Here is a 57,671-nt window from a genome sequence, read left to right as displayed (position 1 = left end):
CACGAGATCCTGGCCGACATCCGCCGCAGCCGCGCCGGCCAGTCGTGCCTGCTCGTGGTGAAGACCAACGACCAACTGCTGCCCGGCACCATGGAACGCGCGTTCCACAGCGCGACGCACCTGCGCAGCGTCACCCCGCCACCGACCCTGCCCTATGGCGCCAACATGGACTTCCACGTCTTCCGCCTCGACCCGGAGCGCTGAGCCGTCTGCAGCCACGTCATCGCCGCGCTGAACTGGGTGGATGACGAAGCGCAAGCCGCACTGGTCGAGACTCGACGACCGGCACGTGCGACCCGGGTCGGTCGCCGCCTAGAGCCAGCCGCGGTGGGCCGCCTTGATACCGGCTTCGAATCGGCTGGTCGCCTCGAGTCGGGAGGGAGGCCATCATCCGGCGTACGGTGCGCAAGGAGATGCCGAGGCGGGAGCCGGCTGATTCGTCGGTCATGCCGTGGGAGAGCACGGCGAGCAATTCGCGCTCGGTGTCGGTGATGCCTGATTCCAGGTCGGTCCTGCGGGCGGCGCCGAGCGGAACCGCGGTGGCCCACGCCTTTTCGAACAGCTCCTGCAGTGCGTGGACGAGACCGGGCCCGGTGACGTAGAGAGCGCCCTGTCGGGTGTTGGCCGGATCGAGTGGCACTGACGCCCGCGAGATCGTCGAGCGCGACCCGCACCGTGCCCTCGGCCAGGCCGGTGGCCTCGGCGAGCGTGGTGACCCCGACATCCGGGTGCTCGAGCATGCACGAGTAGACCGCCGTCGCATCGACGGTCGGCCCCAGTGCCTCCAGCATGCGCACCCCTGATCGCAGGGCCCAGTTATCAGTGTCCTCATGATGCCAGTCGCCTGCCCCGGTGCAACGGTGCCGCTTTCGCGTCCAGTCGGCACGGCGGGGCCGTGATGGCATCTTGGTGCCTGCCACCTTGGCGCCGTGGAAAAGCCTTGGAGCCGACCCTTCCGTGCGCCATAGTTTCGCTTAGTGAAAGCGGCTCGGAAGAGCCCCGCAAGACGATCGCTTCACCGGTCAGGTGAAATTCTGAGAAAACACGGTTTTCGAAAGGGGATACACCCATGTCTTCTTCAGCCCGCATACTCGCCGGCCTGAGCCTCGTGATCGCCTTCGTATCCACGATTTACTTCGTGGACGCCCGGCGGGGACCGGCGTCTTCCCCGCACGCCGCCGTCGCCACGAACGGCCAACCGTCCGACCTGACCTGGGGCTGAGGATGTACGCCGTCCACGCCGCGCTGATCAGGAGGAACCCGGCTCCGTTCAGTCCGAATGAGACGGCCGGAGTGCTGGACGCCCGTGGGCCCATGCGACGGTCGAGGACGGAATAGAGCACATACACGCCCGCGCCGGACCCGCGGGAATAGATGTCCTCTTCTTCGTCACCGCCCACTCCGAGCCGCGCGCCCAGGAGTCCGTGCTCAAGCTGCTGTCGCGGATCCGGAGCCGGTCGCGCTCCCTCTCCGAGTCCTATTCCATTCCGGATTGTTTTGACGAACAGCTATAACGACCAATCTCCATGCCCTGCGATTCGAATCTTCGCCCGAGATCAAATTCACGAACAGGAGTGCATCATGTTGATGAACGACCGCCGCCCCGTGACCGTCCCCGCCGCGTGCACGGGCCCGAAGCGCCGCCATGCGGCCTGGGTCGCCGCCGCGGGCCTGCTCGCCCTGCCGCTCACCGTCCTGGCGACGCCCTCGGCGTTCGCGGCGACCGAGCCGATCAAGGTCGTCTTCCAGGACAACGACAACGTCCTCGCCGGCTACTCCGCCAGCGGCACCAGTTTCACCACCACGCTCGGCCTGATGGCCGGAACCAACCCCTCCGTCGCGCAGTTGGCGGACGGCAGCTACGAGGCGGCGTTCGAGGCCAACAACGACTACCTCGGCTTCAGCCACCTCGGCGGCGGCACGCTCAACACCACACTCGGCATGGACTCGGGCACCAGCCCGGCGATTGCGGCGCTGCCGGGCGGCGGCTGGGTCGCGGCCTTCCAGGACAACGTCAACCAGCTCTACCTCTACGATTCCAGCGGACATAAGATCAACACGGGCCTGGGCATGGCCGCGGGCACCAGTCCCGCCCTGGCGGTCCAGCCGGACGGCAGCTACCGGGTGGTCTTCGAAGCCAACAACGACGACCTGGCCGGATACAACTCCTCCGGCTCGAACTACACCACCAACTCCGGGATGAAGGCCGGCACCGGCCCCGCGATCGCGGCACTTCCCGACGGCACCTACGAGGTCGCCGTCGAGGCCAACACCACCGACCTGACCACCGTCCACCTCACCAGCACGTGGTCGATCAACAACACCACCCTCGGTATGAGCGCTGGCACCAGTCCCTCGGTCGCGGCCCAGACCGACGGATCGTTCAAGGTCGTCTTCGAGGCCAACAACGATTACTTGGCCGGATACAACTCCAGCGGCACGAACTACACCACCAACGCCGGGATGAAGGCCGGCACCGGCCCCTCGATCATCCCGCTGCCGGACGGCACCTACGAGGTCGGCGTCGAGGCCAACACCGCCAACCTGACCACCGTCCACCTCACCAGCACGTGGTCGATCAACAACACCACTCTCGGCATGGACGCCGGCACCAGCCCCTCCCTGGCCGTGCCGTACACCACCGCGGCCACCAGCGTGGCCGGCAGCATCGCCGCGCTCGCCAACGCCAATATCGGCAAGGGCGCGGGCACCTGCTCGCAGGCGAACAGCTCCCTCAACAGCCTCGGCGGTAGCGAATTCAACACCAGCTGCACCGGCAACGGCGGCAGCGCCGAGTACTGGTGCGCCGACTTCGCCCTGTGGGTCTGGGCGAACAGCGGCGTCAACACGACCGGACTCACCGCCGCCGCGGGCAGCTTCGTCACCGCCGCATCCCAGAACGGCAGCACCCTGGAGTCCTCGTCCAGCTACGCTCCGCAGGTCGGGGACGCCGTCGTGTACAACTACGGGATCGACGGCAACGGCCCCGGCGTGGCCAGCCACGTCGGCCTCGTCACCGGGGTGAACGCCGACGGGTCGATCACCACCGCCAACGGCGACTTCGGCGGCGGGTCCGGCGGCGAGACGGCGTTCGCCGTGACCTCGACGGTGCAGACGGCCACGATATCGGCCTCGCAGAAGTACGTCGGCAACACGCCCAGCTCGGTCGGTATGACGATCAGCTACTACGTCACTCCCAGCGGGCTCTGACCAGCGTCCCGCCGGACCGCCGACAAGCGGTGCGGCGCGAGGAGTAAAGCAGTGCGGGTGGGGCCCGAAAGCCTGTCCAGGCTTTCGGGCCCCACCCGCACTCCGCACGGCGACCGCCGGCAGACCACCCCGGCCCTGCGTGAGCGCGCCCCGGGGCAGTAGGCCACCAGGCCAGCCACGGTCAGCTGGCTGGTGGTCCTGGTCAGGGCGAGGACTTGACCGCGAGTCCGGCGCCGTTGCTCCAGATCTCGTAGCCGAACTCGACACCGACGACGGACCAGTTGGCGGTGGCGCCCCTGGGGGGCCAGTAGCAGACATCGCCCGCTGAGCTGCGCGATTGATGCAGCTGAGCTATCGAAAGAGCGCCTATGCTTCCGACGGAAGTGCTCGGGGAAGAAGGGGTCGCCGCGTGATCTCTTCCGATCTGAGCACTTCTGCCGGAACACTTCGGTCGGGAAGGCCGGACGGCGTTTCTCGCAGCAGTCGGAATACCTGAATCTGGGCCGATTTCGGGGGCGCCAGTCCGTGCCTCAAGGCGACGCAAATCGTCCGACTGGCCGTCAAAAAGCCGCTGAACTGCGGCTATGATCAATGCAACCGACAATCAACCGGTGACCTCTTCCGTGTCAGGGCCCTAATTCCGCGTTCATGCCACATGACGTGCCGACACGCCGCATCGGCAACCACTGCTGCAGGCCAACGCGGAAGAGGTCTTGGCATACCTTCCTGACGAATCATCAACAGGCAGGTGGCTCTTCGTCGAGAGGCGCGGGCGGTACCCGCCCAGAACCTCCTTTGAACTGCGATAACGCTGGTAGGCGAAACCGGGGTCGAACCAGTGACGACCTCTTCCGCGTGAAAAGAGGAGACCAGCTCACTATTTGTCGATGATTGGCCTTGGCTCAGATTCCAAAGCCTCCTCCCTGGCTCGATGTGCTCACCCGCGCACCCTCGCCCGCGCGACGATGGCGGCGGCCGGCGTGGCGGCGAAGAAGGTACATGACGATCGTGTCCTGTTGGAGGCCGAGTGCCTCCGCGTTGGGCGCGGAATCCGCGGCGAGCGTTGCCCGCGCGCGCGGCTTCGCGGACTCGAGTGACTTCATCAAGTTCTTGCGCGCGAACGGAGGGCGACCCCTGCGGCCTTCCGGGCGGCGGCAGGAGGGCTTTGAAACACGTCGCCTGGGACTTCGCAGGTTGAGCTTCCCGAGGTTCTCGATGACGTCCCGCCGGATGGCGGCCTGAGAGCGGCGGCCTCGGAACGGCGGCCTGCGTGGGGCTGGGGGAGGAAGGCGGTGGGGCGCGTGCCGCCGTGATGCCCGTCGCCGATCCCGGCTCGCATTGCGTGGCTTTGGATCTTGCGTGCGCAAGTAAAGATTAATCAGGGCTGCGTCCAGATATTGCGCTGCGATGTCAGAAACGTTACGGTCCCCCTTACGTCGTCAGCAATCTGCAACTGCCCACCTCGGTGAACCACCTCGTCGCTCATCCGGACACTGAGCCGGCGAGGCGGCTTGCTGTGCCCTGTCCGCATCGAACCCGCCTCATCCCGCCGTATCAAACCTCTGCACCAGCCCACCACCGCACCATCCGAGCACCGCACCCCGCACCACCGCATCGCCGCACCTCCATCCCGCCTGACCGCGGTGGCGCCGGCCTGGCCCGGCGTCGCCGTATCGAAAGGAGCACGGTGTTCCACTCCATCCGAGAGCTGAGACGGGGCGTCGCCTTAGTCGGCAGCACCGCGTTGCTGACCGGCGGCGTTCTCGCCTTGGCGGTGCAGACGGCTTCGGCCGCCACCGTCACCGGCGGCAACGGCGCAAGCCTCCCCTATGTCGAGGTGCTCGCCCAGAACTCCCCGAACACGGGTACGGTCGTCGGCCCGGACTGGCTCATGGGCCAGCTGACCCAGTCGGCCGTGGGCCGCGAGGCGGTCACCCTGACCAGCGGCCAGTCCGTCACCTTCACCTCGCCGGTCGCGACCGACTCGATCGACCTCCGTTACAGCATCCCGGACACCTCGGACGGGTCGAACTACACCGCGCCGATCTCGTTGTACGTCAACGGCGTCCAGCAGCCCGACCTGACGCTGACCAACGAGTACGAGTGGCAGTACGGCAGCTACCAGTTCACCAACACGCCGGGCCCCGGCGAGACGATGCACGCCTTCGACGAGGTACACAGGCTGTTCAGCACCACGTACCCGCAGGGTTCGACGTTCAAGCTGCAGGTCAACTCCGAGGACACCGCCTCCTCGTACACGATCAACCTCGCCGACTTCGAGAACGTCCCGGCGGCGCTGACCCAGCCGGCCGGCTCCGTCTCGGTGACCAGTGAGGGCGCCGACCCGACCGGCGTGAACGACTCGACCGCCGCGTTCAACAACGCGATCACCGCGGCCGGTGCCGGCGGCACGGTCTGGATCCCGTCCGGTACCTTCCTCATTCCCGGCCACATCACCGTCAACAACGTGACGGTCGAGGGCGCTGGAATGTGGTACTCGACAGTCACCGGTGCGGCGCCGGGCTTCTTCGGCCTCGGCACGCCCTCCAGTTGCGGGGTCCCGAACAACGCCGCGGGTGTCAGCACCAACGTCCACCTGTCCAATTTCGCGATCTTCGGACAGGTCAACGGCCGAAACGACTGCGACCAGGACAACGGCATCGGCGGTGCGATGAGCAACTCCACCGTGTCGAACATCTGGATCGAGCACATGAAGGTCGGCGCCTGGATGGACGGGCCGATGACCAACCTGACGTTCAGCGGCATGCGGATCCGCGACACCTTCGCCGACGGCATCAACCTGCACGGCGGGGTCACCGACTCCACCATCACCAACAGCAACATCCGCAACACCCAGGACGACGGCATCGCGCTGTGGGCCGACTCCAGCCTCGGGGCCGACTCCGGCGACACGATCTCCGACAACACCGTCCAGGGGGTCAACTTCGCCAACGGCATCGGTGCCTACGGCGGCAACAACAACACCATCACCGGCAACCTCGTCGAGGACTCCGGCCTGATCCAGGGCGGCGGCATCACGGTCGCCCAGCGCTTCACCTCCACCCCGGTCGGCCTGTACACCATCAGCAACAACACCATGATCCGCGACGGCCAGCTCGACCCGAACTGGCAGTTCGGTGTCGGCGCGCTCTGGTTCGACGGCAGCCAAGGCACCGTCACGGGGCCGATCAACGTGACCAACGCCCTGATCGAACAAAGTCCCTATGAGGCGATCCAATGGGTCGAGGGCACGGTCAGCGGCGTCAACCTCGACAACGTCTCGATCGTCGGCACCGGCACCTTCGCCCTACAGGAGCAGACCGGGGGCTCGGCGACGTTCACCAACGTCACCGCGACCGGCGTGGCCCAGGCCAACGGAAGCCAGGGCGACGTGCCGAGCTACAACTGTGAGGGCAACAGCTTCGTCGTCACCGACGACGGCGGCAACTCCGGGATCAACCCGGCCAACTGCAACATCGGCGACAACCCGCCCCCGGTCTTCCCGCCGTTCCCGCCGTCCGCCGTGTACACCACCCCGGGCGCGTTGAACTTCGGCTCGCTGGTGGTCGGTCAGACCAGTCCCGCGCAGAGCGTGTCGGTGCTCAACCCGACCAACTCGGCCGTGTCCGTCTCGTCGATCGCGGCCTCCGGCCCGTTCGCCGAGACGAACAACTGCGGCTCGTCGATCGCGGCGGGCGGTTCGTGTACGGCCAACGTGACCTTCACCCCGACCGCCACCGGTGCGGCCACCGGAGCCGTGACGGTCACCGCCGGCGGGGTCACCAGCACCACCACCCTGTCCGGAACCGGCACCCCGCCGGGACCGGTGCTCAACCTCTCCCCGGGCGGCCTGAGCTTCCCGAGCGAGCTGGTCGGCACGGCCGCTCCGAGCCAGACCATCACGGTCTCGAACTCGGGCACCAGCTCGGCGACCGTCTCGAGCGTCGCGGTGTCCGGTCCGTACACGGAGACCAACAACTGCACCTCCGTCGCGGTCGGCGGCTCCTGCACGGTGACCGTCGGGTTCAAGCCGACCGCCGGCGGAGCGAACCCGGGCACGTTGACGATCACCAGCAACGCCAACAACAGCCCGACCACGGCGTCGCTGTCCGGCAACGGCATCAGCTCGAGCACCAACCTCGCGCTGGCCGGCACGATGACGGCGAGCAGCACGGCCTCGGGCTACCCGGCGACGAACGCCAACGACGGGAACACGAGCACGTACTGGGAGAGCACCGACGGCGCCGCGTACCCGCAGACGCTGACCGCGAATCTCGGTCAGTCGTACCCGCTGGGCTCGGCGACCGTGACCCTCCCGCCGTCCACCGCCTGGGGCACGCGTACCGAGACGTTCTCGGTCCTCGGTTCGGCCAACGGCACCTCGTGGACGACGCTGGTTCCCTCGGCCGGCTACACCCTCAACCCGGCCACCGGGAACACGGTGAGCTTCAGCCTGCCGTCAGGGGTCAACGACCAGTACCTCCAGCTCTCGTTCACCGGCAACACCGGATGGAGCGCGGCGCAGGTCTCCGAGTTCGAGATCTTCCCGGGTTCCGGCAGCTCTTCCGGCACCGCGACACTGAACGCGTCGCCGACGGCGGTCGCTTTCGGCAGTGAGGCAGTGGGCTCGACCAGTGCCGCCCAGTCGGTCACGGTGACCAACACCGGCTCGGTGGCGGCCGCGGTCTCCTCGATCTCGACCGCCGCTCCGTTCGCCGAGACCAACACCTGCGGCAGCACCATCGCCGCCGGCGCGTCCTGCACGGTGAGTGTGACCTTCCAGCCCACCGCCAGCGGCGCCGCCTCGGGGTCCCTGACCGTGGCGAGCAACGCCACCAACTCCTCGCTGACCGTCGGTCTCAGCGGCACCGGAGGAAGCACCGGCCCGACCAACCTGGCGCCGGCCGGGACGATGTCGGCCAGCAGCTACACCCAGACCTATGCGCCGAGCAACGCGAACGACAACAACACCAGCACGTACTGGGAAGGCACCAACGGTGTCTGGCCCACGACCCTGACCTGCAACCTGGGCGCCTCCCACTCGCTGAGCTCGGTGGTCATCGACCTGCCGCCGGCCACCGCGTGGAACACCCGCACCCAGACGCTCTCGATCCTGGGCAGCACCAACGGATCCAGCTACACCACCCTGGTCGGCTCGGCGACGTACACCTTCAACCCCGCCACGGGGAACACGGTGACCATCGCCCTGCCCAGCGGAACCACCGCCCAGTACGTCCAGCTCTCCTTCACGGCCAACAGCGTCCAAAACGGCGCCCAGGCCTCGGAGTTCCAGATCTGGGGCAACTAGTTGTAGAAGCCTTCAGCGCAGGCTGACCTGACCGTCAGACGACCTGATCGCACCCGTGCCGCCGGGTACATGTGCAGTACGCATGTACTCGGCGGCACTGCCGTGTCCGCGATTCCCACGGTCATGGCGCTCCTGCCGAGAGGCGAGCCGTCGCCCTCTCACCCTTTGTCAGGGCAGTATCCACTGCTGGTTGGCGCCGTCGCCGCAGTCCCAGATCTGCAGCTGGGTGCCGGAGCCTCCCCAGCCGGTGTCATCCAGGCATTTGCCGGATTGCGGGTTGACCAGCTCGCCGTTCGACTGCGGTACCCAGACCTGCGCGCCGGTGCCGTTGCAGGTGTAGAGGTCGACCAGCGTGCCGTCCGCGGTGCCGCCGGCGTCGACGTCCAGGCACATGCCCAGGACTTGCAACGTGTTGCCTGAGGCGACCGTCCACTGCTGCGCGCTGGTGCCGTTGCAGGTGTAGACCTGAACCGGGTTCTTCTCGGCCGTACTGGCGGAGCGGTCGTCGACGCACAGCCCCTGGTAGCCGGTGATCGGGCCGGTCGCCGTCGGCGGGGGTGTGGTGCCGCTGCCGATGTCGACCGAGTACGCGTTGGTGGCCAGTCCGGTGCCGGCCTGCCATATCTCGAAGCCGGCTTCCAGGTCGATCAGGTAGTCGGAGTCGGTCATATAGCCACGGGTGACCGAGTCGGCGGCGAGCAGGTCCACGTCGAGGTTGCTGACCGAGGTGGTCCCGGTGTTCATCACGTAGGACACGACGTTCCAGGTGCTGGCCCGGCTTTCCCACACGGTGTAGGTGTATCCGCCGATGGAGACGTTGCTGGCGACCACGGAGCCGGCGGGCTGGACGCCGCCGTTGTGGTTGATCCAGATCATCATCTCCTCGGCGTTCGGCTGGCCGGAGGTGGTGGGGGTCTGGTTGTACCAGATGTCGTAGGCCACGTCGTAGGCGCCGGTGTAGGTCTGGGTGGTGTTCCAGCTCGTGGTGACGGTGCCCGGGGTCATGCTGGAGACCGGGATCGGCAGTCCGCTGCCGGAGGTGCACGATCCCCAGTGGCAGCCCTTGTACACGGCCGGGTAGCCGCCGGGGGCTCCGTCGGTGGCATTGTCGATCGACGAATTCGCCACGGTGAAGTCGGCGTTCCCGTCGGTGGTCACGCATTCGGACGCGCTGGAGTCCCACTCGTTGTTCTCGACGGTGTATGCCCCGCCGGACACGGCGGCCGTCTGTGAGTTGCACAAAGTGGTGGTCGCGGCCTGCGCGGGCGCGGCGGTGAGGGCGAACGCGCCGGACGCGGCGAGCGTCGCGATCGCGACGAAGACGGGCGTGAGTCTGTGCCTTGCACGTTCCATGCGATTGTTCCTTCTCTCGGGATGATCGGGTTGCGCGATGGCGTGCGGGCGGTGGGCGCCTGCGCCAGAACAGATCATTGGTGAGTAGCTACTAACTACTCACTTGGCCGGGCGCCGGGAATATATTGCCGGGAACGAGCCTCCGCAAGAGCCCTTTGCGATACCCGCGCGCAGGCGGCGTCGACTCGGGCCCAAGGGAATCAGGACACGGATTACCAAGGTCGGCGCCCAAGCCGCTGGCCTCGGCAGAGCGGGCACAGCGCCCATGTGCCTCGGTAGCATGGCCCCGGCACGGATCCACCGGAACGACGGAGCGACGGGAAGATCGAGACCATGGCCGAGGGCGCGCCCCCCATCTACCGGCGCGACCGCCGTCGCCTGCCGGCGGCGCAGCGGCGGCGGCAGATCATCGACGTCGCCACCCGGCTCATCGCCGACCGCGGCTTCTGGGGCGTCTCGATGCAGGACATCGCGGACGGCTGCGGCCTGACCGTCCCCGGCCTGCTGCGGCACGTGGAATCGAAAGTGGGCCTGCTGATCGCAGTCCTCGAACACCGCGACATCGAGGACGCCCTGTCCCTGCGCTCCCACCTCGGTGCCAGCGAGGACGAAGTGCCGCTGGACTGGGGCGGCCGCGGCCCCGCGGGCGTCGGCCTGCGCCGACTCTGCGAGGCGACGATGCGCCGCAATGCCATCCAACCCGAGATCGTCCGGCTGTTCACGGTGCTGGCCGCCGAGTCCCTGGAACCGGCGCACCCCGCGCACACCTATTTCGCCCGGCGTCAGCAGGTGGCGACTGCCGCCTATACCGCGCTGGCCGCGCAGTTGACCGCCCGGCCCGAGACGCTGGCGAAACAGATCATTGCGATGATGGACGGCCTGCAGCTCCAGTGGCTGCGCAATCCGGAGAGCACCGATCTGGTGCAGGAGTGGCAGATCGCGGCCGAGGCCCTGTTCGCCGCGTTCACCGAGCCGGCGTCATCCTGAATGCGCAGGCCATGTGGCTGCTCGGCACCCCGGCCGAAGAAGCGGGTGGTGGCAAGATCCTGATGAGGCTGTACACCGGTTGCCCGGTGTACAGCCTCTCGCCTGCTACGTCATCCGCGCCTCGGTGCGCTACTAGGGTCGTCTGTGTGGCAGTGGTCGCCTCGGTCGGTGTTGGTGCGCAGGTACCTGTCGTTCACGTGCGCAGTTGGCTGTATGGGTGCCGCGCGGCTACTTCTCGCTGATCGGGTTCCCGGTCTCGTCCCCCTGCTCGTCGGACACGATTCGCTCTCCAAAGATCTCCCCGGAGTACACCGCTTGCGAAGGAGCGAGGTCTACGTCAGGTCCGTCGAGGTCGAGAACGCCGACCGCCATGCTGGGTGCCTCTCACGCCTTTGCGTTAAGGGAAAACGCCGGAATGCCGACCTCCCGAGGTGTCAACCGGGGGAGGCCGGCATGGGCGTTCCTGCCGCGCCGTGCAATGCCCAGCGCCGCTTTTGCCGCGGCGATCGGTGGCTCTGCTCTGTCCTACTCGGTCCGCAGCGCGGTGGCGGTCCGGGTCCGTGCCGCCCAGCCGGCCGGCAGCAGTGCCCCGAGCAGGGCGATCACGATCCCGCCGGCCAGCAGGGGGATGAGCAGCCCGGCGGTGTAGGTGTGGGTCACGCTCGGCGGCAGGTGCCGGCCGATCGCGTTCCCCATCGGGGTCAGCGTCGCCTTCTCCACCGCGACTCCGAGCGGGACCCCGATCAGCCCGGCGACCAGGCCGGTGAGGGACACCGAGGTCAGAACCATCGCGATGGTCTGCTTGGGTGTCATCCCGAGGGCCTTGAAGATCCCCAGATCATGAGCCCGCTCCCGGGTGTCCTGCACAACCGTGCTCAGCACCCCGAGCGCGGCGACCGCCATCATCATCAGCGTAAGCGTGGCCACCAGGGCGCCCATAGTGAGTACCACGATGTTCTTGCCCCCGTCCGAGTTCGGCTGGACCGAGGCGTTCAGCGGGGTCAGCGCGGCGGCGGCTGAGGTGGACCACTCCGCTCCGTTGACGTTCGAGGCCAGCTCGACGTTGAACTGGTCGATGTGCGGGGTCAGACCGGCGGCGGTGAAGGTGGCCGCGTCCGTCATGACCGTGTAGTCGCCCACGTTGGTGTCGAAGTTGATGCCGACGACCTTGAGCGGCAGTTGCTTGTTCTGCTGCACCACGGTGAGGTCGTCACCGACGTGGATCCCCACCGCCGAGGCCAGCTTGTCGCCGACCACGGCCTCGCCGGGCGCCGAGTACCAGCGGCCGGACAGCAGCTCCATGCCCGTCCAGGAGAAGTCGCCGGTAGTCGTGAACACCTCCGGCGTTTCGCCGCCGGGCGGGGCGCCGACCATGGTCGCGCCGCTGTCGCCCCAGCCGAACGCGGCCTTCGTGCCCTCAATCTCAGCGAGCGCGGCGGCCACCTTGTCGGCATCCAGGTGCGGGTCGCGCGGGTCGTTGGGGCCGTAGCGACCCCAGGGCACCCCCACGTCGGCGGTGGGTTCCACGAACTCCGACGCGACGTTGAAGCCTGAGGTACTGGCGTCCAGGTACCTGTTGAACCCGGTCTCCAGCCCCACCGCGAACGTGACACTCACGACGCCGAACAGCACCGCGGCACCGACCAGGACGGTCCGGGCCGGCCGGGCGAACGGCTGGGCCAGCCCCAACGACATGGCCCGGGGCAGCGGCAGCCGCGAGGCCAGACGCTGCGCCCTCTGACCGCCCCCGGCCTTGGGGGCGCGGCCGACCACCAGCGCCCGCACCGTCGGCATCCGGCCGGCCCGCAGGGCCGGGATCAAGGCCGTGACGCCGACGATCAGCAGGGTGCCCAGCGGCACCACGGCGCTGACCCACAACGGAATCGTGGCACTGGCCGCACCGGCCGCGCCGAGCTGCTGGGTGGCCCCGCCCAGGATCGGCACGGCCAGGAGGTTGCCGAAAACCGTGCCGAGCACCAGGCCGAGTGTCGCCGGGATCATGGCCTGCGCGGTGTAGGCGCGGGCCACCTGCGCAGGGGTGAAGCCCAGCGACTTCAGAATCCCGATGCGCCGGATTCCCGAGGCCACAGCCCCGCTGACCACGATCGAGATGATCAGCACCGACATGAACAGCCCGAGGATCCCGAAGCCGATCAGGAACGGCACGTAGGCCTTGGCGTTGCCGGTCGCCTGCTGCTCCGCGATCAGGTACGACTGCCCGCTCTCGACCGCGCCGGCCGGCACGGCGGCGGCCACCGCCTGCTTGTCGGTGGCGATGTCGGCGTTGGTCCCGGCCTTGGCGAACCGGTAGAGCATCTGCTCGTCGGACTTGGCGCCGGCGGCGGTGAGCCGCGCGAAACCGTCGGCGGTGAGGAAGCCGGTCGCGCTGTTGGTCACCGAGTCGGCGAAGCCGACGACCTTGAACGAGGGCTTGCCCGGCAGGGAGGAGAACACCACCGAATCGCCGAAGCAGTCGGCGGCAAAGTCCTGCGACGGCAGGGCGATCTCGCCCGGGCCGGTCGGCCAGTGCCCCCGGGTCAGCGCCAGCTGGTCCATCCCGGAGGTGCTGCCCAGGTCAGGACGCGTGCTGACGGTGATCGGGCCGTTGTCGCTACCGGCACGCTCGGCGCAGTCCGTGCCGATCGTCGTGTCCAGGGCGGCGGCGATCGGGTACGGTCCGGCCGCCTCGGTGACGCCGGCGGCGTGAGCGGTGGCGGCGGCCTGCGCGGCCGTGACCTTCGAACTGCTGAACTGGATCGCCAGATGCGCGCCGTTCCGAGCACCGAAGGCGTGCTCGAACGGAGCCTGCACGGCGGTCAGCAGGCCGAGCGAGAGCATCGCGGTGGTGACGGTCGCGAACGTCGTCAGAGCCATGACGAGGGACTGCAGGCGGCGCCGGCCCACGCCGGAGCGTACGACCTTGCCCAGGGCGCTCGGGCTCGCCGCCGGCAGCAGGCGGGCCACGGCATGGACGCCGACCTCGAACAGGCGCCGGGGCATCGGCGGCTTGCGCAGTGTCATCGGGCCTCTCCCGCCGGACGGGTCAGCGGCGTGCGGGCGGCCGGTCCGGCACCGCTGCCGTGGTTGACGACGTCCCGCTCGACCGCGCCGTCCACCAACTCGATGGTGCGGCGTGCGGTGTCCGCGGCCAGCTGGATGTCGTGGGTGACCAGCAGGATGGTCTGGCCCTCGGCGTTCAGGTCCAGCAGCAGCCGCCGCACGTCCTCGGCCGAGCTCGAGTCCAGAGCGCCGGTCGGCTCGTCGGCCAGCAGCAGCGCAGGCCTGTTCATCAGGGCCCTGGCCACCGCCACCCGCTGCCGCTGCCCGCCGGACAGCCGCTGCGGGTAGGCCTTGGCGTGCCGGTCGATGTCCAGCGAGCCGAGCAGCTCGACGGCCCGCCGCTTCGCTTCGGCCTTGCCCATCCCGGCCAGCTGTGCCGGAACCATGACGTTGTCCAACACGGTCAGATCGTCGAGCAGATTGAAGAACTGGAAGACCAGGCCGATCGAGGCCCGGCGGTACTTCGCCGAACCGGCCTCACCGAGCTGGTCGACGCGGGTGCCGTCGACGGTCACGGTGCCGCTGGAAGGCTTGTCCAGGCCGGCGATCAGGTTCAGCAAGGTGGACTTCCCGCTGCCGGAATGGCCGAGGATCGCCACGCACTCACCGGCCGCCACGGACAAGGTCACACCGGCCAGTGCGGGCGGGCCCTCGTCATATTTCTTCGTCGCGTCTTGGAGAGCGATCATGGGTGCATTCGTCATGGTCACGAACCTAGAAACGGACCATGATCCCTGGCGTCGGCCGGCGGATGTCACCTTTCCCGCAGGCCATCGGCCCGGGGGTGTACCGGCGTACATCCCCGGGGCGACGCGCAGGGCCCACGCCACGGAATACGATCTGGCGTATGGAAGAGCTTCTCCGGCGTCTGTCGACATCGAAGCGTGTGACCTGGCTGATGTCGCAGCCCGTGGTGCTGGCCACCGCCGGCTTCTACGCGCTGATGCTCCCCTTGACGATGCCGAGCCCTGTCGACGGCCTGTTCCGGTTCCCCGACCTCGGGCACTTCCAGACGATTGGTCTGTGCGTCGTGCTCGCCCTTCCGGTCCTGCTGGTGCGCCGTCAGCCGGCGGCCGTCTTCGCGGCGGTCCTGGGCGAATCGGTCCTGGGCGACATTTTCGGGGCGCGGCCGCTGGTCGTGTTCATCCTGCTCGTCGCCTTGGGCGGGTACCTCGCCGCCCGGCGGCCGAAGGCTGCCGCCGTCAGCTCCGCCGCGGGCGTCGCGGCCGCGTTCGTCAACGACGTCCACGTCCGCGGGCAGTCCGTCGGCGGCGCGGCCCAGTGGGCCGGGTGGATAGCGTTGTGGTTCGCGGTCGCGTGGGTCTTCGGAGGGGTGTATCGCAAACGCCGTGAATACCTCGAAGCCCTGCAGGAGCAGACCGCGGCCCGCGTCGTCATGGCCGAGCGACTGCGGATCGCCCGCGAACTGCACGACAGCGTCGCGCACAGCATCGGGATCATCACGGTGCTGTCGGGAGCGGCGGCGCGGGTCGTGGAGACCAAGCCCGAGCAGACACGGCAGGCGCTGACCGGCATCGAGACCACCAGCCGGGAGACGCTGCTTGAGTTGCAGCGCATGCTCGGGGCGCTCCGCCGCGCCGAGCCGGACGACGCTATGGCGCAGGCCGCTCCGCTGGCGCCGGCCGGCAGCCTGGCCGACGTCCCGCAGCTCGCCGAACGCACGGCCGGCGCCGGGGTGCGGGTTCATGTGACCTGGCAGGGCGAGCAGCGTCCGCTGCCGCCGGAGATCGAACTGTCGGCTTTCCGGATCATCCAGGAGTCGGTGACGAACGTGGTGCGGCATTCCGGGGCGCGGACATGCCGGGTCGCGGTCGGTTACGAGTCGACAGGAGTGAGGATCGAGGTGGTGGACGACGGGGACGAAGGTCTCGGCGGGCCGGGCCGTCCGAGGTTCGCGGCGGGCGCCGGCGGGAGCGGTTTCGGCCTGCTCGGCATGCGCGAGCGGGTGACGCTGCTGTCCGGCCAGTTCAGCGCCGGCCAACGTCCGGAGGGCGGATTCCGGGTGACGGCGAGCCTCCCGGCATGAGCGTGCGTGTCCTGCTGACCGACGACCAGCCCCTGATGCTGGTCGCGCTCACGATCCTGATCGGCGACACCGACGACCTGGAGGTGGTCGGCCGGGCCGGCGACGGCCGCGAGGCGGTGCGCCTGGTGCGGGAGCTGCGGCCGGACGTGGTGGTGATGGACATCCGGATGCCGGGCATGGACGGCATCGAGGCGACCCGGCAGACGACCGCCGAGCCGGACCCGCCCAAGGTGCTGGTGCTGACGACCTTCGACGACGACGAGTACGTCTACGGCGCACTGCGCGCCGGCGCCAGCGGATTCCTGCTCAAGAGCATGGCCCTGGACGCGATCCTGGACGCGATCCGCGTAGTGGCGGCCGGCGACGCGCTGATCGCGCCGAGCGTGACCCGACGGCTGATCGCGGACTTCGCCGGAACGTCCGGCCCTGCGGCCCCCGACGCCGGGCCCGCCGCGGACTCGGGTCTCATCGCGGGAATCACCGACCGGGAGCGCGAGGTGCTGGCACTGGTCGGACAGGGACTGTCGAACGCTGAGATAGCCGAGCGGTTGGTGATCAGCGCGGCGACGGCGAAGACGCATGTCGCGCGTCTGTTCGCCAAGCTCGAGGCCCGGGACCGCGTGCACCTGGCGATCATCGCCTTTGAAACCGGTCTCGTACCGCGCAGACGGTAGGGCAAGATCAGTAGAACGATCGGGACCACAAGTCCGCCGCGTTCCAGGTGCGCCAGCGCGCCCCTGGCCGCAACGGGATTCGACTCGAGGTTGTTCAGGAAGTCACGGACCGGTGCGGGGTCGGTGAAGCGCTGCAGATCGTTAACGAGAACGTCACTGCCGTGGACCGACGGCGGAGCGGATTCCAGCATCGACTACCTGTTCGACTGGGAGCCGCGCCAACTGCTGCAGACGATGAGGCGGCGGGCGTGCGGGTAACCCGGAACGGCGTCAGCTACGAGTGAAGTGCCCCCCCGGGACGCCGACACCGGGTTTCGTGCGGCTTCGGATATGGGTTTAGCAGCGGATTCAGGCCGCTGCGCACTGAGCTGAGACCCTGGTCTCACCCTGATAGCCACCGGCGCCGCCCTCGGTGGACGAACACCCACATCCCAGGACGTAACCCCTGCCCGATCGTGGTCAACCGGCGCCGGTACTTCAATCGAACGAGGTTGTTGCACAGCGCGCCCGGGCCAGTTTTCACGCTCCGCGCTGCTGTTCACATCTGATTTCGTGACGTAACATCTTCCGCGACGACAGACCGAGCTGGCCGTCCATGAGCTCCACACCGGGGCTGCGAGTGTCTCGCAAACGCTCCGCCCGCACACGGCGCCCTCCGGACTCTCTCTCCGCCGGAGGGCGCCGTCATGCGATGGAACGCGGCGCACTCGCTGGGCGGAAATTGACCGTGACTCCATGTCGGTACCGCAGGAAGCTGTCGAACATCAGCGGAGCAGGCTCCCGTGGCGCCATGGATGTCAGGCTGCCGGCCTCATGCTGGCGTGCCGTCTTCCCGCAGAAAGATCGTTGTACGGCCGAGCGGCCGCGGGCCGGCGCGAGATCACCTGCTCGCACCGGCCCTGTGTCCTGCCTGATCCCGGCTAGCCCTGTAGGTTCTGCGGGTACGCCTCGGTGACCCCGAGCAGGTTCGTCACGCAGCTGATGCTTTCGAGCAGTTGCGGCGCGTCTGTCCAGCCGTCGCGCTTCCACAGCAGCAGCTCGCTGCCGTGGGTGCGCCAGCTGAAGCGAATCGGTGCGGCGAGCATGGTCTGGGTGAGCGCGGGTGCACTCGCAGCGTGCTGTGCGTCGGCGGTCTCGGCATAGACGCTCCAAACGGTGTCGAACTCCGGTACACCCGTCGTGAGCTGCCCGTCGGGGACATGGTCGGGAACGCGTGGGGCACTGAACGGCCGCTCTCCGCGCACCTCCAGCCAGTCGACCGGACGCGGCAGCATGATGAGCGCGAGGCCGTACAGGTGCAGGGAGCCGTTGAAGACGAGCTCGTACCCGGCGGCACGCGTGGGCAGGCCGTTGACCGTGCCGACGAGCACATCGTCGAGTTCGCGATGCCTGCCGTAGTGGAATGGCGGCCAGCCGGTGGAGCGTGCATCGGTCCAGGAGGCTTTGGAACCCTCACGGAACCCGTGCACGGTGCGCAGCTGCTCGGCCACTTGTCGGGCTCGTGCCCGGAGTCGCTGCGGTTGGATGTGCGGAGAGGCTGTGATCAGTATCGTCAGGCAGGCGAACAGTGCGAGCGGCAGGGCGAAGCGCATCGACGGTCGGCACCTCCTCGTGCTGTGCTCAGTGCGGAGCACTTACGCGCCGACCAGTCTTCCCGGCTCACCGTAGCTCTCTGTCAGATCAGACTACTGGTATGGGCGTGCGGCAAGCGGTTCTACGCATTTTCAACGCGCGTCAGCACTCGCGCGGGGATGAGTGAGCTCGTCGATCAGGCGGTCGAGCGCCACTCTGCGCTGCCATGGCGCCGGCAGTTCGGCCTGGAGGCGGGGCGGCGGGACGGCGATGACGGTGCAGGCCGCGTGGGCGAGGCGGGAGCGTGCGGTCCCGGCGTACGGCGGGTGCCTGAATCTGCCGCGCCTGCTTGCGCCGATGACGAGTAGGTCGTGGCTTCGGTTGGTCCTCTGTACCAGCGCGGGTCCCGCCGCACCATTGATCACGCATGGTTGCGATTTTATGACTGAGGGTAGTTCGCTCACGGCCTCGCGAAGGCGGGCTACAGCGCGGTTTCGGCGAATTCGCGCAGGAGTTCGGCGTACTGGGCAGATGGCACCCGGCGCGCGGCGATCTGGCCGCCCGGCAGCTCCCAGGCGAGGACGGGCATGAGCGCGACCTCCAGTCGGCGGGCCTGCCCGAGCGCGTAACGCAGCGCTTCGAGGCTTTCGGCGGACCCGTCCACTCCGACGATCACACGTCCGCCGATCTTCGACGGCACCTGCCCGGCAAAGCGCGCCGAACGCCGTTTGGCGGTTACTCACGCGGTCTCAACGCGGACCGGCGTGCTCTCGACACCGCGCTGACGCGACCGGGCATACTGGCGCAAAACCGGCGCGGTGAGGCGCCCTGGCGGCATCGGTCACGTCGGCGTCTCGGTCCCATCAGTCAGGCGTGGAGATCTGCGCAACGGCTGTTAGAACCGCGTATGAGAACCCCGCGTAAGCCCGAAAGGGCAGTTGTATACCCGAGGGCCTGGAGCAGGTGGTGAGGCGGTGATGTCCTCACGCACCGGGCCCGTCCACCCACTGTCGAGTAAAGAGTCTTGAGGAGCCCGAGATGGCCGACGTGATCTACGTCGCGCTCGTAATCGCGACTTTCGCCGTCCTCGCCCTGGTTGTGAAGGGGGTCGAGCGTCTTGAGCGCTGACAACATTATCGGTCTGATCGCCGCGATCGCGCTGAGCGTGTACCTGATCCTGGCGCTGGTCAAGCCGGAAAGGTTCTGACGTGTCCGTGGCGACATCCGGCTGGCTGCAGGCCGGTCTCCTCGTTCTCGCCCTGGCGGTGACCTACCGTCCGCTGGGTGATTACATGGCCCATATCCTGACCTCCGCGAAGCACTGGAGGGTGGAGAAGGGCCTCTACAAGCTGATGGGGGTGGACCCGGAGGCGGATCAGACCTGGCCGGTCTACATCCGCTCGGTGCTCGCGATCTCCGTGGTGGGGATCTTGCTGCTGTATGTGATCCTGCGGGTGCAGGATCATCTGATGATGTCGCTGGGTATGCCTGCGATGCAGGCGGACCTGGCGTACAACACCGCGTCCTCGTTCGTGACGAACACGAACTGGCAGAACTACGTCGGTGAGTCGGCTCTCGGCTACACCGCGCAGTTCCTGGGTCTTGCGGTGCAGAACTTCGTTTCCGCCGCCGTCGGTATCGCGGTGGTCGCGACGCTCATTCGCGGCTTCGTGCGTACCAGGACCGACCGGGTGGGTAACTTCTGGGTGGACCTGACCCGCCTCATCCTGCGCCTGATGCTGCCGTTCTCGGTCGTGTTCGGCATCATCCTGATCGCCACGGGCGTGCCGCAGGAGCTGTCGAACCACCTGACCAGCGTGACCACGCTCACCGGGGGTTCGGGCAACCTGTACACGGGGGCGACCGCGTCGCAGGAGGCCATCAAGGAACTCGGCACCAACGGCGGCGGCATCTTCAACGCGAACTCCGCACACCCGTTCGAGAACCCCAACGGGTTCACGAACTGGCTGGAGATCTACCTGCTGTTGTGCATCGGGTTCTCGCTGCCGCGCACCTTCGGCAAGATGGTCGGCTCGCACAAGCAGGGCTATGTGATCGCCGCTGTGATGGGCTTCATCTGGGCCGGCTCGGCCGCCACGATGACGTTCATGGAGGAGCGGCACTGGGGCTCCGCGATGGCGGTCGCCGGGTCCTCGATGAACGGCAAGGAGGTGCGTTTCGGGGTTCCCGCGAGCGCCCTGTTCGCCTCCTCGACGACGCTGACCTCGACCGGTGCGGTCAACTCGATGCACGATTCGTACTCCGCGCTCGGCGGCGGTACGGCGATATTCGACATGATGCTCGGGGAGATCGCACCCGGTGGTACCGGTTCTGGCCTGTACGGGATGCTCGTGCTCGCGATCGTGACGGTGTTCGTCGCGGGCCTGATGGTCGGGCGCACCCCGGAATACCTGGGCAAGAAGATCCGCCCGGCCGAGATGAAGTACGCGGCCCTGTACATCCTGGCCACGCCTTCGGTCGCGCTGATCTTCACGGGTATCGCGATGGCGACGACCACGGCGCGCAACTCGATGAACAACTCAGGTCCCCACGGCTTCTCCGAGGTGCTCTACGCGTTCACCTCGATGGCCAACAACAACGGCTCGGCGTTCGCGGGCCTGTCCGGCAACACCGATTTCTGGAACACCATGGGCGGTCTGGCGATGACGCTGGGCCGGTTCCTGCCGATGGTCTTCGTGCTGGCGCTGGCCGGCTCGCTGGCCAAGCAGCGCCACACCCCGGCCTCGGTCGGCACGCTCAAGACCCACACCCCGCTGTTCGCGGGCCTGCTGACCGGTGTGATCTTCATCGTGGTCGGCCTGACCTACTTCCCGGCTCTGGCCCTGGGCCCGCTGGCGGAGGGATTGAAGTAAATGTCTGCCATCACTCCTGCGGACGCGGGCACGGACACCAGCCGGATCGGCGGTGGTCTGCTGGACCCGAAGATGCTGTACAAGTCCCTGCCGGACGCGGTCAAGAAGTTCGACCCGCGGGTGCAGTTGAAGAACCCGGTGATGTTCGTCGTCGAGGTCGGCTCGCTGCTGACCACGTTCTCCGCGGTCGAGCATCCCTCGATCTTCGCGTGGACGATCACGGTGTGGCTGTGGTTGACGGTGTTGTTCGCGAACCTGGCCGAGGCGGTGGCCGAGGGCCGGGGCAAGGCCCAGGCCGCGACGCTGCGCAAGACCAAGACCTCGACCTCGGCCCGCCGGATCGCCTCGTGGGAGCCCGGTGTCAAGGGACAGATCGGGGCTCGTGGCGTCGAGACCGAGATCTCGGCGACCGAGCTCAAATTGGGCGACTTCGTCGTGGTGACGGCCGGTCAGGTCATCCCCGGTGACGGTGACGTCGTTGAGGGTGTCGCGTCGGTCGACGAGTCGGCGATCACGGGTGAGTCGGCTCCGGTGATCCGGGAGTCGGGTGGCGACCGTTCGTCGGTGACCGGTGGCACGAAGGTGCTGTCGGACGAGATCGTCGTGAAGATCACGACGAAGCCGGGTGAGACGTTCATCGACCGGATGATCGCCCTGGTCGAGGGCGCGGCACGGCAGAAGACCCCGAACGAGCTGGCGCTGAACGTGCTGCTGGCCTCGCTCACGGTCGTGTTCGTGCTGGCGGTGGTCACCCTGCAGCCGTTCGCGTTCTTCGCCGGCGCTCCGCAGTCCCTGGTGATCCTCGTCGCCCTCACGGTCGCGCTGATCCCGACGACGATCGGCGCGCTGCTCTCCGCGATCGGGATCGCGGGCATGGACCGGCTGGTGCAGCGCAACGTGCTCGCGATGTCCGGCCGTGCGGTGGAGGCGGCGGGTGATGTGAACACGCTGCTGCTGGACAAGACTGGCACCATCACCCTCGGCAACCGCCAGGCGAGCGAGTTCGTCCCGGTCGAGGGCGTGTCGATCGACGAGCTCGCCGACGCGGCGCAGCTCAGCTCCCTGGCGGACGAGACCCCTGAGGGCCGTTCGATCGTGGTTCTGGCCAAGCAGAAGTACGCCCTGCGCGGGCGTGAGGTGCACGACGCCACCTTCATCGAGTTCACCGCGCAGACCCGCATGTCCGGGGTCGACCTGCCCGACGGCACTCAGATCCGCAAGGGTGCGGCCAACGCCGTGCGGGACTGGGTGCGCGACAACGGCGGGCACGTGCACCCCGCAGTCGGACAGACCGTGGACGCGATCTCCGCGGCAGGCGGTACCCCGCTGGTCGTTGCGCAGATCAAAGGTGCCGACGCCCAGGTGCTGGGGGTGATTCACCTCAAGGACGTGGTCAAGGACGGGATAAAGGAGCGCTTCGCCGAGCTGCGCAAGATGGGCATCAAGACCGTCATGATCACCGGGGACAACCCGCTGACCGCGAAGGCGATCGCGGACGAGGCCGGGGTCGATGACTTCCTGGCCGAGGCCACCCCCGAGGACAAGCTCGCCCTGATCAAAAAGGAGCAGGAGGGCGGCAAGCTCGTCGCGATGACGGGCGACGGCACCAACGACGCCCCCGCCCTGGCCCAGGCGGACGTGGGGGTGGCGATGAACACCGGCACCTCCGCCGCGAAGGAGGCCGGGAACATGGTCGACCTCGACTCCAACCCGACGAAGCTGATCGAGATCGTCGAGATCGGCAAGCAGCTGTTGATCACCCGCGGGGCGCTGACCACGTTCTCGATCGCGAACGACGTCGCGAAGTACTTCGCGATGCTCCCGGCGATGTTCGCCGGGGTCTTCCCGGGCCTGTCGAAGCTCAACATCCTGCACCTCTACAGTCCCCAGTCCGCAATTACCTCCGCGATCGTGTTCAACGCCCTGATCATCGTGGCGCTGATCCCGCTCGCGCTGCGCGGGGTGCGCTACACCCCGTCCTCCGCCTCGGCGCTGTTGCGCCGCAACCTGTGGATCTACGGCGTCGGCGGCCTGATCATCCCGTTCGTGGGCATCAAGCTGCTCGACCTCGTGATCCACCTGCTCCCCGGAATGGGACGGTGAGACCGATGTCTCGACTTCCAGGACCCGTTCTGCGGCACCTGGCCGCGTTGCGCGCGATGCTCGTGTTCACGGTGATCTGCGGCGTCGCCTACCCCCTGGTGATGACCGGGATCGGGCAGGTCGCGTTCAAGAACCAGGCCGACGGCTCCCTGATCACCAACAGCAAGGGCCAGGTCATCGGCTCCAAGCTGCTGTGCCAGACCTTCGTCTCGTCCTCGGCCGCGGAGACCGCGCTGAACAAGAAGGACGAGGTGACGGGGTACGCCGACCCGATCAACAAGTACTTCCAGTCCCGTCCGACCTTCGCGATCGACTCGACCGCGGGCGGATACACCATCCAGCTCGCCGACGGCTGCAACTACGCCGCCTCCGGCAGCAACAACCTCGGGCCCAACGACCCCACCCTCACGAAGCTGATCGGCCTCATGCGCACCAACATGGCCGCGTTCGACTCCGCCGGCGGCACCACCGTCACCGCGGCCCAGGTGGCCACCGACGCCGTCACCGAGTCCGGGTCTGGTGAAGAGCCCTACATCACCCCGGAAAACGCCGACCAGCAGGCTGCCCGCATCGCCGACGCCCGCGGCATCACGGTCGACCAGGTCGAGGCCCTGATCAAGGCCAACACCTCCGGCCGCGACATCGGGATCCTCGGCGAACCCGCGGTGAACACCACCACCCTCAACATCGCCCTCGACCAGAAGTACCCGAGCAGCGACACCAGCACCACGGCGTTTACCACGGGCGCTACGTCCTGACGCAGTGCCACCTCCTCCTTCCCGGTTGCCTTGTCCGAGGCAGCCGGGAAGGACCTGTTTCCAAGGGACGGTTGATCGAACGATGCAACGCGGGAAACTGCGGGTCTATCTCGGTGCCGCGCCGGGCGTGGGCAAGACGTACAAGATGCTCGAGGAGGGGCACCGGCGGGCCGAACGCGGCGCGGACGTGGTGCTCGCCTACGTAGAGACGCACGGGCGCGCCACCACGGCGAAGATGGCCGAGGGTCTCGAGCTGATCCCGCGTATCACCCGCGAGGACCGCGGCGTCGAGTTCGAGGAGATGGACCTCGACACCGTGCTCGCCCGGCGCCCCCAGATAGCGCTGGTTGACGAACTGCCGCACAGCAACGTGCCCGGCGGGCGGCACGAGAAGCGCTGGCAGGACATCCAGGACATGCTCGACGCCGGGATCGAGGTCATCTCGACCGTCAACGTCCAGCACCTCGAATCCCTCAACGACGTGGTGCAGCGCATCACCGGAGTGCCGCAGCGCGAGACCGTGCCGGACGAGGTGGTGCGTTCGGCCGACCAGATCGAGCTCGTGGACATGTCCCCGGAGTCGCTGCGCCGCCGGCTCGCGCACGGAAACGTCTACGCCGCCGAGAAGATCGACGCAGCGCTCGGCAACTACTTCCGCGTCGGGAACCTGACCGCGTTGCGGGAGCTCGCGCTGCTGTGGGTGGCCGACCGGGTCGACGAAGTACTCCAGCGCTACCGCGAGGAGCACAGCATCGACCGGATCTGGGAGGCGCGCGAGCGGGTGGTGGTGGCGCTGCCCGGGGGAGAGGAAGGGGAGCTGCTGATCCGGCGGGCTGCCCGGATCGCGGCGCGTTCAGCCGGCGGTGAGCTGATCGCGGTGCACATCGCCCGTTCTGACGGGCTGTCGGGCGGCACCAGCCCGACCGCCCTGGCGGCGCAGCGCCACCTCATCGAATCCCTCGGGGGCAGCTATCACTCGATCATCGGCGACGACGTGCCGCGGGCGCTGATCGAGTTCGCGCAGGCGAAGAACGCGACGCAGCTGGTGCTCGGCACCTCGCGGCGCAGCCGGGTCAACCGCTTCCTGACCGGGCAGGGCATCGGCGAGACCACGATCATGCTCTCGGGCGACATCGACGTGCACATGGTCACCCACAAGGAGGCGGCGCCGCGCAGACGGCCGTGGTGGCTGCCGCCGAATCCCTTCCGCCACGCCGCCTGGGGCAGAGGCGGGAGCTGGCTGGGTATCAGCGCGGGCGTGGCCGCACCGCCGGTGTTGACCGTGGCGCTCACCTCGGCCGGGCCTTCCCTCGGCGTGAACCTGACCAGCGACGTGCTGCTCTTCCTCTCGCTGACCGTCGCGATCTCCCGGCTCGGCGGGATGTTCTCCGCGTTCGTCGCCGCGCTGTGGAGCTCGCTGCTGCTCAACTTCTACTTCATCCCGCCGGTGCACACCCTGACCATCGCGGAGACGAACAACTGGATCGCGCTGGCGGTGTTCGTCGTCGTGGGGCTGACGGTGGCCTCCGTGGTGGACCTGGCGATCAAGCAGACACGCAGCGCGGTCAACGCCTCCGCGGAGGCCGAGACGCTCAACGCCTTCGCTCTCGCCGTGCTGCGCGGCGACGAGGCGATAGCGGCGCTGCTGGAACGGTTCCGCGAGACCTTCTCCATGGAGTCGGTCTGCCTGCTCCAGCGCACCGAGACCGACGGCCCGCGGCTGCCGGACGCGATCGACGATCCACGGCGGTGGACGCTGGTCGCCGCGACCGGGGCCGAGCCGGCGCTCACCCCCGCCCGCGCCGACACCGTGATCGACGCAGGCCCCGGCGCCGTGCTCGCCCTGCGCGGACGCACCCTGCCCGCGGCCGACCAACGTGTGCTCGCCGCATTCGCCGCGCAGGCCACCGCCGCGATGGAACGGCGCCGTCTCTCCCGGGAGGCGGCCGCGGCCCAGAGCCTGGCCGCGGCGGACAAAATGCGCACCGCGCTCCTCGCCGCGGTCTCCCACGACCTGCGCACCCCGCTCGCGGCGGCCAAAGCCTCGATCAGCACCCTGCGTGACCCCGAACTCGAGCTGCCGGACGCCGACCGGGCCGAACTGCTCGAGGCCGCGGAGGAGTCCCTCGACAAGCTCACCCGGCTGGTGGAGAACCTGCTCGACATGTCGCGTCTGCAGGCCGGCGCGCTCAAACCGCGACTGGAGCCCGTGGCCATCGAGGAGATCATCCCGCGAGCGATCGACGATGTGACGGAGTCGGCGGGCCGCGTGCACGTGGAGGCGCCGGATTCGGGCCTGCCGGACGCGCTCGTCGATGCGCCTCTGCTCGAACGCGTCGTGGCGAACCTGGTGGGCAACGCCGTGACGCACACCGACTCTCCGGTCGTCATCACCGTATCCGCGCTCGGCGACCAGATCGAGGTGCGCGTCATCGATCGCGGGCCCGGCATCCCGGAACAGGACTGGGATCTGGTCTTCCGACCCTTCCAGCGACTCGGTGACCGCGACAACACCACCGGTGTGGGTCTCGGCCTTGCCCTGTCCCGGGGCCTCGCCGAGGCGATGGGCGGCACGCTCGTGCCCGAGGACACTCCGGGCGGCGGGGTGACGATGGTTCTGTCCGTGCCGGCCGTGCCCGGCGTCCGGCTCGTGGCCGAACGGCGCTCGGCCGCCGAAGAGCGCTCTGCGCGTGCCCGCCCGACGCCCGCGGGCGCGGGACCACAGGCGCAGGAGGCCTGATGATGATGCGGGTTCTGGTGGTCGATGACGAGCCGCAGCTGATGCGTGCGTTGCGGATCAATCTCTCGGCGCGGCGCTATGAGGTCGTGGTGGCCGCGGACGGGGCCGAGGCGCTGGAGGCGGCCGCTCGGCACATGCCGGACCTCGTCGTGCTCGACCTGGGTCTGCCGGACATGGACGGCACGGATGTCATCGCCGGCCTGCGCGGGTGGACGAAGGTGCCGATCCTCGTGCTCTCCGGTCGCACGGACGCGACCGACAAGGTCGAGGCGCTCGACGCGGGCGCGGACGACTATATGACCAAGCCGTTCTCCATGGACGAACTCATGGCTCGGCTCAGAGCCCTGCAACGGCGCGCCGAGGCCGACGCGTCGGCCAGAGCCGCTGAGCCGGCGGTTCTGATCGGCTATTTCAACGTCGACCTGGCCGCGAAGACGGTGACCAAGCGCCCCGACGCACCGGCGCAAGTGCCGGAATCGGTGCATCTGACCAAGACCGAGTGGGCTGTGCTCGAGGTCTTGGTCAGGAACCCGGGCCGGCTGGTGTCCGGCAAGCAGCTGCTCCAGCAGGTCTGGGGCCCGACCTACGAATCCGAGACGAATTACCTGCGTTTCTATATGGGAAAGCTGCGTCAGAAGCTTGAGCCGGAGCCCGCGCAGCCCCAACAGCTCCTCACGGAGATCGGAATGGGATACAGGTTCCAGCCGTAACCGCCTGCTGGAAACGGGGACACGCGGCAATGGACAAGCCGTAGAAGAATTGATACACCGGGGACATGTTCGAATTCGTGCGTAGGCGGCGCGACCGGATCGCCGTGGTATCCGCCCTTGTCGTTCCTGTCATGATATGCACCGCTTTGATCCCGGCGCGTACATCGCTGCCCAACACGGATGCGGCTCTGGTCCTGGTGGCCTTCATCGTGGCGGTGGCCGCGTTCGGCAACCGTGCCGCTGGATACCTGGCAACGCTCGGCACCGCGCTCTGGTTCGACTTCTTCCTCACCGTCCCCTATGAGCGCCTCACGATCACCCACCGGACCGACGTGCAGACCACTACGCTGCTGGTGCTGGTGGGAGCCGGCGTGACCGAACTGGCGGTAGCCGCGCGCCGTCGCGCCCGTGTCGTCGCCCTCGACGAAACGCTCCTGGCAGTCGTCGAGTCCACCGCCGCGCTGATGGCGCGCGGCGAGAGCACGGACGCGGTCATCGACCAAGTGCGCGTCCAGCTCACGTCCATCCTCGCCCTCCGGGCCTGCGGGTTCGAGCCGGGCGCCGCACAGGTGCGCGGGCCGCGCCTCGAGCCGGAGGGAACGCTGCGCTGGGGAGCGGCCGATTGGAAGGTCGAAGAACACGGTTTCCCGCGAGACCGCATCGCCCTGCCCGCACGATACTGCGGCGGTGTCTACGGACACTTCCTGCTCACCCCCACCCCGGGCACCGCACCCGGCCTGCATGCGCGGCGCACCGCCGTGGTACTCGCGGATCTGGCCGCGGCCTCACTCGCCGGTGAACGCACCCAGCCCCGCAGGTGAGGTCGAGGCGGCCTGAGGGTTGCGGGCTCACCGGTATTCACGCAGCCGGAGGTAGCCGGCCTGGACGGTGAACAGCAGCAGGAGCAGTTCGCCGGTGATCAGCGTGGCCCACGTCGCGGCGCCGGTAGCGCCGAGGCCTGACGCGATTCCGGAGGCGAACGCCGCGTCGTTGATGGCGATGACCGCGCTGAGTTTCGCCATGTACTGATTGAACGCGTAGTTCGACTGCCCCGGCCGGGTACCGATGTCGAACGCCACCGCGGCAGCCGGGTCTCCGCTCTCGGCGTCGGAGCGGATGGTGGCGTCGTCCTGGAGGTAGGTGTCGAAAGCCCGGGTCGTGTCGTAGGCGGCCTGTGCCTCGTCGGCGAAGGTGATGTTGTTCAGTTCGGTGCCGAGGTATCCGGTGAGCGTCACGCCGGAGACGGAGTCTGCCGCAGCGTCGAGGTGCAGGGCGTCGACTGCCGCGGACAGGCCGGAGTAGTAGGGCTGCGGGTTGGTCCCGGCGCCCTCGCCGGACACCCCGGGCACACCGGCGACCGTGCTGATCTTCTGGAAGAACGAGGTCTGCAAGGCCGGGGTGCGCTCCAGCAGCCAGCGGCTCTCGTCCGCGTTGGCGTCGTCGGACACTGCCTCGGCGCGGGTGAGGGCGTTGATGGAGTCGTAGGCCTCTTGTTTCGCGTAGTGCAGGTGGTCTGCCGCGGAAAGCTGCGTCGTCAGTCCGGTCACGCCCAGGACGAGCGAGACGAGCGCGCCGAGCGCGAGCAGGCTCAGGCGGCGGCGGAACCTGCGGGCGTGGTAACGGTTGCCCAGGACCAGCGCCGCTGCGGTGAGCAGCGCGAGCGCGAGGATGGCGAAGCCGTAGACGGCAGCGCCCGACCGCTCGCCCGAATACGAGGAGTCCACGGCGTTGCTGTCCGCGTCGGAGATCTGGAGCGAGATCGGCAGCAAGGTGGCGTGCAGCATCGCAGAGGCCTGGCTGTACGAGGCCAGCGCGGCGGCCGGCGGCGCCGCCGGCGCCTCGTTCTCGGTGTGCTGATCGACGTAGAGAGCCTGGGCGATAAGGGCCTCGTAGGAACCGAGATCGTCGAGGAGGTGCTCGGCCTGCGCGGCCAGCAGCGGGTTGCGTGTGATCTGCTCCAGGTCGGCATCGGCCGCTTTGCGGTCGTGCTCGTAGACGGACGCGGAGGCAGAAGCGTCGACCGAAGCGGGCACCATGGACGGGTCGTCCGGGTGATAACCGACCAGCAGCGCGTTGGCGGCCTGCGCGTCCATGTCGTTGAGCTCGTAATACAGGTCGCTGGTCGCCGAGACCTCATCGGTACGCGCCCGGAGGCCGGAGAAGCTGGAGGCGTCGCCGCTCAGCCCGAACGCGTAGACGAGGCCGAGCAGCACGCCGAGCACGGCGAGGCCGACAGTGAGCAGCACCAGCTGCCGCGGGGTGCCACCGAATATCCGGCGCGCCCGGCGAGCGCCCAGCACGGCAACGTCTCGTTCCTGCACCACACTCATCGAGCCCCCGCCCCCACCCACGACTCACCGGAATCCGCGACTCCACAATTCACTGCCGTACAGTGCCCTCGTGGCGGCCCGCGCGTAAAGGCGCCGACGCGAATCTATGCACGAATTCAACGGCCTGCCGTCGATCGTGTGAATGCGGTCACGCTAGTCGGACGCCCTCGCGCAAAATGAGCCGTAGAAAATTGGTGAGAGGCGTTAAAAGAGTGACAGAAATCTTTCGCGCATTGGTTCATCCTCGACGACTTCGCGCTGCGCCAATTCACCGCGCAGCAAGCCGACGACCTCTACGAACTCGTCTCCCAACGCAGCGCCGACGGCACCAGCCTGATCATCACCGCGAACCGGGCAGCCCAGGACTGGTATGGCCTGTTCCCCAACCCCGTCGTCCCAGAGTCCCTGCGGCCCGGAAGCGGGGCGAGCTCGGGAACGGCGGATCCAGATTGACATCCACTAGCTGGTTTGCCGAGCTAGGGAGCTTGGCGTGCTGATGTCGCGCCAGGCTGGCGCCACGGTGACGGACGGGGCATCGCGCAGTATTTGTGGATCATGCGGTATGCGCAGGGCGGCGGTTTCGATGCGGCGGGACGTGCCCGGCGCGAGCAGGTCCGCTTGCGTGCCGTCGATCTGATCGATGCAGGTCACAGCAATGTCGAGATCGCCAACATGTTGCGGGTCACGCCCAAGAGCGTCTCGCTGTGGAAGGCCCAGTACGTCAAGGGCGGGCGCGAGGGCCTGGTGAGCAAGGGACACGGCGGCCGGCAGCCGTACCTGACCGACGGGCAGGTGCGGGAGTTGGCCGCCGCCTTGGACGAGGGCCCGGCGGCGCACGGCTACCAGGACGACCAGCGGTGGACGCTCGCGCGGATACGTGACCTGATTCAAGGGATGTTCCGGGTGCGGTACAAGGATGTGAGCACCGTGGCGCGGCTGCTGGACCGGGCCGGGTACTCCTGGCAGGCGCCGGCCAGACGCGCGGCCGAGCGCGACGAGGAGAAGATCGCCGCGTGGCGTGAGGAGTCGTGGCCTGAGATAAAAAGCTAGCCTCGGAGCTGGGGGCCTGGCTGGGCTTCGAGGATGAGGCAGGCCAGGGACTCAGGCCCCCGCACGGGCGAACATGGGGGCTGCGGGGTGTCACGCCGGTGGTGAAGGTGACCGCCGCGGGCACCAAGCGCGTCTCGCTGGCCGGGCTGCTCGCCTTCAGGCCCGGGGCCGAGCACGCGCCCCGGTTCATCCACCGGTGCATCGTCTACCACGGGCGCAAGAGCGAGAAGAAGGGCTTCGCCGAGGACGACTACATCCGGCTGCTCGATGCCGCTCACCAGCAGCTTAGCGGCCCGATCGTCCTGGTGTGGGACAACATCAACACGCATAAATCCGAGAAGATGCGTCGGCTGATCGCCAAGCGGGACTGGCTGACCGTCTTCCACCTGCCCCCGTACGCGCCCGAGCTCAACCCGGTCGAGGGCGTGTGGTCGGCGATGAAATCCGGCCTGGTCAACCTCGCCAAACGCAGCATCGAGGCGCTGACCGCGCTGGTCAAGACACGACTACGCCGCCTGCAATACCGTCCCACGGCCCTGGCCGGCCTTCTCGCGAAGACCGGCCTGGACCTACAGCCCCCATAGACACCACATCAGCACGCCAAGCTCTCTAGGCGCCAACTCCGCATCCGCTCCATCCCGCCACACACCAGCCTTGTGGCCATCGGTATAGAAGGCTTGGCTTCGCCGCTAAACGGGTCCGCAACCGCCGCCGACCCGCCTCGCAGCGCCACATTGACCGCCACCAGCATGCTGCCCACGGCGTAGTTCAGCGTGCCGCACAAAGGGTCCACCAGCCACTGACGTTCCGCCCCGTCAGCCCCCTGTCGCCCGCCCTCCTCGCCAAGCAGCGCATCACCAGGCCGAGCCGCCCGGATGACATCGAAGATCGCCTTCTCCGCTGTCACGTCCGCGGTCGTCGCGAAGTTTCCTGCGCCTTTGTCGATACGGCCAAGTCGGCTACCGTACATCCGCTGCACGATGTCAGCCACAGCGTAAGCCGCAGCTACCGCGACCTCGGCATCATCCAGACTCATCTCGATCACGCGATGCAGCGTATCGAGGACACCGCCATCCGGCTCCAGCGCCGTCGCCACGCGGGCCGCCAGGACTCAGACGAAGGCCTGAGGATTTACGCCGTCCCTCCCATGAGGAAACCCGCCGCCGCCCACACGAGGACCTCTGGCTGCGGATCACGGACAGTACTCGGGGCTACTCGTCGGGCTCGAAGAGTTTGCTGAGTAGGGGCTCAAGTCTTGATGGCAAGGGCGAGGAGCGTATCGATCGCAGTTTCGAAGGGACGCGTACTGCGTTGCACCTGGGCGAGGAGGAGTGCGCCTTGGAGGGTTGCGAGCACAGTGGTGGCGAGGTCGTCCGGGTCGATGCCGGGCGCGAGCTTCCCGTCGGAGTGAAGCAACCTGAGTCCCTCGCTGATCGCGGTTGCCCACCGCTCGAGTCCGGCGGCGATGAGGGCTCGGGCCTCGGGGTCGCTCTCGGCGAGTTGACCAACGAGCGAACCGAGTGGGCAGCCTCCTGCCTGGGCGCGCGTCACCCCGGTGACGACCATGTCTCGCCAGGCTTCGAGTCCCATCGCGCTGCCGAGAAGCGCCTGGCGCTGGTTGGTGACGACGGTGTCGGCTTGATAGCCGATGACCGCCTGCAGGAGCTCGTTCTTGTCGGGAAAGTAGTGGTAGAGCTGGGAACCGCTGACCTGCGCCGCCGCCTTGACGTCGTCCAAGGTGGTACCCGCTACCCCGCGCTCATGGATCAAGGCGGCAGCCTCTTCCACGATTCGCGCCCGGACGCGTTCACCCTTGCGGGTCAGCCGCGGCCGATCATTCGTTCCGTTGACCATGCACCCATACTAGCAATTCTGAGTTTGACAGCCCAGTCCGACTAGACAAGAGTGGGTCACGTAACTCACTTTGAGTGGAGGACGCACCGCATGTCTGTTGACTTGAAGGACAGAACCGCACTGGTCACCGGGTCGACGAGCGGGATCGGCAGGGCTACGGCCATAGCGCTCGCTGCCCGCGGCGCCCACGTCCTGGTCGTCGGACGCAACGCACAAAGAGCCGAACGGGTCGTGGCCGAGATCGAAGGCAGCGGAGGTAAAGCCTCGTTCACGCTCACCACGCTGGGAGACCTGGAATCGGCACAGGACCTGGCGCGATGGGCCACCGAGGCCGGCGATGGCCACGTCGACATCCTCGTCAACAACGCCGGGGTCGCCTTTCTCGGGCCGAGCGATGCCGCGACCGAAGCAGAGTTCGACGAGACCTTCGGACTCAACGTCAAGGTCCCGTTTTTCCTCGTCGCGGCCCTGGCACCGGCGATGGCCGAGCGCGGATGGGGTTCGATCGTCAATGTCAGCACGATGGTCGCCAGTTTCGGACAGGCCGGCATGGCGATGTACGGCGCGAGCCGAGCGGGACTGGAACTGTTGACGAAGGCCTGGGCCGCCGAATACGGGCCGCGTGGTGTTCGCGTCAACGCCGTCGCGCCCGGCCCGACGCGCACCCGGATGACCGAAGGCCTCCCCGACGAGATGGTGAACCAGCTCGCAGCCCTGGCACCGGCAGGTCGCCTCGCCGAGCCTGAGGAACTTGCTTCGGCGATCGTCTTCCTGGCCAGTGACTCGTCAACAGAGCATCGGCCCCCCATGACGCAGCAAGAGCCGCCCAACCTGAATAAGCCCACGCAAGAGGAGAGGGAATACCGATGAGCACACTCCCAGGAAAGACTGTGATGGTGACCGGCGCGAACGGCGGGATCGGCAAGGATGTGGCCCGGCAACTGGCATTGCGTCCCGAAACGGCGCGGATCTACTTGGCATGCCGCAACCGGGATCGGGCGAGCGCGGCGAAGGCCGAGCTCGAAGCCGCTACCGGCCGGCGCATCTTCGACATCGTCGTCATGGACGTCGCCGATCTGTCCTCGGTCCGAGCCGGCCTTGCGGCCATCGACGGATCCGTCGACGCGCTGGTCATGAACGCCGGTGTCATCGGACCGCGGTCGATGGAGTTGACCGCTGACGGGGTCACCAACGTGTTCGCGACGAATGTTCTCGGCCACGTCGTCCTCCTCGAAGGGCTCTTGGCCGAGGGGCGGCTTGGCGAGGTTGCGGTCCTCGCCGGAAGCGAAGCGGCCCGCGGGCTTCCGAAGTTGCGGATGAAACGGCCGTCCTTCGTCTCAACCTCTGCCGATGAACTCGCCACCGTCATCGACGGCAGCTACTTCGCCGACGGAAAGACCGACTTCAACCTCGCCTTCGGGCAGGCCAAGTACATCGGGGCCCTCTGGATGGCCCACCTGGCCCGCCAACATCCCGACCGCCGCTTCATCACCGTGAGCCCTGGAGCCACCACCGGCACCCAAGCCTCCAACGACATTGCCCTGCCGCTGCGTATCGCGGCCAAGTACGTCATGCCCGCCCTAGGGATCTCCCACAAGCTCGAGGTCGGCGCGAAGCGACTGGTCGACGGAGTCACCGACCCGACCCTGTCCAGCGGCGTGTTCTACGCCAGCGCGGCCAACAAGCTCAAGGGTCCCCTGGTCGACCAAGCCGACATCTTCCCCGACCTGGCCAACCCGTCATTTCAGGACCACGCCAACGAGGCCATCCACCGATTCATGACCTGAATCGGCTTCACCTCCCTGCACGAGAACCTGGACACCACCACCCCGGCGGGTGCCTGGTCTTCCACGTGTTCGCCGCCCTGGCCGAGTTCATCCGAGAACTGATCATTCAGGGCGCCAACGAGGGCCTGGACGCCGCCCGCGCCCGCGGCCAGCGCCTGGGACGGCCCCCGGCGATGACCCCGGAGCAGGTCAAGCACGCCCGCGACCTGCTCACCCAGCCGGAGAACACCATCTCCTCCGTCGTCCGGCTGCTGAATGTTTCGCGCTCGACCATCTACAAGCACGTCCCCGAACTGGCCCAGGGCCGCCCGGCCGTGCCCGGCCAGCGGGCCGAGGAACTGGAAGGCAGCCCATCGTGATCGGCTTCCCGTATCGCCGGAAAGGCCCCGTCGAACTCGGCGCCGCCCCCGGGCCCCCCGGCCCCTTCGGCCTGCGCGAACCAGAGCCGTAGGCCGCCGTCGCGATGCCGTCGTGCGTACCGCAGGCGTCGTGCGCGGCCACGCCGGCGATGTGCTCGTGGCGTTCGCCGACCGGCCCCTCGATCTGCTCGTGGTCGGGAAGGGACGGCCCCGGCCACCGCCGATCCTGGTGCGGCCAGGTCACCCGGTACTGCCTCGCCTCTGCCGCGTGCCCGGTCATCACGGTGCCCCCGACCGTCCTGGACACCGACGCCGGCCGGGTCCTGCGAGGACTGCGCCTGCGCCGAGCACCGCGCGATGGCAGCGTCCTGTGATCAGATCAAGGCGCTGATAGACGGGAGCCTGCGCCGACGATCAGGCGAGTAGTTCCTCGTCCTCGGCGGTGGGCGGCACCGGCAGGGTGCTGGCCGCGGGCAGCGAGACGACCATCGTGATGCCGCCCCCGGGAGTCTCTTCCGGCGTCAGGGTGCCGCCCATCGTCTCGGTCAGGCCGCGGGCCAGCGCGAGACCGAGGCCGACTCCGGTGTCGGCGGAGCGGTCTCCGAGCCGCTGGAAGGGGCGGAAGATCAGGTCCCAGTCGGTGCGCGGGATGCCGGGGCCGCGGTCGATCACGCGGATCTGGACGCTCTGCCCGAGGGCGGAGACGGTGACGGTGATCGGCGAGTCGGTGTGCTCGGCCGCGTTGCCGATCAGGTTCGCCACAACGCGTTCGAGTAACACGGCATCGGCCAGCATCGCCGGGGTGCCCGGCTCGGTGGGCTCCACCGTGACTCGCCCGGCAGCGCGGGGAGTGCTCTCATCGATCGCGCGCGGCAGGATCTCGGCGGCATCGACTGGTTCGAGCCGCGGTTTGACGGCGCCCGCCTGCAGTCGCGAGAGGTCGAGCAGGTTGTCCACCAGCCGGGCGAGCCGGTCGAGGCTCGCGTCCGCGGCGTCGAACAGCTCGCTGCGATCGCCCGGGCTCAACTCGAGTTCCGGATCGCTCAGCGTGCCGACGGCGGCCTTGGCGGCCGCGAGCGGGGTGCGCAGGTCGTGTGAGACGGCGGCGAGCAGGGCCGTGCGCAGTTTGTCGGCGGCGGCCAGGCTCGCCGCCTGAGCGGCCGACTTGGCCAGGCGCCGCCGTTCCAGCGCCGCGGTGGCCTGGGCGGCGAACGCGGCGAGCACGCGCTGGTCGGTGGCGGGCAGGCTGTGACCGCGCAGTGCCACCACCGCGTCCGATCCCGCCTCCACGATCGTGTCGGCTTGCCCGGGGTAGGTGGCGCCGTCCTGCCCGGTGGAGGCGATCACCGTCCACCGCGCGGGATCGTCGCCGTCGTCGGGCAGATGGACTGCGGCATCGATGCGCTGGAGCAAGGCGACCGAGGCCATACCGAAGGTCTCCCGGAACCGATCGAGCAGGGCCGCGATCGCCGAGTCGCCGCGCAGCACCGCCACCGCGAAGGCGTTGAGCGTCTCGGCCTCCGCGGCGGCGCGCGCGGCCTGCCGAGACTGGCGGGCCGCGAGTTCGACGACGGAGGCGACGGTGAGCGCGACGAGGACGAACGCGGCCAGCGCGATCACGTTGTTGGTCCCGCTGATGGTGAAGGTGTGCACCGGCGGCACGAAATAGTAGTTGAGCAGCAGCGAGCTCCACACCGCCGCGATGAACGCGGAGAGCATTCCGCCGAGCCGGGCGATGGCCACCGTGGCGACCAGGAAGATCAGCACTTGGCTGGTCAGGTTCAGGCCGTGCGGCACCTGGGCGAGCACGGCGGTCAGCAGCGGCGGCACGACGAGCGCGGCCACGTGCCCGCGCCAGCGGCCCTCGCCCCACACGGCCTGGCGTAGCGGATTGGGCGGGAGCCAGGCGAGGTGGCGGCGCGGCTCGGCCGGCCGCTCGTGCGTGACCATGTGCACGTCGATGTCGCCGGAGAGCCGGATCGTGGTCTCGCCGATGCCGCTTCCGGTCAGGAACCGGTTGAGGCGGCTGCGGCGGGAGGTCCCGAGTACCAGTTGCGTGGTGTTCTGGGCGCGGGCGAATTCGATCAGCGCGCGCGGCACGTCGTCCCCGACGATGCTGTGGTAGCTGCCGCCGAGCGACTCGACCAGATGGCGCTGCGCGGCCAGCGCGATGGAACTGGTTCCCGTCGCCAGCCCGTCGGAGCGGGCGATGTGCACCGCGAGCAGTTCCGCGCCGGTGCCCCCGGCCCGGGACGAGCGCGAGGCGATACGTGCTGCCCGGCGGATGAGCAGGTCGCCGACATCGCCGCCGGGCAGCGCGACCACGACGCGCTCGCGCGCCTCCCACACCGCCTCGATGCGGTGATCCTCCCGGTAGCGCTGGAGGACCTCGTCGACCCGGTCGGCCACCCACAGCAGGGCGAGCTCGCGCAACGCGGTGAGGTTCCCGACGCGGAAGTAGTTGCCGAGCGCTGCGTCGATCTTCTCGGCGGCGTAGACGTTGCCGTGGGCGAGCCGGCGGCGCAGCGCCTCCGGCGACATGTCGACCAGCTCGAGCTGCTCGGCGGCGCGGACCACCTCGTCCGGGACGGTCTCGCGCTGCGGCACGCCGGTGATGCGCTGGACGACGTCGTTGAGCGATGCGAGGTGCTGGACGTTGAGCGTGGTGATGACCTCGATGCCCGCGTCGAGCAAGTCCTGCACATCCTGCCATCGCTTGGCGTGCCGGCCGCCGGGGATGTTGGTGTGCGCCAACTCGTCCACGAGGGCGACCTCGGGACGGCGGGCGAGGACCACGTCCAGGTCCATCTCGCGAAACTGCCGATCGCGATAGGCGCGCACGGTCGGCGCGACGACTTCCAGCCCTTCGAGCAGGGAAGCAGTCCGTGCGCGCCCGTGCGTCTCGACCAGCCCGACCACCACGTCCGTGCCGCGCTCGGCACGCCGGTGCGCCTCCTCGAGCATCTTGAACGTCTTGCCGACACCGGGAGCCGACCCGAAGTAGATCCGCAGCTTTCCACGCATGATCCGGGCCCCTTCCACCGAGACGGCCGTCACCACGGCGTCCGTGTACCGCACGGGTTCAGCGGTGAGCGCTAAGCCACACTCCCACCCTTGCGCCTGCCTCCTCCCATGTCGAGGCGAGGCCCCGTCCTCGCTCGGATGTGCCCGACCCCCGCCAGCTGCCCGGATCGCCCCGCCTCTGTGCCGATGATCTGGCGTTTTCACAGAGGCGGGGTACTTGCGGCGTCGCTATCATGCGTGGGGTGCGCCCTCGTCATCCCGGGTGAGCGCACGGTGGCGCTTAAGACGGAAAGGGCCGACATCGGTGCCGAGCGGGGTGTGGATCGTCCTGTTCACGCTGGGTACGGCCGTGAGCCTGGCGAGCAGTTACGTCCTGGTCACCCGGCTTGAACGCCTCGGCGAGCGGGCGGGGATGTCGGAGGCGCTACTCGGCATGGTCGCGGCCCTGGCCGCCGACGCCCCGGAGATCACCGCGGCCGTGGTCGCGCTCGCGCACGGCCAGGGGGCGGTCGGTGCCGGCGTCGTGGTCGGGTCCAATGTGTTCAACCTCGCCGCACTGCTCGGCCTCGGCGCTGTGGTGGCCGGGTGGATCGGTCTGCACCGGCACGTGGTGCTGCTCTCGGGCTCCGTCGCGGTGTGGGTGGCGATGGTCTGTGTGCTCGCCGTACTCGGTGTGATCGGCGCGCCGCTCGCGCTGGCTCTCACTTCGGCAGTCATCGCCCCGTACCTGGTGGTGCTCGGACTGAGCCCCGGCGGGCTCCGGTCGCTGCCGATCCCCGCCGGGTGGGCAGAGTGGCTCGCGGTCGCGGTCCACGACGAGGACACCGAGCTCGACGACACGGTCGCAGCCCGCCGCGGAACAGGGCGAGACGCCGTGCTCGCCCTGGTGATGCTGGCGGTGGTCGTGGCGGCGAGCACGGTGATGGAAGCGGGCGCCACCACCCTCGGATCGCGGTTCGGGGTAGCGGACATCGTCACCGGAGGGCTCGTGCTCGCCGTGGTCACCAGCCTGCCCAACGCGGTCGCCGCGGTCTACCTCGCCGCGCGCGGGCGCGGCGCCGCGGTCCTGTCCACCGCACTCAACAGCAACGCGCTCAACGTCGTGGTCGGGCTGCTGCTTCCGGCCACGATCACCGGCATGGGTCCGCGCACCGGCGAAGGGGTTCTGGTCGCAGTCTGGTACGCCGGCCTCACGCTCGCCGCTCTGGCCTTCGCCTATCGAGACCGGGCCCTCACGCGCGCCACCGGAGCCGTGATCATCGGGGGATACCTGGTTTTCGTCGGGGCGCTGCTCGCCGCGGTCTGCGCCCACCGCGTCACTCCCGTGATCGCGCTCGCACCGGCAGGCCTGGTCGGACTCGGCTGCGTCTATGCGCTCATCCGGCCCGCTGCGGGGTCCGCGCCCGGCGGGCACCCGCGGTGGAATCCGACGAGTGTGTGGGCGCTCAGTGCCCTGCTCTGCCTGGCCGTGGCGGTCATCGACGCCGGCACGGGCCGCCGTCTGGTCTTGATGAGCCTGCTGACGATCGGGCCGTGTACGGCTCTGTTCACCGCGCGCTGGCGCCGCACGGCCTCGGTCGCCCTGCTCGCTCTCGGACTCGCCGTGCTGCTCGGCGTCCCCGACGGGGTGTTCGGTACCGATACCCACTATGCGCTGCTCGCTTCGATCGCAGTGGTCGGTCTGTGCACCGTCACCGGAGCCGCGGTGCTCGAGCGCCACGGTGCCAGTCCGCTGGCTTGATCGACCCGGACCGTCCGCGGGGCGCGTTCTACGGCTGGAAGAGGTAGCCTGCGCCGGGCGCGGTGATCAGCTGCCGCGGGCAGGAGGGCTCCGGCTCGAGTTTCTTACGCAGCCTCGCCAGGTGGAAGCGTAAGTTCGCCGGCTGGGACGTGCCGGAAGGACCCCAGACGTGGAGCAGAAGGTCGTGGCCGGAAACGAGCTTGCCCGGGCTTCTGGCCAGGATTTCGAGGATCGCCCACTCCGTCCGGGTCAGGTGAATCCGCTGTGGGACATGGCAGGGGGCATCGGCGCGCCTGGTGACCGTCTTCGCGGCCAGGTCGATGCTGAAGTGGCCGATCAGCACGCTCGCCTCGTCGGTGTGTGCGGGCTCGCTACGCCGCTGCAGGGCACGAAGGCGGGCGATGAGCACGTCGGGGTCGAAGGGCTTTGCCATGAAGCCGTCCGCGCCGGCGTCCAGGGCGCCTACGATGTCGACTGCATCGCTGCGTGCGGACATCGCGAGGATGGCTGCCTTCGACCAGTAGCGTAGGCCCCTGATGATCTCGGTTCCGTCCACGTCCGGCAGAGCCAGCTCGAGGACCACGAGGTCGGGCGGGTGCTGGGCGGCGAACTCCAGACCGATCGCGCCGTCGGCGGCGGTCAGCAGTTCATAGTCGAGTGCTGAGAGTCCGGACCGCAGTGCGTGCAGTACCTGCGGATCGCCGTCGACCACCAGAACGCGTGTCCTCGTCATGCAGCCTCCCGTTCACCTGTACCCCGGCTTCGCGATCTGCGACCTGCGCCGCGGCTCCGGAGTGATCCGGAGCCGCGGCATCGCACGGCTCAGTCTTCGTCCCCGCCCTCGTCGCCCTCGCGCGGCAACAGCCGGTAGGTCGGGTTGGTCATGGCCAGGTAGCCTTCGGTCTCACCGACCATGCCCTCGACCCGGACCCGCGCTCCGGGTTCGATGCCGGCGATCGACCGGCGGCCGAGGAAGACGAGGGTGATGCCGCCGGTCTCGTCGTAGAGCTCGGCCTCGAGCGCGGGGGAGCCGGAGGCCGGGCCGACGTAGACCGAGCGGATTCGGCCCTCGAGGGTGGCGCGGTTGCGCCAGCGCACCTCGCGTACCGTGATCGGCGCGCGCGCCTCGGTGCTCACACCGCCTGCGGGCTGATCCTCCTCGATGAGGCACTCGGTGCCGAGCAGCATCTTCTTGGTGCGCCGTGCGGGCCGGAGCGGCCGGGTGCTCGCGTTGGCCTCTGCGGTATCGGCGCCGGCGCCGCGCGTGGCGCCCGAGGCTGTGGCGCCCTGCATCTCCTCGATCGCCTCGACCACGTCGAAGGGCACGATCATGGCGGCGACGTGCGGGAGCCGTGAGACGGCGCCGGCGATCTTGTCGGCGGTGTGGTCGTGTAGCAGGCGGCTGGTGACGTGGAAGGCGCGGCGCGGCAGCATGAGGGTGACCTCGGTGCCGGTCTCGGCGTGGGTGCGGGCCGCGAGCTCGGCCGCGGCGCGGCGCAGTCTGCGGTCGGGCACCTCGATCACCTCGAGCGGGACGTCCGCGGCGGTCGAGGCGTCCCAGCGCTTGCGCAGGTGTTCGGCGTGTGTGGAGTCGATCATCAGGTGTACGGCGCGCAGGTCGACGGGACGCAGCGAGCGCGCGTAGCGCAGGGCCTTGATGACGGCGAGGTCGACGGAGTCCACGAGCACCAGCACGGTGGAGCGCGCCAGCGTCGGCAGGTTCGCCGAGGCCGGCACGCCCTCGAGCGCCGCCTCCTCCCGGCGGTAGCGCTCGTTGAGCTTGATCAGTGCGAACACGCCGATGGGGAAGATCACCACGACGATCCAGGCGCCCTCGGTGAACTTGAAGACCGCGAAGACGCACACCACGAGTACCGAGGCGACGCAGGCGGTGCCGTTGATGACCAGCTTGACCGTGCGGCGCTCTTCGGCCCGGGTGTAGTGGTACTTGAACATGCCGGCCGAGGCCATGACGAACCCGGTGAACACCCCGATCGCGTAGAGGGCGACCAGTCGGGTGAGGTTGCCGTCCATCGCGATGATCAGTAGGAGGGACAGGGCGGTGAGCACGATGATGCCGTTGGAGTACGCCAGCCGGTGCCCGCGGTGGGTGAACTGGCGCGGCAGGAACGAATCACCCGCGACGAACGAGGTCAGGAACGGGAAACCGCTGAAGGAGGTGTTGCCGCCGGTGTAGAGGATCAGCGCGGTGGCGATCTGCACGAGGATGAACAGGGCGTTGCCGAAGCCCGAATGCCCCCAGATCAGGTGGGTCAGCTGGGCCAGCACGGTCGGGCTGCCGCCGGTGTAGGGCATCGTCTGGGCCTGCCAGGCCAGGATCGAGACGCCCAGGACGAGGGTGCCGAGCGCCGCGACGGTGTAGGTCAGGGTGGTGCGGGCGTTCTTCGCCACGGGCTTTTTGAACACTGATACGCCGTTGGATATCGCCTCCAGGCCCGTGAGGGAGGAGCCGCCGTTGGCGAAGCCGCGCAGCATCGCGGAGACCGCGGCGAAGCTGAGCAGGAACTGGGTGTGCGAGCCGAGGTCGACCACGCCGCCGTAGCTGGTGTCGTGCAGGTTGTTCGCGTGCGGGAGGTTTCCGGTGGCGAGCTCTCCGAGGCCGACGAGCAGCGTGGCGCCGACCAGCAGCAGGTAGATGTAGGCGGGTGTGGCGAAGACGCGTCCGGCCTCGCGCACCCCGCGTAGGTTGCCGAAGGCCATCAGCAGGATGACGCCGACCGAGATCCACAGCGTCGCGCTGGTGATGTCGATGTTGAAGCTCAGGGCCAGCAGCGAGGCGATCGCGTCGGTGCCGGAGGAGACCTGCACCGCGACCGTGACGATATAGTCGATCAGCAGTGCCACCGCGGCGATCTGGGCGATCTTCGGCCCGAACTGCTCGCGCGCGACCACGTAGGAGCCGCCCGCCTTGGTGTAGACGCTCAGCACGTCGCGGTAGCACAGCAGCAGAAGGAACGCGAGCGCGAGGATCACGCCGGTGATCGGCATGATGAGCATGAACGCCAAGGTGCCGAAGTACGGCAGCAGCTGGGTGAGCATCTGCTCCGAGCCGTAGGCGGAGGAGGAGATCATGTCGATGCCCATGATGCCCAGGGCGGTCTTCTTACTCAGCCGCTCCGTGTTCAGTGCTTCGGTGACCAGCGGTTTGCCCAGAACGGCGCGTTTGGCCCGGTAGCCGAGGCTCTCCGGTATCTCCACCGCCGCGGCCGAGCGCGCCGGCGGCTGATCCGATTTGCCGGTCGCCGCCGCGGGCGCCGTGCCCGTCGTCGAGGTGCTCATGTCGTCCGGTAGCCTCTGCTCACTCGTCGAGTCTTCGGGCCGCCAGCCCGCGTCGGTGACGTCGCAACGGAGTCAGGCCGCTGCCACTGTTTTCCTGCATACGGCCCTCACGCGGTACTCACGCCCACGCCAAGGATCGTTCCTACCACCGGGCTCATCAGCGCAGCCAGCCTTCGGAGCACGCCGGAGGCGAGAAAATTCGCAAGAAGAAGTGAGTTAAGCACACTAAAGCGGCCTCTCCGCCAGGGCCCCGGGAAGTTCCGACGAAGCGGCGCATCACCCCCTGCGGGCGCAGGCCCTCGCGCGACGGGGCGCCTCGCGCTCTGTGGCGAGGTACTCGGGGACCTTCGCCATCCCCGCCCGTTCGAGCCGGTGGGTGACATACCGCCCCACCGCCTCGAGCTGTTCGCCGGGTTCGACCACGGCGAGCAGGGCACGGAACGTACGCTCACTCGGCGTCCGGATCCGACCGGAATATCGTCCGCGCTCCAGCCCGAACCGCGCGCACTGGTGCTCGGTCAGGTCCGCCGACCATTGCGCGATCGCGGTGAACCCGTTCGCATCACAGGTCACCGCACACGCCGCCAGGGCCAGGACAGCGGCGAGGGGATAGTGCCGACCGAAGCGCGAGCGCGGATCGGTGACACGGGCGAGTGCGGCGAGCAGCCCTTCGGCCGCCGTGTCGACCACCTCGTCGACAGGCTTCCCCGCCGGGCGCTTCATCCGCGATGATAGGGCAGCGGGCACGGGACCTCCGCAGGTCGGAGACGTCAGCAATCCCTGATTCTGCGAACCCGTGCCCTCATGTCAAAACGCTGTAGATGTTATGCAGGCGGCCTGGCCTGACGTCACGTGCCGCCGGTGGTTCCCGGGACTCTGCCGTCCGAACCGGCTGGTAGGGCGCATCTCCTGGGTGCGCGACTGACACAGGACAAGTACGTACGTGTAACGGGAGGTACCACCGGCATGGCGCTCATCCACCACACCACCGTCAAGCCCTCGAAGGTCGAGCTTCTCGCGGGCTGGCTGCCCACGCGTCCCTGGTACCGCGGCGATGCGGGCTCGCTGACGCCGACACTGGTGAAGTCCGGCGGCTTCCGGCTGGACGATCCCGAGGGCGAGGTCGGCATCGAGTTCATGGTGGCCACCGACACGTCGTCGAGCGAACCGGTCGCCTACCTGGTGCCACTGACCTACCGCGGTGCGCCGCTCGATGGGGCCGAGCACGCGCTGATCGGCACGATGGAGCACGGGGTGCTGGGCAAGCGCTGGGCGTACGATGGATGTCAGGACCCTGTGTTGATCGCCGAACTGCTGTCGCTGTTCGAGGGCAGGGCGCAGGCCGTGGCCCAGTCCATCAGCGACACGCTCGACCACGAAGTGATCCGCTCCTACGCCGGCGCACCGCTCACTTTGAGCGGCTTCACACCCGCGCCGACCGACGACCGCGACGGCACCCACGTGCCGACGCCGCACGGCACGATCCTCCACGTGCACCGGCTCCTGAGCCCGGCTCCCACAGGGCACCCGCCGCGGCCCGAGGACGACGCCGTCGTCGGCTACATCTCGCGCAGCTGGAACGCACCCGACGGCAATGACGTGGCCGCCGTCTTTATGACCATTCGCACCGCCTGAATCCGGCGAGCCGGCGTCAACCCCAGGGCCGTCGTGGGGGCCTACGCGCCCCGCGATCGCGCTGCACGCACCCGTCGAACAGCCAGGCCAGGCGATCACTGATTCTGCGACCCTGCGCCCCATGCCAAAACGCGCATACATGTCCCCAAGCGACCTGACCCGTCGTTACGGCACCATCCGGAAGTTCCCGGGCCCAGCCTCTGCGCGGGTTCAGGCGATCTCGCGTGGCGACCGACTCGGCGGTCATCTACCAGAGGTACGGCTGCGGCGCAGGTGGAATGGTCCATTCGCCTATGTTCGGTGAGATCGAAAGATTGGATCTTCGCCCTCTCGTCCTTCCGATTGCGAACTGGTGGCCTCACCTGTTCCGCGGCAGGGAGAGGCTGGGTTCTGAGGTTGATTCGATAGCGCAAGAAAGGCGCGTGGACGGTGGAGCGCAAAGCGCCGCGGAACGATGACGGCAGTCGGTCTGAGAACTCGAGGATCGAGTCGAACAGGTTGTCGAAGCGACGGATGCTGGTTTCGCAGGCGGACTGCTGCTGTTTGCGTTCGGCCCTGCGGGTTCGATCACCACGGCGACGATTCTGCGATGTCGCCCGTTGGAGCGGGCAGCGCGTCCGCGGCGGCCAGCGGTCCACCGCCTTCCCTTTCGTCCGCCGGTGACCGGCTCCTACAGTACACGGAGGGGGTGAGCGAGACCCGAGACCGGCAGGGCGCGCTCTACCCGCTGGCTCAACGGGCTTGCTGCGTGAACCCGACCCGGGGACGGCACTCGAGGCGATCCGGCGCGACCTTTCCGCGTACGCGCACGGCCCGCTGACCGACGCCGCCGCGTTGCTCCTGCTGCGCTACCGCGATGTGCGCGACGGTTTCGGGTGGAACGGCGCGGGTGTGAGCATCCCGTGAGAATTATCCGCCGGGTGTCTGCGCGCGTGCGGCTAGAATCGCTCGTGGTGTGCCGGGAAGCTCTGGTCGGCTCGGGTCCGCGGTCGTAAGAGAACCGTCAGGAACCGACGGTGCGATCGGGGTGTGTCGAGGTGCGTGGCGCAGGGACAGTGGTGGCGCTGGTGGTACTGGCGACCTGTGTGGCGACGTTCGCGGGGCGTCTGCGTGTTCCGGCGCCGTCCTTGCTGGTGCTCGCCGGGCTCGGTGTGGCGCTGGTTCCCGGGTTGCCGACGGTGCGGGTGAGTCCCGAGATCATCGCGACGGTCGTGCTGCCTCCGCTGCTGTACGCCTCGGCCAAGGAGATCTCGGCGCGGGATCTGCGGGCGATGTGGCGGCCCCTCGCGGGTCTCGCGCTCGGACTGGTGGCGGCCACGGCGGCGGGCGTGGCGGGTCTCGCGCTCGCGATTACGTCGCTGAGCGTTCCGATGGCGTTCGTGCTCGGTGCGGTGCTCGCCTCGACCGACCCCGTCGCGGTCACCGCGCTCGGGCGCACGCTGCCCCTTCCTGCGCGCATCCAGGCTCTCGCGCAGGCCGAGAGCCTGTTCAACGACGCCACCTCGCTCGTGCTGTTCCAGGTCGCGGTCGGCCTCGCCGCCGGGTCCAGTACAGCGGACTGGGCGGGTGCAGGCTGGCGTTTCCTCGTCTTGGCCGTGGGCGGCGCGGGGATAGGGGCCGTGGTGGCCGGCATCGTCGTCGCAGTGCGTGCGCGGGCGGCCGATCCCATACTGCACACCGTGTTGGCGCTCGTTACGCCATATGCCGCCTATCTGCTGGCGCAGGCTGTGGGTGTGTCCGGCGTGACCGCGGTGGTGGTGGCAGGCGTCGTGCTCGGCAGCACCGGGCACAAGATCACCGACGCGCGCACGCGCTTGCAGGTCGGTGCCGTCTACGACGTGGTGGTGTTCCTGCTCGAGTCCGTGGTCTTCGCGCTCATCGGCCTTCAACTGCCCGCCCTGGTGCGCGATCTGCCCGTGGGCAGCGGGTGGTGGCCGCTGCAGGCCGGCGCCCTGGCGGTCGCGCTCATCGGGATCAGGTTCATCTGGGTGCGCCCGACGGTTTCGCGGGCCGCGCCCACGCGCGCCTACCCGGCGTGGCCGCTCACCCGTGTACTGGTGTGGGCCGGCACACGGGGAGTGATGCCGTTGGCCGCGGCCCTCGCCATCCCGCTCACGAGCCAGGACGGCCGGGTGATCGCGGATCGGCCGCTCGTGCTCGTGTTGACCACCGCAGTGGTCGCGGCCATGTTGATCGTGCAGGGTTTCTCCCTCGCGCCGGTGGTGCGTTCCTCCGGCCTCGCGGTGGATCCCGTGCGCATCGCCGAGAAGGAGCGCGCGGCACGCGTCGTGCTCGACGAGACGGCGCTGGCCTTTCTCGACGCGGTCGAGCAGGATGCCGAGGCCGGCAACGCCACCGTCGAGGGTCTGCGCCGACGCTACGCGGCGCGGCTCGATGCACACACCGACGAAGCCCGGTCCGATACCGGCTACGACCGGCTGCAACGCGCGATCATCGGCGTGCAGCGCGCGGAACTGCGCAGGCTGCGCCGTGAGGGCGGCATCGGCGACGGCATGGAGCGCCGCCTGCAGCATGAGCTCGACCGGGCCGAGGCCGCGCTCGACCGGTGACCCGGCCCCGGCCGCCGCGGGCGATCGCGCGTCGCTACCGGTCCGGCGGCGAGGTGGCCACGCCGGCCCAGTCCGAGCCCGCGGCGGACAGTTCGGCGAGGTAGCGGTTGTAGGCGGTCAGTTCGGCGTCGCCGTCCCGGTCGGCCGCGCGGTCGGTGCGGCGCGCCACCCGTTGTTCGCTGCGCATCCAGCGCGCGGCCATGACCAGCAGCATGATCAGGGTGGGGATCTCGCCGAACGCCCACGCGATCGCTCCCGCCGTGCTTTGGTCCGCCAGCGGTTCGATGCCCCACTGCTGGGGCGGGTGAGCGAAGAAGGGGGTGACGAGGCTGGTGGACATCATCACCGTGATGCCGAAGAAGGCGTGGAAGGGCATCCCGACCGTGAGTTCGAGCATGCCGATGACGGGGTGGGGCTTGCGCGGAGCCGGATCGACGCCGAGCAAGGGGAAGTAGAAGAGCGATCCCACGGCGACGAAGTGGCCGAGCATCAGGTCGTGTCCCCACCACGTGCTCATCAGCGTGTCGAAGAGCGGGGTGAAATACAGCCCGTACAGGCTCGCGATCAGCAGCGGGAGCGTGAAGAACGGCGAGGTCACGAAGGCGGCGCAGCGCGAGTGCAGGAGCGCCAGCAGCAGTTCGCGGGCGCCCGTGCGTCCGTGGCCCGCCGGGCACAGCGCGCGTAGGGCGACGGTGACCGGGCCCCAAACAGCAGCGGGATCGGGGCGAGCATGGACAGCGTCATGTGCTGGATCATGTGGGCGCTCAACAGTTCCATCCTGTACCCCCGATCCCCGTGGCGGTCAACGCGAGCACGCACACGAGTCCGAGGCCGAACGCGATCGTCCGTCCGACCGGCCACGCGTCACCGCGGCGGCGGAGCCGGAACACCGCACCGCCGTAAAGCATCGCCGGAGCAGGCACAGGACGGGGAAGACGGGCAGCGGCTGCGGATGCCAGTCCAGCAGATGCGCCAGGCTCGGCGGCGCCGTCGGCATCCAGCCCGGCCCGCTCATCCCCGCCATGTGTGCGCCCGGCTGACCCATGGCCGCCTTACCTTTCCCCGATCCGCCCCGAGGGGTATTGTCGTGACTGCAAGCATTGCATAGTGCAATACCGTGTGGCATGTCGGGGTGGTGTGCCGGGAAGGGTGATCCGGCAGCGGCCGGGTGGTGAATGTGCGGGAGATCCGTGCGCAGCACGAGGAGAACCGGTACAGCGCCTTCATCGACGGCGAGTTGGTGGGCCACGCGGCGTGCCTGCGGATCGGTGATGCCGTCGCGGTGCCGCACGTCCAGGTCGAGCCGGCGTTCCGTGATCTCGGAGTGGGCTCTGAGCTGGCCCGGAGTATGTGTCGGGATGCCCGTGCGCTCGGGTTGCGGGTGCTGGCGCTGTGCCCGTTCATGCGCCGCTGGGGTCAGCTGCACCCGCAGTATGGTGACGTGCTGCACGCTCCGCGCCCCGGTGAGGTGGCCGCGATCGCCCCGTTCGTCAAGGCGGCGGAGTTCCGCGAGAGGCAGCGGCTGCGCGCCGCGGATCCCGGGCACGCCCACTGATGGCCGAACCGCTTGAATCGGCAGGGTGCAGTGTGCAAGAAGACGGGGCGGATGATGCGGACACGCTCGCACCGGCGCGGGGCAGCCGTGCGCCCCGCGCCGGCGCGTCGCTTTGGGCGACCGCCGGGCTGTGGCTGGCGCTGATCGCCCTGACGGCGGCGACCGTCGTGGTGGTCAAGGTCGGGCTCGCTCCCGCGCCGCGCCGGGCATTGCCGCACCGGGGACGGGTGTGGGAACGGTGATGGACGAGGCGCTGCCCGCGCGGATCGCGCACCTGCCGCTGGTCGACCAGGACGGGCACCCCACCGACCTCGCCGCCTTCCACGGCAAGGCACTGATGATCTCGGACACGATGACGCTGTGCCAGGAGACCTGCCCCCTCGACACCGCCAACCTGGTCCAGACCGCTCGTGACCTGGACGCCGACGGGCTCGGTGCGAAGGTGGAGTTCCTGACCGTCACCATCGACCTGGTGCGCGACACGTCCGCGCAGCTTTCCGCCTACCGCGGCCTGTACCGGCCCGCGCCCTCGAACTGGGCAGCGCTGACCGGCAGCGCGTCCGCAGTCTCAGCACTGTGGAAGTATCTCGGGGTCTACATCCAGAAGGTCGCCGAGGGCACGCCCGCGAGTGTGAACTGGCGCACCGGGCAGGTGCTGACCTACGACCTCGACCACTCGGACGAGGTCTTCTTCCTTGACGCGAGCGGGGTCGAGCGGTTCCTGATCGAGGGGATGGGGCACATCGCGGCGGGCACGACGGTGCCGAAGACGATGGCGTCGTATCTCGACGCGCAGGGCCTGGCCAACCTGCGTGCGCCGGCGTCGGACGGCTGGACCGTACCGCAGGGCCTCGACGTGCTCTCCTGGCTGCTCCAACGCCCGATCCCGCAGGCGGGCACCTCATGACCCGCCGCCCCGCAGACTCGCGAAGGCCGTGCTCAAAGCGCCCTCGCGGCTCTACGACGTGCATGGCGGATGGCTGCCTCGCCGACTACGAGCGGCGCAACCGCATCGGCGGGGCGCTGGTGCGGTGTGTGCTGAGCCGTCTGCTCGGCTGGCGCTACGACGGGAGCGATACGGCGCGCACACGGTTGGCCGGGCAACTGCCCTTCGTCGCCCTTCCGTCCGATCGCTCCGTCGGCCACGCCGCACTTCGCGGGCACGGGACGGCCGTTGTCGATGTCCGTCACCGCCCTCGGCGAGACGACGCGCCTGATCGAGTTGAGCGGCGAACTCACCGGCCGCGTCGCCGAGAGGGTGATCGCACAGGCCGACCCGTACCTGGCCCGCGGCTCGATCATCGTGCTCGATATCGGCATAGTCGAGTACGTCGATGCCGCCGGGTTTCACGCCCTGATCGTGCTCGCGCGCCTCGCCCGCGCCCGCGGCGCCCGGATGGGCCTGACGCATCCGTCCCCGGCGTCACGCTGGCTCATACGCCGCATCGGCGCCGACCGCGTCATCGACGTCCACGACGACGCGGTCGCCGACGCCCTCGAACGCTGATATCGCCCCGGCTCCCGTTCCGCCACCCGATGAGAGGTCGATCATCGATACCGCCGTGCTGCGCGAGCGCCTGCAGACCGCCCTGGCCGGGCTGTGGCTGCTCGACGGGCTGCTGCAACTGCAGCCCTACATGTTCACCGAGAACTTCGCCCACCAGACCCTGTCCGCCGCCGCCGACGGCAACCCGGCCTGGGTCGCGCACGCCGTGACCTGGTCCACCGGCCTCGTCGCGGGCCACCCGGTCGTCGCCGACACCTGCTTCGCCCTCGTCCAGATCGCGCTCGGCCTCGGCATCGCCCACCCGCGCACTCGCCGCGCCGCGCTCGGTGCCTCGGTCGTCTGGGCGGGAGGCGTGTGGCTGTTCGGCGAGGGGCTCGGCGCCCTGCTCTCGGGCCAGGCGAACCCACTGACCGGCGCACCCGGCGCCGCCGCACTCTACGGTCTGGCCGCGATCCTGCTCTGGCCCGGTACCGCTCCCGGCTCAGCGCCTTCTGGGGAGTTTCCCGCGGCCGGGCTGCTTCGCGCGCGCCACGCGCGGATGGTGTGGAGCACGCTGTGGCTCGGCCTGGCCGCCTTGACCCTGCTGCCGGCCAACCGCGCGCCGGGCGCTTTCGTCGCGGCCATGACCGGCGGCATGATGACCGTGGGCGAGCCGCAGTGGTACACCGCGCTGCAAGACCACCCGGCCCACCTCACCCTCGGCCACGACCTGGCCGTTGCGCTCGTGCTCGCCGCGCTCCTCGCGCTCGTGGCGGCCGCACCGTGGGCACCCGATCTGCGGATCGCCCGAGCCGGAGTGGCACTCGCGATGATCGTCGCACTGGCCTACTGGGTGTGCGGCGAAGCGTTCGGGATGCCGTTCACGGGTATGGCCACCGACCCGAACTCAGGCCCTTTGCTCGCACTGCTCGCGCCCGCGTATCTGCCCGCCTCGCCAGAGCTCGCCACGGCACCGGCGACCGCGGCCGCCGCCCGCCCCGAAGGAGCCACCGCGTGACCGCCCCCGCCTTCCTGCCGACTCTCTTGAGCGTCCTGCTCATCGCCGCGGCGGGGTATACGCTCTGGCGCCTGCTGGTTTCCCCGGTCCTCGGACTCGCGAACGACATCGAGGCCGACGCGCCGCTGCCGCCCGCGGGCATCGCCACCGCCGGGCTGCTCTCGAACTGGGCCCACACCTTGCCCCGGGCCCCGTGGACGGCGCTGTTCGCAGCCGCCGGATGCTACTTTGCCGCCCGCGCGGTGTCCGTGCGCGCCGACCCGCGGCGGCGTGGCAGGGCAGCGGTGCACGCCTGCGGATGCGCGATCCTCGTCTACGCGTTCCTCTCCGGGGTCGGGCCGTCGAGCGTGCACGGCTCGACGGCCGGGCAGTATGTCATGGCCGGGATGCCCGGCATGATCGTCGATTCCACGATCGCCTTTCCCGCCCTCGGGCTGGCCTGTGTCGGGGTGATGGCGTTCTACGCGGTCTGCGTCGTCGCACGGCTGAGCCCCGCTGGCGTGGCCGCCGGTTCGCGTGCGGCCTTCGCGCCGCTCAGCGTGGAGATCTGCCGAGTCTTGATCGCGTTCGCGCTCGTCTATGCGATCTTGTCCATGCTGGTTTGAGACGCCCCTGTGCCGAGCCGAAACACGCGTCAGTGCCCGTTGGCACGGGCACTGACGTCCGCCAGGGCCGCGCCGACGAGGTCGGCGAGCGCAACCGCGGCCCGGCGCGCCTGGACGCCGGGCGTCGCGGCCGGCACAGGCTTGAGGACGAACCGGCCGCGGACCTCGCCTCGGTGACGGGCCGGTAGGTCCAACGGCGTGTCAGGGAAGCCGTGTTCCTCGACATCCCAGCGGGCCCGGCCCCAGCGCAGCACACCGTCCGGCTGGAGCCGAAGGCCACAGTGCCGTACAGAGCCCGGATCGAACTGGCAGCTTCGCAGCAGGAGAATGGCGTTGAGCTGGACCGTGACCTGGGCGATGACCTCGGATGCCGGACGGCCGGCGGCGACGAGTCCGGCGGTGGACTGCACGACGGCGAGCAACGTCCCGTCTACGGCGACCGTGCGATCACGGCGTCCCGCGGCGGTCGCCGCCTCGCTCGCCGTGCAGCCGGCCACCTACACGAGCACCGCGGTCTGCACGTCGGCCTGATCCGCGATGCTCGGCCGTCGATAGGGCGCGGCGAGAACAGATCCAACCACCACGCGACCCCGATCGCGGCCAGGCGCCCGGCGAGCCTGTCGCCCAGCGCCGCGACCGCCGCCACCACGACCAGGAGACCGAATGCCGCGTCGGTGGCGGCGATCGTCGCACGCACCGGAATGATCACCGCGCACGCGGCAAGAGGCGCGATCAAGGCGGCTGTCAGGGCGACGGCCGCGCGGCGTCGGTTCGGCAACCCGTTCACCTGGCCGTTGCCCGCTTCGTCAGACGTCGTCGACGATTGCGGCTACATCGGCGCGCTCGCCGGCTGACGGGCCGTCCGGCTGCCGCCTGGCCAGGATGTTGACGCGGTCTCCGGCGGTGAGGGGGTGTGCGGGGTCGGCTTCGCGCAGCGCTCCGCGGTGCAGGAGCGAGACCGGCACGTGTCCGATGGGCCAGGCCACCGTGCCCAGTGTGCTCCCGACCAGGGGGGAGTGCTCCTCGACCAGGACTTCGAGGATCTGGTAGCCGGTGAGCGGGTTGGGTGAGGCGTCGGCCGTGGTGGGCTGGGCGGCGGCGGTGAGGTCGGCTTCGAGTTCGGCGCGGCTGGTGGCAGCGCCGATGGCGCCGAGGTCGCGGGCGATGGCGTGGATGGCGGAGGCGTTGGTGATCCAGCCCTCGACGGTGGTGCCGTCGGGGGACAGGACGGGCAGTCCGTCACGGCCGTAGAGCATGAGCTGGCGTAGCGCCTGGCTGAGCGATTCGTGGGCGTAGAGGGCCTGGGGGGTGTGTTCGTGGATGACGGGGCCGGATAGCGCGGCGTCGGTCTCGGCCGGCTGGGTGGGCAGGTGCCCGTTGCCCGCGACGTTCACCGGGGTGGGCAGAGGGCGCATGGCGTCGGCGAGCTTGACGTCGGCCAGGGCGCGCCAGGGGGTGGTGCGGTCTAGGTCGGTGCCGCGTCGCAGGAGCTTGGTTGTGTAGATGGTGCCGTAGCTGACGCCGCGTGAGACGGTGGTGGCGATCGCGACGGCGAGCATGACCGGGAGGGTGAGGGTGAAGTCCCCGGTCATCTCCAGGACGCTGGCGAGGGAGGTGAGCGGGGCGCGTGCGGCGGCGGTGAAGACCGCGCCCATCGCGACGGCGGCGTAGAGGGCGGGGGGCCCGGCGGCGGGGCCGAAGGCGTGGTCGGCGATGACGCCGAACGCGGTGCCGGACATGACACCGAGGAAGAGGGAGGGGGCGAACACGCCCCCGGAGCCGCCGATACCGAGGCTGACGCTGGTGGCGAGCATCTTGCCGAACACGAGCAGGATCAGGAACCACAGGGTGTACCCGCCGGCGATCGCCTGGTACATGACGGGGTATCCGACGCCGTAGAGCTGTGGGACGGCGAGCAGGATCAGGCCGAGCAAGACGCCGCCGACCGCGGGGCGGGCCCACTCGGGCCGGTTGCCCCACCAGGCGTCGCCGAGGTCTTCGATCTTGTACAGGACGGTCTTGAATCCGAGTCCGACGAACGCGGCGATGACGGCGAGCGCCGCGATGAGCAGGTAGTTCGCGGGGTGTTGTAGGGCGATGGTGTCGGGGAAGCCGGTCAGGAACCGTCCGGAGCCGAGGATGGGCTCGGCCACGGCGTCGGCGAGCATCGCGGAGAGCATGACCGGGAACATCGCCTCCACGGAGAAGGCGCGCAGGATGATCTCGACGCCGAAGAACACACCGGTGATCGGGGCGTTGAAGGTGGCCGAGATGCCGCCGGCGGCGCCGCAGGCGACCAGGATGCGCAGCCGGTTCTCGGGCATCTTGATCTTCTGGCCGAGGCTGGAGGCGAGCGCGGAGCCGATCTGCACGATCGGGCCCTCGCGTCCGACCGATCCGCCGGTGGCGATGCACAGCGCGGAGGCGAGCGCCTTGACCACGGAGACCTGCGGGCGGATCCGGCCGCCGCTGTCCGCGACCGCGATCATGACCTCGGGCACGCCGTGGCCGCGCGCCTCGCGCGCCCACCGGTAGATCAGCGGCCCGTACAGCAGGCCGCCGGCCACGGGTATGACCACGAAGAACCCGACGCCCAGCCAGGGCAGGTGCGTACTCGCGACCCGCCCCTGCTGCCCGAACTCGGTGTGGCCGGTCGCGAGCCAGGTGAACGAGGAGATCAGGTACCGGAACGCCACCGCGCCCAACCCTGCCCCGACCCCCACGAGGAGCGCGAGCAGGAACAGCCCGCCCTGGGAGGAGCGCAGGTACCCCGCCGCCGTAGCGCCGCGCGAACGGCTCGGCCGAGCGTCCGCAGTCGCCTGTGCCATCTTCGTCCTTCCCGAGACCGACTCCGCGTCGTGCATCGACGGCACATCGCGACCGCGCCCGACGAGCGCCGCATGTATTGCAGTATGCAATGATTATAGGAGCGGGCGCGCCGGGTGTGCAAAGCAGGATGGATGCGGTCACGGCGGACGCGGTGGCCGTGTTGGGTTCGCTCTCACAGCTCGGGCCCGGTACAAAGGACGGGTGTCGATCCCCACCGGGCGCTTCGCAGGCGGTGCCGACGACCCCGAGCGGGTGGTCGCGGCATTGCTCACTGCATCGCGCCTGCTCGTCGCCATCGCCGCGAAATCGCTGGCCGCGGTCGAGGAGACGCTCACGCTGCCGCAGTACCGCCTCCTGGTCATCCTCGACTCCCGCGGCCCCTCCAGCCTCGCGCGCCTGGCCGAGGCGCTGGACGTCAACCCGTCCACCGCGCTGCGCATGGTCGAGCGGCTCACCGCGGCGGGCATGCTCGAGAAGGCGACCAACCCGGCGCGCCGCCGTGAGGTGCAGTTGCGCCTGACCGGGACCGGCTGGCAGACCGTGCGCGAGGTCACCGAGGCCCGGCGGACCGAACTCTCCCGCATCGTCGCCGCCATGCCGGCCGAGGAGCGCGGCCGGCTCGTCGCCGCGCTCGAGGCGTTCACCGAGGCCGGGGGAGAAACCCCCGAGCATCTGCCGGTCCTGCCCGGCTGGCACTGACTCGCGCCGCAGCCCACGCCGGCCTTTCTCCACATGTGGAGGATGAATGGCCTGGCCCCGCCGGTGGCCGCCGGGATGCGCACTCAGCCCTGCTCGGGCCCCGCGCCGCCTGCCTCCTCGGCACCCGCCTGGTTCCTGTTCTCTATCCCGCCGCGCCCGTGCGTCCGCAGCCGCTCGAGTTCGCGGCGCACTGCCGCGATGGCGAGGCGCGATGCGCGCAGCAGCGCCTCGGGGTCCACGTCATCGGCCGCTTCGCCATCGTCGTCAGAACGACGGGGCTCGCCAGACTGATGATCCACGTCCACCTCTCCCGAGGGCCGTTCCACCAGACCCCTCCGCATCTTTGCATAGCGCACCTATCCCGCCGCACCCGCGGGGCCACACGCCGCCCGAGAGAGCAGGTCGTCGGACCGCGCGCGGCGGCGCGACTGGACGTGAGACCCGACGTGACCAGCCGCCCCCGCCCTCCAGGCCGGACCGGACGGCCCGACCACACCGCGTCGTCACCTTGGCGCCTCGCCCGACTGGCTCAGCGTGGCGTTCGATACTGCGTCAAACGAGCGACTTATAGTGCTCTGTGCAAGATATGGGGGTAGGCACGCTATGTACATCACTGATGAGGCGATCGTCGGCGTCGGCCGCGTGCCGCGCTCTTCGGACGCCGTGAGCATGTCTGAGGGCAGATCATGGGTATCTCGCGCAGGAACATCGTGATAGGCGGCGCCGCGTCGATCGCCGCGGGCGTCGTCGGGGCGCAGGAGGCCACCCGGTACCTCACCGGGGACGACGCGGCGCGCGGTCCGGCCGAGCGCGTGGCCGCGCGCTCGGCCGGGGTCGGGCGGGCGCAGGCGCGGCCGGCGCGGTTGATCGGGGACGGCTCGACCTCCGACACCGGGGCGCAACCGCAGCCGTTGCCGCTCAAGCCCGAGCGGCTGGCGCCGGGCGAGCGTCCGCCGCAGTTCGTGGTCTTCTCCTGGGACGGGGCCGGTGAGGACGACAAGAAGCTGTTCTCGCACTTCCGGCAGGTCGCGCAGGAGACGAAGGCGACCATGACGTTCTTCCTGTCCGGCATCTACATGCTTCCGCGCAGCCAGCGGATGCTCTACGCCCCGCCCGGCAAGCCGTTGGGCGCCTCGGCGATCGGCTACCTCGACGACGACCATGTCAAAGCCACGATCCAGCAGACGGGCGCGGCGTGGTTGGAGGGCCACGACATCGGTACGCACTTCAACGGCCACTTCTGCGACTCGAGGGGTGTGGGCACGTGGAGCCCGCAGCAGTGGCGCAGCGAGATCGACCAGGCCGTGGACTTCGTGCACACCTGGCGCACCAACACCGGCTTCCACGACGTCGAGGCGCTGCCGTTCGACTACTCGAAAGAGCTCGTCGGAGGGCGCACGCCGTGCCTGCTCGGCCAGGACCAGCTGCTGCCCACGATCCGGGAGCTCGGCTGGCGCTACGACGCCTCCAACCCGGGCGGCCTGCAGATCTGGCCGGCCAAGCGCCAGGGCATCTGGGACTTCCCGCTCCAGTCCATCCCGCTGGTCGGCACGAAGTACACCGCGCTCTCGATGGACTACAACATCATGTACAACCAGATCGGCCCCGACCCGGACGCCGGCAGTGCGCTCAAGCGGCCGTTCTGGACGAAACAGGCCACGGACTCGTACATGGCCGGCTTCCACCGCGCCTACACCACGAACCGGGCGCCGTTCTTCATCGGCAACCACTTCGAGGACTGGAACGGCGGGATCTACATGACCGCCGTCGAATCGGCACTGCGCCAGATCGCCGCCTACCCGGACGTGCGCCTCGTCTCCTTCCGCCAACTCGCGGACTGGCTCGACGTACAGGACCCGACCGTCCTCAAGAAGCTGCGCTTCCTCGACCCGGGCGTCGCACCGCAGGACTGGCGCGACTACACGACCCCGGCACCTCCGGGCAAAGCCGCCTCGGAGGCTCCTGCCGCAACAGCTTAGTGGCCCGGCAGGCCTCGGCACGGCATCAGCCCCTGTACGAGGCGGGGGCGCACGAACCCCGCAACATTGCGACGACCGCTCGATTCCGCCGCTGTGTCCAATGTAGAGCCGAGGCCACGTAGAGCCCTCAGCATCTTCGCCGCGCGCATAGGCGGACAGATGTTTGGCGCCACCGCGAGGGCGATCACCGGCTTGGGCTTGAACACGAACTCTCCGACTCTGTGGAACCGGCGTCACACACGCCCGCGGGCTGTCGGACCGCAAGCGGGTCCGGAGCCGCGAAAGGGCCCAGCGCCGGGAGGTCGGGTCACCCGGTGGCGATCGGGATTGGGTGCAGGTCTTGGCCGGGTCTAGGGATCTGCGGTTGTAGGCAGAATCTGGTTCTTGTAGCGAGCAAGGTGGTTGCGTTGGTAGTCGCGGGCTTCGTGGTAGGCCCAGTAGGCGTCGAAGTCGCC

Annotated in this window: 43 protein-coding genes and 4 pseudogenes (1 of these 47 running past the window's edge); 32 read left to right on the top strand and 15 right to left on the bottom strand. The window is 69.1% G+C overall.

Annotation, left to right across the window (positions count from 1 at the left end):
• The 4 genes from KDL01_RS07055 to KDL01_RS07040 all read left to right on the top strand — a co-directional run.
• A protein-coding gene (locus KDL01_RS07055) for a class I SAM-dependent RNA methyltransferase (RefSeq protein ID WP_212527530.1) crosses the window boundary here: on the top strand, positions 1-204 show its 3' end. It extends 582 nt beyond the left edge of the window; 204 of the gene's 786 nt are visible here — the last part of the coding sequence; its start codon lies beyond the left edge, outside the window; it ends in the stop codon at positions 202-204.
• Positions 205-1,069: 865 nt separating this feature from the next.
• Positions 1,070-1,222 carry a hypothetical protein gene (locus tag KDL01_RS07050; RefSeq protein WP_212527529.1) on the top strand — a complete coding sequence of 51 codons (153 nt, stop codon included), beginning with the start codon at positions 1,070-1,072 and terminating at the stop codon, positions 1,220-1,222.
• A 359-nt stretch (positions 1,223-1,581) separates the two neighbouring features.
• On the top strand, positions 1,582-3,210 hold the full coding sequence (locus KDL01_RS07045; RefSeq protein WP_212527528.1) for a CHAP domain-containing protein: 1,629 nt from the start codon (positions 1,582-1,584) through the stop codon (positions 3,208-3,210).
• Positions 3,211-4,897: 1,687 nt separating this feature from the next.
• Positions 4,898-8,518 (top strand): choice-of-anchor D domain-containing protein, encoded by a 3,621-nt coding sequence (locus KDL01_RS07040; protein WP_307846153.1) that lies wholly within the window; start codon positions 4,898-4,900, stop codon positions 8,516-8,518.
• A gap of 168 nt (positions 8,519-8,686) precedes the next feature.
• Here KDL01_RS07040 and KDL01_RS43120 read toward each other — a convergent pair whose 3' ends face one another.
• Positions 8,687-9,871, bottom strand: a complete 1,185-nt coding sequence (locus KDL01_RS43120) for a GH12 family glycosyl hydrolase domain-containing protein (RefSeq protein WP_246576059.1) — start codon at positions 9,869-9,871, stop codon at positions 8,687-8,689.
• Between the two features lie 333 nt (positions 9,872-10,204).
• Between KDL01_RS43120 and KDL01_RS07030 the strand changes: the two genes are divergently transcribed.
• Entirely contained in the window at positions 10,205-10,858 is a 654-nt protein-coding gene (locus KDL01_RS07030) for a TetR/AcrR family transcriptional regulator (RefSeq protein ID WP_212527527.1), read from the top strand.
• 525 nt (positions 10,859-11,383) lie between these two features.
• On the opposite strand, the gene KDL01_RS07025 is transcribed toward KDL01_RS07030, so the two are convergent.
• Both KDL01_RS07025 and KDL01_RS07020 read right to left on the bottom strand, forming a co-directional pair.
• A complete protein-coding gene (locus tag KDL01_RS07025; RefSeq protein WP_246576058.1) occupies positions 11,384-13,879 on the bottom strand; it encodes an ABC transporter permease in 2,496 nt (831 codons plus the stop codon).
• The gene (locus KDL01_RS07020) at positions 13,876-14,622 is read right to left on the bottom strand and encodes an ABC transporter ATP-binding protein (protein ID WP_212527526.1); all 747 of its coding nucleotides are present in this window, start codon (positions 14,620-14,622) and stop codon (positions 13,876-13,878) included. Before KDL01_RS07020 ends, KDL01_RS07025 begins: the two co-directional genes overlap by 4 nt.
• A 143-nt stretch (positions 14,623-14,765) precedes the next feature.
• On the opposite strand from KDL01_RS07020, the gene KDL01_RS07015 reads away from it, so the two are divergent.
• Together KDL01_RS07015 and KDL01_RS07010 are read left to right on the top strand one after the other, a co-directional pair.
• Positions 14,766-15,965: a sensor histidine kinase gene (locus KDL01_RS07015; protein ID WP_212527525.1), complete on the top strand. Its 1,200-nt coding sequence runs from the start codon at positions 14,766-14,768 to the stop codon at positions 15,963-15,965.
• Positions 15,962-16,639 (top strand): response regulator, encoded by a 678-nt coding sequence (locus KDL01_RS07010; RefSeq protein WP_212527524.1) that lies wholly within the window; start codon positions 15,962-15,964, stop codon positions 16,637-16,639. Before KDL01_RS07015 ends, KDL01_RS07010 begins: the two co-directional genes overlap by 4 nt.
• Positions 16,640-17,559: 920 nt before the next feature.
• Here the strand turns inward: KDL01_RS07010 and KDL01_RS07005 are convergent.
• Together KDL01_RS07005 and KDL01_RS07000 are read right to left on the bottom strand one after the other, a co-directional pair.
• Positions 17,560-18,129: a hypothetical protein gene (locus KDL01_RS07005; protein ID WP_212527523.1), complete on the bottom strand. Its 570-nt coding sequence runs from the start codon at positions 18,127-18,129 to the stop codon at positions 17,560-17,562.
• A gap of 563 nt (positions 18,130-18,692) precedes the next feature.
• Positions 18,693-18,887 (bottom strand): universal stress protein, encoded by a 195-nt coding sequence (locus KDL01_RS07000; protein WP_212527522.1) that lies wholly within the window; start codon positions 18,885-18,887, stop codon positions 18,693-18,695.
• A 441-nt stretch (positions 18,888-19,328) separates the two neighbouring features.
• On the opposite strand from KDL01_RS07000, the gene kdpF reads away from it, so the two are divergent.
• The 7 genes from kdpF to KDL01_RS06965 all read left to right on the top strand — a co-directional run bounded on the left by kdpF (position 19,329) and on the right by KDL01_RS06965 (position 28,216).
• Positions 19,329-19,418: a K(+)-transporting ATPase subunit F gene (gene kdpF, locus KDL01_RS06995; protein ID WP_212527521.1), complete on the top strand. Its 90-nt coding sequence runs from the start codon at positions 19,329-19,331 to the stop codon at positions 19,416-19,418.
• 1 nt (position 19,419) lies between these two features.
• Positions 19,420-21,084 (top strand): potassium-transporting ATPase subunit KdpA, encoded by a 1,665-nt coding sequence (gene kdpA / locus KDL01_RS06990; protein ID WP_212527520.1) that lies wholly within the window; start codon positions 19,420-19,422, stop codon positions 21,082-21,084.
• Entirely contained in the window at positions 21,085-23,187 is a 2,103-nt protein-coding gene (gene kdpB, locus KDL01_RS06985; RefSeq protein ID WP_212527519.1) for a potassium-transporting ATPase subunit KdpB, read from the top strand.
• 5 nt (positions 23,188-23,192) lie between these two features.
• Positions 23,193-23,945, top strand: coding sequence for a potassium-transporting ATPase subunit C (locus tag KDL01_RS06980; protein ID WP_212527518.1), 753 nt, complete (start codon positions 23,193-23,195; stop codon positions 23,943-23,945).
• Positions 23,946-24,027: 82 nt separating this feature from the next.
• On the top strand, positions 24,028-26,685 hold the full coding sequence (locus KDL01_RS06975; RefSeq protein WP_212527517.1) for an ATP-binding protein: 2,658 nt from the start codon (positions 24,028-24,030) through the stop codon (positions 26,683-26,685).
• A 2-nt stretch (positions 26,686-26,687) separates the two neighbouring features.
• Positions 26,688-27,395 (top strand): response regulator, encoded by a 708-nt coding sequence (locus tag KDL01_RS06970; protein ID WP_212527535.1) that lies wholly within the window; start codon positions 26,688-26,690, stop codon positions 27,393-27,395.
• A gap of 65 nt (positions 27,396-27,460) precedes the next feature.
• Positions 27,461-28,216, top strand: coding sequence for a DUF4118 domain-containing protein (locus KDL01_RS06965; RefSeq protein WP_281415277.1), 756 nt, complete (start codon positions 27,461-27,463; stop codon positions 28,214-28,216).
• 27 nt (positions 28,217-28,243) lie between these two features.
• On the opposite strand, the gene KDL01_RS06960 is transcribed toward KDL01_RS06965, so the two are convergent.
• The gene (locus KDL01_RS06960; RefSeq protein ID WP_212527515.1) at positions 28,244-29,695 is read right to left on the bottom strand and encodes a GlnX family signal transduction membrane protein; all 1,452 of its coding nucleotides are present in this window, start codon (positions 29,693-29,695) and stop codon (positions 28,244-28,246) included.
• 270 nt (positions 29,696-29,965) lie between these two features.
• Here KDL01_RS06960 and KDL01_RS46750 point away from each other — a divergent pair.
• Together KDL01_RS46750 and KDL01_RS46745 are read left to right on the top strand one after the other, a co-directional pair.
• A pseudogene (locus tag KDL01_RS46750) lies at positions 29,966-30,133 on the top strand (ATP-binding protein); the annotation flags it as partial.
• A 147-nt stretch (positions 30,134-30,280) separates the two neighbouring features.
• Positions 30,281-31,359, top strand: a protein-coding gene (locus KDL01_RS46745) for an IS630 family transposase (RefSeq protein ID WP_438801949.1) whose coding sequence is annotated in 2 segments (ribosomal slippage) — positions 30,281-30,764 and positions 30,764-31,359 — 1,080 coding nt in all. Because the reading frame shifts where the segments join, the coding sequence is not laid out codon by codon here.
• Between the two features lie 33 nt (positions 31,360-31,392).
• On the opposite strand, the pseudogene KDL01_RS06940 reads toward KDL01_RS46745, so the two are convergent.
• A pseudogene (locus tag KDL01_RS06940) lies at positions 31,393-31,811 on the bottom strand (inositol monophosphatase family protein); the annotation flags it as partial.
• Between the two features lie 212 nt (positions 31,812-32,023).
• Entirely contained in the window at positions 32,024-32,629 is a 606-nt protein-coding gene (locus tag KDL01_RS06935) for a TetR/AcrR family transcriptional regulator (protein ID WP_212527512.1), read from the bottom strand.
• A 90-nt stretch (positions 32,630-32,719) separates the two neighbouring features.
• On the opposite strand from KDL01_RS06935, the gene KDL01_RS06930 reads away from it, so the two are divergent.
• The 3 genes and pseudogenes from KDL01_RS06930 to KDL01_RS45140 all read left to right on the top strand — a co-directional run.
• Positions 32,720-33,499 (top strand): SDR family NAD(P)-dependent oxidoreductase, encoded by a 780-nt coding sequence (locus KDL01_RS06930; protein WP_212527511.1) that lies wholly within the window; start codon positions 32,720-32,722, stop codon positions 33,497-33,499.
• Complete coding sequence (locus tag KDL01_RS06925; RefSeq protein WP_212527510.1) at positions 33,496-34,416, top strand: SDR family NAD(P)-dependent oxidoreductase; 921 nt, start codon at positions 33,496-33,498, stop codon at positions 34,414-34,416. Before KDL01_RS06930 ends, KDL01_RS06925 begins: the two co-directional genes overlap by 4 nt.
• Positions 34,417-34,775 (top strand): annotated as a pseudogene (locus KDL01_RS45140) (helix-turn-helix domain-containing protein); the annotation flags it as partial.
• A gap of 414 nt (positions 34,776-35,189) precedes the next feature.
• Here KDL01_RS45140 and KDL01_RS06915 read toward each other — a convergent pair.
• Entirely contained in the window at positions 35,190-37,853 is a 2,664-nt protein-coding gene (locus tag KDL01_RS06915) for a DUF4118 domain-containing protein (protein ID WP_307846148.1), read from the bottom strand.
• Positions 37,854-38,103: 250 nt separating this feature from the next.
• Between KDL01_RS06915 and KDL01_RS06910 the strand changes: the two genes are divergently transcribed.
• Positions 38,104-39,540: a sodium:calcium antiporter gene (locus KDL01_RS06910; protein ID WP_212527508.1), complete on the top strand. Its 1,437-nt coding sequence runs from the start codon at positions 38,104-38,106 to the stop codon at positions 39,538-39,540.
• 28 nt (positions 39,541-39,568) lie between these two features.
• On the opposite strand, the gene KDL01_RS06905 is transcribed toward KDL01_RS06910, so the two are convergent.
• The 3 genes from KDL01_RS06905 to KDL01_RS06895 form a co-directional block, all read right to left on the bottom strand.
• Entirely contained in the window at positions 39,569-40,273 is a 705-nt protein-coding gene (locus tag KDL01_RS06905) for a response regulator transcription factor (RefSeq protein WP_212527507.1), read from the bottom strand.
• Between the two features lie 89 nt (positions 40,274-40,362).
• A complete protein-coding gene (locus KDL01_RS06900; RefSeq protein ID WP_212527506.1) occupies positions 40,363-42,840 on the bottom strand; it encodes an amino acid permease in 2,478 nt (825 codons plus the stop codon).
• A gap of 276 nt (positions 42,841-43,116) precedes the next feature.
• Positions 43,117-43,563 carry a transposase family protein gene (locus tag KDL01_RS06895; RefSeq protein WP_212527505.1) on the bottom strand — a complete coding sequence of 149 codons (447 nt, stop codon included), beginning with the start codon at positions 43,561-43,563 and terminating at the stop codon, positions 43,117-43,119.
• Between the two features lie 243 nt (positions 43,564-43,806).
• Here KDL01_RS06895 and KDL01_RS06890 point away from each other — a divergent pair, with 243 nt between their 5' ends.
• The 3 genes from KDL01_RS06890 to KDL01_RS06880 all read left to right on the top strand — a co-directional run bounded on the left by KDL01_RS06890 (position 43,807) and on the right by KDL01_RS06880 (position 47,045).
• Positions 43,807-44,475 (top strand): maltokinase N-terminal cap-like domain-containing protein, encoded by a 669-nt coding sequence (locus KDL01_RS06890; protein ID WP_212527504.1) that lies wholly within the window; start codon positions 43,807-43,809, stop codon positions 44,473-44,475.
• A gap of 741 nt (positions 44,476-45,216) precedes the next feature.
• Positions 45,217-45,381, top strand: a complete 165-nt coding sequence (locus tag KDL01_RS06885; RefSeq protein WP_212527503.1) for a hypothetical protein — start codon at positions 45,217-45,219, stop codon at positions 45,379-45,381.
• A 152-nt stretch (positions 45,382-45,533) separates the two neighbouring features.
• Positions 45,534-47,045: a Na+/H+ antiporter gene (locus KDL01_RS06880; RefSeq protein WP_307846144.1), complete on the top strand. Its 1,512-nt coding sequence runs from the start codon at positions 45,534-45,536 to the stop codon at positions 47,043-47,045.
• Between the two features lie 34 nt (positions 47,046-47,079).
• Here KDL01_RS06880 and KDL01_RS43110 read toward each other — a convergent pair.
• Positions 47,080-47,953 (bottom strand): annotated as a pseudogene (locus KDL01_RS43110) (cytochrome c oxidase assembly protein).
• Between the two features lie 269 nt (positions 47,954-48,222).
• Between KDL01_RS43110 and KDL01_RS06860 the strand changes: the two are divergent.
• The 7 genes from KDL01_RS06860 (at position 48,223) to KDL01_RS06830 (ending at position 52,563) form a co-directional block, all read left to right on the top strand.
• A complete protein-coding gene (locus KDL01_RS06860) occupies positions 48,223-48,600 on the top strand; it encodes a GNAT family N-acetyltransferase (protein ID WP_212527498.1) in 378 nt (125 codons plus the stop codon).
• Positions 48,600-48,842: a hypothetical protein gene (locus KDL01_RS06855; RefSeq protein ID WP_212527497.1), complete on the top strand. Its 243-nt coding sequence runs from the start codon at positions 48,600-48,602 to the stop codon at positions 48,840-48,842. Before KDL01_RS06860 ends, KDL01_RS06855 begins: the two co-directional genes overlap by 1 nt.
• Positions 48,842-49,507, top strand: coding sequence for an SCO family protein (locus KDL01_RS06850; RefSeq protein WP_212527496.1), 666 nt, complete (start codon positions 48,842-48,844; stop codon positions 49,505-49,507). Before KDL01_RS06855 ends, KDL01_RS06850 begins: the two co-directional genes overlap by 1 nt.
• Positions 49,508-49,780: 273 nt before the next feature.
• Positions 49,781-50,107 (top strand): STAS domain-containing protein, encoded by a 327-nt coding sequence (locus KDL01_RS06845; protein WP_212527495.1) that lies wholly within the window; start codon positions 49,781-49,783, stop codon positions 50,105-50,107.
• Between the two features lie 55 nt (positions 50,108-50,162).
• Positions 50,163-51,104, top strand: a complete 942-nt coding sequence (locus KDL01_RS06840) for a hypothetical protein (RefSeq protein WP_212527494.1) — start codon at positions 50,163-50,165, stop codon at positions 51,102-51,104.
• Positions 51,101-51,709, top strand: coding sequence for a DUF5134 domain-containing protein (locus KDL01_RS06835; protein WP_212527493.1), 609 nt, complete (start codon positions 51,101-51,103; stop codon positions 51,707-51,709). Before KDL01_RS06840 ends, KDL01_RS06835 begins: the two co-directional genes overlap by 4 nt.
• A gap of 212 nt (positions 51,710-51,921) precedes the next feature.
• Positions 51,922-52,563 (top strand): hypothetical protein, encoded by a 642-nt coding sequence (locus KDL01_RS06830; RefSeq protein ID WP_212527492.1) that lies wholly within the window; start codon positions 51,922-51,924, stop codon positions 52,561-52,563.
• Here the strand turns inward: KDL01_RS06830 and KDL01_RS06825 are convergent.
• Positions 52,516-54,537 (bottom strand): chloride channel protein, encoded by a 2,022-nt coding sequence (locus tag KDL01_RS06825; protein WP_212527491.1) that lies wholly within the window; start codon positions 54,535-54,537, stop codon positions 52,516-52,518. The two genes, KDL01_RS06830 and KDL01_RS06825, sit on opposite strands and share 48 nt — an antisense overlap.
• Positions 54,538-54,739: 202 nt before the next feature.
• On the opposite strand from KDL01_RS06825, the gene KDL01_RS06820 reads away from it, so the two are divergent.
• Entirely contained in the window at positions 54,740-55,237 is a 498-nt protein-coding gene (locus tag KDL01_RS06820) for a MarR family winged helix-turn-helix transcriptional regulator (protein WP_212527490.1), read from the top strand.
• Between the two features lie 83 nt (positions 55,238-55,320).
• Here the strand turns inward: KDL01_RS06820 and KDL01_RS06815 are convergent, their stop codons facing one another.
• Positions 55,321-55,542: a hypothetical protein gene (locus KDL01_RS06815; RefSeq protein ID WP_212527489.1), complete on the bottom strand. Its 222-nt coding sequence runs from the start codon at positions 55,540-55,542 to the stop codon at positions 55,321-55,323.
• 381 nt (positions 55,543-55,923) lie between these two features.
• Here KDL01_RS06815 and KDL01_RS06810 point away from each other — a divergent pair, with 381 nt between their 5' ends.
• The gene (locus KDL01_RS06810) at positions 55,924-57,216 is read left to right on the top strand and encodes a polysaccharide deacetylase family protein (protein ID WP_212527488.1); all 1,293 of its coding nucleotides are present in this window, start codon (positions 55,924-55,926) and stop codon (positions 57,214-57,216) included.
• Positions 57,217-57,671 lie beyond the last annotated feature (455 nt).

Origin of the sequence: Actinospica durhamensis, from assembly GCF_018139695.1 — a bacterium.
GTDB lineage: Bacteria > Actinomycetota > Actinomycetes > Streptomycetales > Catenulisporaceae > Actinospica > Actinospica durhamensis.
Note: the sequence above shows the minus strand (reverse complement) of the source record. Positions and strands in the feature narration are given on the sequence as shown.

Coding starts and splice junctions, on each gene's coding strand:
- KDL01_RS07010 (WP_212527524.1), top strand. CDS start 15,962: ATGAGCGTGCGTGTCCTGCTGACCGACGACCAGCCCCTGATGCTGGTC.
- KDL01_RS06935 (WP_212527512.1), bottom strand. CDS start 32,629: ATGGTCAACGGAACGAATGATCGGCCGCGGCTGACCCGCAAGGGTGAA.
- KDL01_RS43120 (WP_246576059.1), bottom strand. CDS start 9,871: ATGGAACGTGCAAGGCACAGACTCACGCCCGTCTTCGTCGCGATCGCG.
- KDL01_RS07045 (WP_212527528.1), top strand. CDS start 1,582: ATGTTGATGAACGACCGCCGCCCCGTGACCGTCCCCGCCGCGTGCACG.
- KDL01_RS06925 (WP_212527510.1), top strand. CDS start 33,496: ATGAGCACACTCCCAGGAAAGACTGTGATGGTGACCGGCGCGAACGGC.
- KDL01_RS06975 (WP_212527517.1), top strand. CDS start 24,028: ATGCAACGCGGGAAACTGCGGGTCTATCTCGGTGCCGCGCCGGGCGTG.
- KDL01_RS06895 (WP_212527505.1), bottom strand. CDS start 43,563: ATGAAGCGCCCGGCGGGGAAGCCTGTCGACGAGGTGGTCGACACGGCG.
- KDL01_RS07050 (WP_212527529.1), top strand. CDS start 1,070: ATGTCTTCTTCAGCCCGCATACTCGCCGGCCTGAGCCTCGTGATCGCC.
- KDL01_RS06905 (WP_212527507.1), bottom strand. CDS start 40,273: ATGACGAGGACACGCGTTCTGGTGGTCGACGGCGATCCGCAGGTACTG.
- KDL01_RS06850 (WP_212527496.1), top strand. CDS start 48,842: ATGGACGAGGCGCTGCCCGCGCGGATCGCGCACCTGCCGCTGGTCGAC.
- KDL01_RS07025 (WP_246576058.1), bottom strand. CDS start 13,879: ATGACACTGCGCAAGCCGCCGATGCCCCGGCGCCTGTTCGAGGTCGGC.
- KDL01_RS06825 (WP_212527491.1), bottom strand. CDS start 54,537: ATGGCACAGGCGACTGCGGACGCTCGGCCGAGCCGTTCGCGCGGCGCT.
- KDL01_RS06810 (WP_212527488.1), top strand. CDS start 55,924: ATGGGTATCTCGCGCAGGAACATCGTGATAGGCGGCGCCGCGTCGATC.
- KDL01_RS06965 (WP_281415277.1), top strand. CDS start 27,461: ATGTTCGAATTCGTGCGTAGGCGGCGCGACCGGATCGCCGTGGTATCC.
- KDL01_RS06855 (WP_212527497.1), top strand. CDS start 48,600: ATGGCCGAACCGCTTGAATCGGCAGGGTGCAGTGTGCAAGAAGACGGG.
- KDL01_RS07030 (WP_212527527.1), top strand. CDS start 10,205: ATGGCCGAGGGCGCGCCCCCCATCTACCGGCGCGACCGCCGTCGCCTG.
- KDL01_RS07020 (WP_212527526.1), bottom strand. CDS start 14,622: ATGACGAATGCACCCATGATCGCTCTCCAAGACGCGACGAAGAAATAT.
- KDL01_RS06890 (WP_212527504.1), top strand. CDS start 43,807: ATGGCGCTCATCCACCACACCACCGTCAAGCCCTCGAAGGTCGAGCTT.
- kdpB (WP_212527519.1), top strand. CDS start 21,085: ATGTCTGCCATCACTCCTGCGGACGCGGGCACGGACACCAGCCGGATC.
- KDL01_RS06980 (WP_212527518.1), top strand. CDS start 23,193: ATGTCTCGACTTCCAGGACCCGTTCTGCGGCACCTGGCCGCGTTGCGC.
- KDL01_RS06970 (WP_212527535.1), top strand. CDS start 26,688: ATGATGCGGGTTCTGGTGGTCGATGACGAGCCGCAGCTGATGCGTGCG.
- KDL01_RS07015 (WP_212527525.1), top strand. CDS start 14,766: ATGGAAGAGCTTCTCCGGCGTCTGTCGACATCGAAGCGTGTGACCTGG.
- KDL01_RS06930 (WP_212527511.1), top strand. CDS start 32,720: ATGTCTGTTGACTTGAAGGACAGAACCGCACTGGTCACCGGGTCGACG.
- KDL01_RS06845 (WP_212527495.1), top strand. CDS start 49,781: ATGTCCGTCACCGCCCTCGGCGAGACGACGCGCCTGATCGAGTTGAGC.
- KDL01_RS06900 (WP_212527506.1), bottom strand. CDS start 42,840: ATGAGCACCTCGACGACGGGCACGGCGCCCGCGGCGGCGACCGGCAAA.